Below are 45,795 nucleotides of genomic sequence, written 5' to 3'. Positions count from 1 at the left end.
TGGTGATTTCTCCAATTGATTTTCCGGTGTAGCGGTTTCCGACGTCTCGGAAAACCAAGTAGTTCTCTCAAAGTTACTTTTATTAACGGCGCATGCCCTGTTTTCTTTAGAGAAAATTTTAGATTTTTTTGAAAATAATTCGTTTGGAGGGGTAATCGTGACAAAGCGGATAAAAAAGCAAAAAAACTTTCATTTTTCGCTAAAGCTTCTTTTCGAATTGTCGATACAGGCAGGTTTTGCGTTAAATTCGGGCAAGGCCGTTCATCAGCCAAGCAAGGTCAATGCTAGGTTTGGCGCTTGTTTTGCTTGTGCCAGAATAGAAGTACTGACCTGTTGTAAAATCTGTTGCTTCACCATTTGCGTAGTTTCTTTGGCATAGTCAGTGTCTTGGATACGACTGTTGGAAGCGGCTAAGTTTTCGTGGATATTATCTAGATTATTGATCGCGTGATTAAAGCGGTTTTGATACGCGCCTAACTCCGCACGACTGCCATCTACCGTTTTCAAAGCATCATCTAAAATACCGACCGCCATCTGAGCGCCACCGACCGTGCTAATATCAATACTATCTACCGTTCTATTTACGGTGACATACTTGCCAAGTTCTAACTCATCAGCCAGGCCACCACTGAAGGTTGGTCCAGGGTATTTTATGGCGTCCTTGTGGGACATGAGTAACTGCAGTTGCCCCTCCTCATTAACAGACGCTTTCACTTTATCGGTTTGCCCATTAATGTAAGTCGCGAGTTCTTCTATATCGTCGCCAGCTTTAGCTTCAATACGGATCTCCTGCTCTTCAAAATTGTTATCACGGTAGCTGATAACAATTTCATTATTTCCGTTTTGAACCGTCCAATCTGAACTGACTCTTTGATATGAGCTCATTGAAAAGCTACCTAAAGATTCCGGCTGCATGGTCCGCAGGCCAATTTGTACCGCTTCACCAGCCGTTGCTCCGATTTGAAAAGACGATGTACCGAATGTGCCATTCAGCAATTTACGTCCGCCAAAGGAGGTCGTTTCTGCAATACGACTTAACTCATCATTTAAAGCAGAAACTTCTTCTTGCAGTGCAGTGCGCTCCGCTTTGCTGTTTGAACCATTGGCTGACTGTAGCGACAAATCACGCATACGTTGCATGATATTGGTCACCTCATTCATCGCGCCTTCCGCAGTTTGCATGATGGAAATGCCGTCATTCGCGTTACGTACCGCGACATCCAAACCACGCATTTGTGATTGCAAGCGGTTGGATATTTGCAGACCCGCAGCGTCATCCTTTGCGCTATTAATACGCTTCCCTGAAGACAAACGCTCCATGGATTGATTCAGCATATCCGTTGCACTGGTCAAATGACGCTGTGCGACGAGTGCTGCCACATTGGTATTAACGGTGATAGCCACGAGACACAGACTCCAAATAAATTAAGGCTTTGAGTACTTATCGACCAAGTAACAGAAAAGTTTAGTGTTTTTTTGAAAAGAGATTGGAATAAAAATAGAAAACAAAAGCCCTCCATTGGAGGGCTTAAGAAATGAAGTCTGAGAACTTACTTGATGGCTAGCTCCGCGAGCATTTCTTGCGAAGGAGCGAAGAAGTACGCACCAGTTACCGCTGTTGTGAAACGAAGCATTTGGTCTGTTTTACCATCTGTCACGCCGTACATACTTTCTAGCATCACTTTAATGTTATGAAGTGTATTGCAGTAAGAAATAAACAGCAGGCCATGAGGCCCTGTCACCGTCCCGTATGGTAAGCTGTGGCGAACAATCTTCAAACCTTTACCTTCTTCTTTGATATCAACGCGACCAACGTGTGATGCAGCAGGAACGTCTTCTAGCTCGATAGAGTCTGGCTTGGTACGACCAATCACTTTTTCTTGCGCTTTGACATTCAATCGATTCCAAGCGGCAAGGTTATGTTCAAAGCGCTGAGCCATAACATAACTGCCTCCAGCAAATGGGCCCTCTTTTACTAGAGCCACATCAGCGCGAGCCTCCCCTTTCGGGTTTTCTGTGCCATCAATGAAGTCTGTCATATCACGAGCATCAAGGTAACGGTACCCATATGTTTCGTCCACAATGGTGACATCTTGTGCCGTCTCTTCTAGGAACTTACGCAACACGTAAAAATGCAAGTCGTGACGAGTCGAGTGACAGTGAATCAGTACATCTACGTCTGTTGCTGGAGCAACGATGTCACCTTCGCCAAGTTGAGTAAAATCAATAAGCTCTTCTGGCGCGTCTACATTAAGGTGTTCCCAAAACGATTTTGTGAATGCGATAGAAAGCGTCAGCGCTGCACCCGGCTGGGTAATGTTTAACTCTTCCACCAACTTTGGCAGTGCTTTCAGTTTTTCTAATACGTTTTCACGGTTTTGGTTCACTTTGAGTTGAGTGTACAGTGCAAATGGCCCGGCTTCTGGCACGATCGCCGTTTGAGCTTGTGACATTGAGGTTTCCTCTATTACTTTGCCCCAGAGTGGGAAGTTATTGTTTTTAATTCTTTGAATGCTGCTGTTCATCGTGCGCCAATTGTGGCACATGAAAACAGTCTTTTACCCATCTTCCATTTAGAAGATAGATCATAAACCAAGCTAATAAGGTAATGGTAAGGGCGTTTGCCCAATTAAACACTCCATGTTCTAGGTACACATGATACATGGTCTGAGCAAGTTGAATACCGCACAAGATCAAAGTGATCTCGCGACCATAGCGAGTAATTCTGTTTACCCATCCTCTGTCGGGATGACGAAGCCCCATTAACCACATAAGAAGCAAACTTGGAATGCCCATCGCCAAACCTAAATACAACGTACTTGAATCTGGGTAAACAATAGCGAGTAGCTTACTGCCACTATCACGACTTACACCAGCCATGGCAAACACCACCCATGAACGCACAAGAAACATCCATCCCACCCATAAAATGATCGGCGCCTTTAAAAATCCATGAGCGTCATATTGGTCAAACGAATAGCGCACAACATCTTCTTCTTTATGTGATAAAAACGTCACTTTAACCTATCGTTTCAGAGTTGCAAGCCAACAAAGATGAGAACTGAAGTTCATTTCAGCACCTTACACAGGTAAACTAAACAAAGATTTACAGCGACGTTGATGAGAAACATGAAAAAAAGAACTCCTGCCACCCCTGTGCCTTCTCAAGAAACACAAGCCGAAGCGATGAGAATTGCTAAATCCACGCAAAAGCCCGGCCAAACCAAAGAGCAAACCAAGCTCATCGCTCAAGGTATCGAAAAAGGCATCGCGCAATATAAGAAACAACAAAAAGAGCGCAACCGCCAAGCCGATAAAGCGAAGAAAAAACAGCAACGTGAAAAACAACGTCAGCATGAAGAGATTATCGAACAAGACAATATCACCGACGATGCGCCAAACCATTCATCAAGCAAACTGCCTTGGACACTACTTGTCCTGAGCTGGATTGGCTTTGCTGCTTACATAGTATTGGGGAAATAGCTAATGAAACGCCTGTTACTTGGACTTTTTGTCGTGCTTCTAACGGGTTGCACGATGCCTTCTCATCTTACTCATGCTCAAAGTCAAGATGTTCATATTCGCATTGACGCGCAATTCGACCCTGAGCGATGCGAATACAAAGGCGAAGTTACTGGAAGTGAAGGCCATTGGTATAACTACATTTTCATGACTAATGACGCGATGATGCAAGGCGCGATGAACGATTTAAAAAACAATGCAGCGGCTATCGATGCGGACACCGTTTTTATGGTTTCCCCACAAGATTTTATCACTTCATTTAGCGTACTGGGTTCCGCCTACCGCTGCAATGGATGAGGCCTGAATATGAAAAAAGCCAGCAATTGCTGGCTTATGCACGAAATCCAAGACTGCTAGCGATATCTCTCTCCCGCTCTAGAACCCATTGGCTATCAAAAGGCCCCCAATCTGAAAGTTGATAATAGCCGTCATTATGACGTCGGCCATCTTGAACGAATATGAGTTCAATGCCGATCCCAGGTAACGCCTTGAGTACATCTTGAATAGTACGACGAGGCCACCCCGTTTTTTCGATCAACTTTGGCACATTCGGCCTTTCTAGGTTTTCCACCAACAAGGCCAAATATAGCCGCCTTGCAAAAACAGGACTCAATTCCATTGACACCTCCTAAAATTGTGCTGATTCATTATTTCGTTTTTGCTCAGCGAGGTGTTGCGTTTGATCAATAACTCGACTTTTCCATTTGATTTAGACGAATTTTTATTCGATTTATAGCGCATTCATCGTAAATAAGTTATGTGACATTAGTTATCTCAATCTATCTGAAAATATTTTCCACCGCATTTTGTCAGTTTGATTGCTTCTTGATAGGATGCTTTAACAGCCCAAATCACTTAAGTGCGTCTTAACCGCGCCAGTGAAAAATAGAACAAAGAAAAAGGAAACACTATGTCGATTACCATGTTTGGTATTCCCAACTGCGATACGATCAAAAAAGCCAAGAAATGGTTAGAAGCCGAGGATATTGCTTACGACTTCCATGACTACCGTAAGCAAGGCATTGATGCAGAAATGGTAAGTGAATTTTGTCGCGCTTTAGGTTGGGAACAGGTGCTCAATAAACGTGGCACAACCTACCGCCAATTAGCGCAAGAGCAGAAAGACACACTTAACGAGGAAAACGCCATCGCTCTTTTGGTAGAAAACCCTGCGATGATTAAACGCCCAATTTTAAAAGTGAATGATCAACTTCATATCGGTTTTAAAGCTGATCAATACGCTAGCATTTTCAACTCTTAAATAAAGGAATACTCAAGGATGACAGACAGTCCAGTATTGGCACTTGCTAAAGATCTGATCAGTAGACAGTCCGTAACGCCGGAAGACGCAGGTTGTCAGGATTTGATGATCGAGCGCTTAAAAGCACTCGGGTTTGAAATTGAAGTGATGGTATTTGAAGACACCACGAACTTCTGGGCTCGACGTGGTTCAGAAGCGCCGCTATTTGCGTTTGCTGGCCACACCGATGTGGTACCAGCTGGCAAATTGGAACACTGGAATACACATCCGTTTGAACCGACCATTATTGATGGTTACTTGCATGGCCGAGGCGCAGCTGACATGAAAGGGTCGCTAGCTGCTATGGTCGTTGCTGTCGAACGCTTCATTGAAGAAAACCCAGACCACAAAGGCTCAATTGGCTTTTTGATTACGTCAGATGAAGAAGGGCCATTTATCAATGGTACCGTTCGCGTTGTAGAAACGTTGATGGAACGTGGTGAGAACATCGATATGTGTATTGTTGGTGAACCATCCAGCACCGACGTGGTTGGCGATGTAGTGAAAAATGGACGCCGTGGATCCATCACTGGTGATTTAACGGTAAAAGGAACACAAGGTCACGTGGCCTACCCTCACCTAGCCAGCAATCCAGTGCACGAGTCTCTACTCGCGATTCATGAACTCGCGACGACAGAATGGGACAAAGGGAATGATTACTTCCCACCGACTAGTTTCCAGATCCCGAATGTATCGGCTGGCACTGGTGCGTCTAACGTTATTCCTGGCGAGTTCCATGTTCAGTTCAACCTACGTTTTAGTACTGAGCTTAACAATGACGCAATTGTTCAGCGTGTTACCGAAACATTGGACAAGCATGAGCTGGACTACGACCTAAAATGGACATTCAACGGTGACCCATTCCTGACCGATACGGGCGCACTGCTAGACGCAGTTGTAGCTGCTGTGGCCGAAGTCAATGATACGAAGCCAGCGCTACTTACAACTGGCGGTACTTCTGATGGTCGTTTTATTGCTCGAATGGGAGGTCAAGTCGTAGAGTTAGGCCCTGTTAACGCTACGATTCATAAAGTGAACGAGTGTGTGAAAGTCGACGATCTTGAAAAGTTGACGGACATGTACGAAAAAACGTTGAAACACCTATTGGCGAAGTAATCAGCGAGAACACAATGACACCAGAGCAACTCACCGGAATCACTGATTCCCATCTTCAATCCACACTAGTGGGGCAAAAGGCATTTATGCTTCACCCTAAAGTAGTCAATGACTTATTGAAGATGATTAATGCCGCAACCGAAGCAGGTTTCAAAATGGAAATCGCCAGTGGTTTTCGTGACTTTAATCGCCAAAAATCCATCTGGAACGGGAAGTTTTCTGGTGAGTTGCCAATTCTCGACATCAACTCCCGCCCTTTGAATAAAGCAGAGTTAAATGACGAAGAGAAATTGATGGCCATTTTGCGCTGGTCGGCATTGCCCGGAGGAAGTCGTCATCATTGGGGTTGTGATTTTGATGTCTATGCGCGCAATTTTTTGCCTGCTGACACCAAACTCAAGTTGGAACCTTGGGAGTATCTTGAAGGCCACCAGCAGGCGTTCTACCAATGGTTAAAAGCCAACCTTGGTCGGTTTGGTTTCTTCTTCCCTTATCAGCATGATTTAGGTGGCGTTTCGATTGAGCCTTGGCACATTAGTCACCGCGCTGTCGGGCAGCAATGCCTCGAGCAGTTGACGCTTGATGTACTCAGAAGCCAGTTGATTAAACAAAATCAGACCGACAACATTGCAGGGATTGACGTCATACTGAATAATTTGGATAACGTCGTTGCCAAATTTATTCACAATATCACGCCGCCGGAGGCTCTATGATAGAAATACTAACCAATCCTTGGGTCATTATTATTGTAGTGTTGAGCGTGGTTATTGGTAATATTGCCGCACTCAAATATACCGCAAAAATGAAGTTTGGTCAGATGGATAAAAGCCGTAAGAACGATTTAGATAAGCTGAACACATTGGATAAACAGCGCTACGCTGAAGAAGATAAAAACAAAAACGAGCCTCGTTAGTTACTCACCAGCTTCATCTCGACACATTTAATCTAAACATCAAAAAAGGGACCACTAGGTCCCTTTTCTATCATTAAGTAAACACGCCGCGTTAAGCTCGCTTTGTTTACTGCTTCACTGTTGCAGCCAATACAGGCGCTAGTGATTTCAAAAACTCTTCTTCTACTGGCTTGCCAGAGGAGTCGGTGATATTGATAGACGTACGGTTGCCTAAATCACCAAGTAAGAATGTGTACTTACCAGCGGCTAACTCCACTGGTTTAACGCCGATATCGTTCCAGAATTCATCATCCGGAGATGCATATTTCGCAGTGATTGTGCCCTGAGACTGGCTACGCTCTTCAATCTTAAAGCCCATCTTAGGTAGAATATTAGGCAGACGTTGCCAAAGCATGTTGTATTGCGCACGCGCGATAATCACTGGAAGTCCGCTGCGGTCTTTACCCATTGTGATTGGGATCTGTTTAACCAACTCTTGCGCTTTACGCTGTGCTTCTTCACGCACTTCTTGATCGTAGCGAGCGGTGACCAAGTTCGTCATGAACACATTGTAGCGCTCACGGTTGGTCGCCGTTACTTCTTTCACTTGATTGCCTTCACGCCAGTCAATAAGGCTCACCTTAAAGCCGTGTCGACCATTTGCTTCAGCGCGTACGATTTCATATCGGCTGCCAATTTCTAGCTCTTCATCTGGCGAATCCCAAGTCACCCATCCTGTCTCGATGCGAGAGTCTGTTTGGCTTTCAACTGGAATCTCGTTAGCCGCGACCATGTTTTGCACCGTTTGCCAAACTTTATCTAGTTCATCTTTACGAAGTAGCCAAAGTGTCACTTCACCATCACTACTGCGGTCTAGACGTGCACCGGGAATAAGCTCTAGGACTTGTTGAGGTGGACGAATGTCGACATCTTTACCGACACCACCAGCGTAGTTACCCTGAGGGATCTCGTAGTTAGGGTAAAACTGAGGCTGTGCACCCTGTGGGACATTCCACTCACCCAAATTTGGGGAGTTCAAATACTCGAAGTCATCTTTTGCTTGACGACGTTGATTGGCACCACCTGAACAGGCAGTCAATACGAATACAGCTAATGAACTTAACACTAACTGGCTTGAAAGCTTCATCTATACTCCTAAAACACCGAGGGCGCTTTGGCCCCCAGTATGAACTTCAATCCTAGTAACTCAATCTTAATAGCTCAATCTTAATAAATATGGGCGTCTGTTAGCGCCTGCTCGACGATCGGCTGCGATTTTTCAGAAAGCGTAGTTAAAGGAAGACGCAAACCACCTTCTTCAATCAAACCAAGCTTTTGCGCTGCCCATTTTACTGGGATAGGGCTTGCTTCGATGAAAAGGTTTTTGTGTAGAGTCATCAAGCGTTGGTTAATCGCTTCTGCTTCTTCGTACTTACCTTCACTTGCCAAATGGAACATGTCTGCCATGTCTTTAGCTGCAATATTGTTCGTTACCGAGATAACACCATTGCCGCCAAGTTTCACAAAATCCAGCCCTGTCGCATCATCGCCACTTAGTAAGATAAAATCTTCGCCACAAAGTTCACGATGAATTGCAATTCGTTCCAAATCGCCCGTTGCATCTTTTAGAGCCACGATATTATCAAGCTTTGACAAGCGTGCCACTGTTTCTGGCTGCATATCAACAGCAGTACGGCCTGGTACGTTGTACAAAATTAGAGGCACATCACTCGCTTCGGCAATTGCCTTGTAATGTAAAAACAAACCCTCTTGAGTTGGTTTGTTGTAATACGGTGTCACACTCAGGAAGCCAGCAATACCAGAATCAGCCAGTAATTTGCTAAATGTTACTGCCTCATGGGTTGCATTTGCACCCGTGCCAGCAATCACAGGGATGCGACCGTCGGCAAACTCAACAGTTTTATTAACGACCTTCACATGCTCTTCAATGGTCAGTGTCGCTGACTCACCTGTTGTGCCTACTGCCACAATACCGTCTGTACCCGCTTCAACGTGGTACTCTACTAGCTTTTGCAGACCGTCAAAGTCTACTTCGCCATCTGCTTTGAATGGCGTAATCAGCGCTACGATACTTCCTGAAAACATGTTTATCTCCCTCATTTAACTCTTTCTGCATGGTACTTTAATGCGATTGAAAAACACAAGAGCGTAAACTCGCTTACAAAGTACAAATGAATGAATAATTACCAGTTGTTAGAGGTCTAGCAACTTAATTGCTCTATTTGGTTTGATTAACGGCAATATTGATAATCGTGTTGGGCTTTCGAGTGACTTTAGAATCTATCAGTGATTTGGAAAATACTGAAGAGCACAAGCAAGGAAAATATACTCTTTGGTCTTGTTAGCCAAGTCAGCTCTAAGTGAATAAAACGGCCAGACAATAGGCGAGCGCATCATGCAAACGTTTTGTTTATCCTACAGCCTGCATTTACTGTTTATTTCCCACCACTCCCCTCAACATCCTCCTGCTTTTTATAGACTAAAAAAGAACTGGCTCGATATTTCTTCGCAATATCTGTGCTAACATCTCTCTATTGAAGAAAGGACAAGAAGCTCATTTATGAAGCAACATCTGGTACTTACAGCAGTTGGAACGGACCGTCCAGGCATTTGTAACCAAGTCGTACAGCTCGTTACTCAAGCTGGTTGTAACATAGTCGATAGCCGTATCGCTATCTTTGGCAGCGAATTTACGCTGATCATGCTCCTGACTGGGAACGCCAGCAGCGTGACTCGAGTTGAAACGCAATTGCCCCTGCTTGGCCAAGAACATGACCTTATTACGATCATGAAACGCACAGCGGCGCACGAACTGCTCGATAACAGCTACACCATGGAAGTGTTTATTGAGTCTGAAGACCGCCCTGGGCTAACTGAAAAATTTACTAAGTTCTTCGCTGATCAGCAGATTGGTTTAGACTCTCTTAGCGCGCAAACCATCAGCAAGTCGAAAATTCAACTCGATTCTGACCAGTTTCATATTGCGATTACTGCATCTGTAAGCGCGGATTTTAATTTGATGCAGTTACAAGAAGACTTCGATGAACTTTGTAAGTCGCTCAACGTACAAGGTTCTCTGAATTTCATTAAAAACACACTATAAAGTAAAGGAAATCAAAATGAATACGCTGACAGCAGGCTCGCCAGCGCCAGCCTTCTCTTTGCTCGACCAAGACGGAAATACCGTTTCTCTTGAAGACTTTAAAGGCAAGAAAGTACTTTTCTACTTTTACCCTAAGGCGATGACGCCGGGTTGTACTACACAAGCAAAAGGCCTTCGTGACATCAAAGCTGAACTCGATGCACATAACGTGGTGGTACTCGGCGTAAGCATCGACCCTGTAAAGCGCCTAGGCAAGTTCATCGAGCGCGATAATTTAAACTTCACTCTGCTTTCAGATGAAGATCATGCCGTTGCAGACCAGTTCGGCGTTTGGGGCGAAAAGAAATTCATGGGCAAAGTATACGACGGTCTTCACCGCATTAGCTTTCTGATCAATGAAGAAGGCGTGATCGAACACGTGTTTAACAAGTTCAAAACCAAAGATCACCACGAAGTCGTATTAAACTACTTAAACGAAAACGCTTAAACGCTATTGTTTTTCTACAAACAAAAAGCCCAGCAAACTGCTCGGCTTTCTTTTAACCATCGTACCTTTGGTAACAACTACTCTTGTTCGACAGGTTCGTTTTCTTCCGTGCTTGGTAATGCATGCCATACGGCTTTGACTAATGTCGCTAAAGGAATGGCAAAGAACACCCCCCAAAAACCCCACAGCCCACCAAAGACTAATACAGCCACAATGATAGCAACTGGGTGTAAGTTTACTGCCTCGGAAAACAGAACAGGAACCAAGACATTACCATCAAGCGCCTGGATAATACCGTAAGCAAGCAACAACCAATAAAACGGAGGCGTTAAACCCCATTGAAACAAACCAACGATGGCAACAGGCACAGTAACAGCCGCCGCACCGATATAAGGAATCAAAACCGATAGACCAACGGCTACGGCAAGCAACGCCGAGTAACGAAGATCTAAAAGGGCAAAAGTTACGTAGCTCACACCGCCCACGATTAAAATCTCTAACACTTTACCGCGAATGTAATTTGATATCTGCTCGTTCATTTCATGCCAAACTTTATTCGCCAATTTACGGTTTTTCGGCAGAATACCGCTTGCGATTCGCAGCATTTCTTCTTTGTCTTTAAGCAAAAAGAAGATCAGAAGTGGCACTAAGATCAAATATACCGCTAGCGTTGCAATGCTAACTAATGAAGCAAGCGACCCTTTGACGACACTTTCACCCAGCCCCAATGCTTGGTTTTTGGCGTTCGTCACCACGGTTTCTACTATTTCTAAATTGGCTAGTTCAGGGTGGCGCTCTGGCAATGTGACAATAAATTTTTGTAGCCCGTTGTACATGTTCGGAATATCGTTAATTAGATTACCGACCTGAGTCCAAATCGTCGGAACCAAGCCAAACAACGCAATTAACATTAACCCGACAAAGACCAAGATCACGATAATAACCGACAAAGTGCGCGGCACGCCCATACGACACATTTTGACAACTGGCCATTCAAGTAGATAAGCCAAAACGATCGCGACAAGTAATGGCGCAATCAAGTGTCCAAAGAAGTAAATGGTGATAAAGCCAAACAGCAAGATCGCGACGAGACTTACTGCGTGAGGGTCAGAGAAACGTCGTTTATACCAACGACTAACCATTTCAAACATCTTATGCGGATTCCTTATTGAAGACAGTCAATGTGTAGTGCTCTGATGTAGATTGGCAATCAACCGAGTACCCTTGGGCACTAAGATAGTTCACAATGTCTCGTTTAGAGCTGTTGTCCACCACTTGAATGACAAGTTGATGATACTGCTTTGCTTCTCCTTGAAAGACCTCAGCAGCATGACGCTTTGCAAGTAACAGTGCCATAGGACAACGTTGCTCACGCAAATCAAGTAACATGGATTCCATTGTATTGCTCTGCACTTATGATAGGGTTGTATTGTAACGGCTTTTTGAGCTGGTGCTAGCACTTCTGACATGATTTAACCACATGCTGAAATAGCTCGGATGTAAAATAATTTACGAAACCAATTCATTTATTTCCGGTCTTACTGTTAGCTTATATCCTCACGGATAACCAAAACGTATGTGGCGCTGTTAATAGGCTCTCGACCTGTAACCACATGCTTATGTATTTTGGAGAACCTTTTAAACGTATGTTAAAACGCACTCGCTCGCTAGTTTGCTTATGTCTTGCTGCTGCCATCAGTTCGCCGACAACTTATGCCAATAGCATTGACTTGCCAGACATTGGCACAGCTGCTGGTGGCACGCTTTCAATAGACCAAGAGTTGATTTATGGCGACGCCTATATGCGTATGCTCAGAGCCAGTAAACCTATCGTTAATGACCCTGTCATCAATGAATATATTGACTCTCTTGGGCACAAATTAGTGGCCAATGCGAATGATGTAAAAACGCCGTTCCACTTCTTTATGATTCGCGACCGTAATATCAACGCGTTCGCGTTTTTTGGTGGCTATGTAGCGCTGCATTCTGGGTTGTTTCTTCATGCTCGTTCAGAAAGTGAGCTGGCCTCTGTTGTCGCTCACGAGATAGCGCACGTCACACAACGTCATCTTGCTCGGAGTATGGAAGAACAAGCACGCCGCTCTCCGGCCACATTAGCCGCACTTGCGGGGGCACTACTGCTTTCAATTGCCTCACCCGAAGCGGGGATGGCTGCAATTACAGCAGCAACCGCGGGCAACATGCAAAGTCAAATCAACTACACTCGTGCAAACGAAAAAGAAGCGGATCGCTTTGGTATTTCGACACTAGCAAAAGCCGGTTTTGATGTTCAAGCAATGCCAAGGTTTTTTGGCCGTCTTGCTGATGAGTATCGTTATGCGAGTAAACCGCCACCAATGCTCCTGACTCACCCTCTGCCTGAAGACCGAATTACCGATAGCCGTGCGCGAGCAAGAACCTATCCTCCAATGCGTGTTGTGCCTTCAATAGACTATCATCTAGCTCGCGCGCGCATTGTGGCTCGTTACGCTGGCATTGATGGACAAGCCGCCCTGAGCTGGTTTGAGAGAACCCAAAAGAAAGCCTCTGCGGACATTACACCTGCTTTTGATTATGGTCGAGCACTCGTGCATTTAGACAATAAACGCTTATCTCAAGCGGAACCAATTTTGAAAAAGTTACTGGAACAAGACCCAAGTAACCCGTTTTACTTGGACGCTATGACGGATTTATACATCGAGAAGAAGCAGCCAGAAAAAGCAACCGAGATGCTCCGCAAAGCGTTATCTCGTAACCCTCAAAATAAAGTATTGACCATTAACTACGCCAATGCGCTACTTGAGGACAATAAAAACGATCAAGCCACGCGAGTTCTTCAAAGATACACTCATGACTATCCTGAAGATACAAATGGCTGGCACCTAATATCGAAGAGCTACCACGCGCTGGGGCGTAGCGATGAAGAGTTGGCTGCTCGAGCAGAAATTTTGGCATTGCGAGCAAATTGGAATAAAGCGATTCAATATTATAGTGAAGCAAGTAAAATGGCCAAGTTGGGCAGCTTAGAGCAAGCGCGATACGATGCCCGTATCGACCAACTCATGATCCAAAGAGATCGATTCATGGCATTACAATAACGAAATGGAGAAAACCATGTCAGTCGTGATTTATCACAACCCTCGTTGCTCAAAGAGCCGTCAAACACTTGAACTGCTTGAGCAAAATGGTGTTACACCGGAAGTCGTCAAATACCTAGACACACCACTTAACGTGGATGAACTAAAAGCGCTGTACGCCCAGCTTGGCTTTTCATCTGTACGTGAAATGATGCGCACTAAAGAAAGTGAATATAAAGAGCTTGGCTTAGGCGAAGACTCCGTCAGCGATGAGCAATTATTCGAAGCAATGGCGAAAAATCCAAAGTTGTTTGAGCGTCCGGTTGTCGTTGCTAACGGCAAAGCAAAAATTGGTCGCCCACCAGAGCAAGTGTTGGATATTTTATAAATGGATTGCCAGATCCTTATTTTGTATTTCAGCCGTCATGGCTCGACAAAACAACTGGCAAGACAAATAGCAAGAGGAGTCGAATCGACTCCTCAATGCCAAGCAATTTTGCGTACAGTTGAAGAATTGTCACCTCACTCACACTCCCCTTCTGATCCAATTGTTACTCTAGAGGAACTAAAAACGTGCGACGGTCTAGCGTTTGGCAGTCCCGTCTGGTTTGGCAACATGGCTGCGCCTTTAAAGCACTTCTGGGATCAGACTACATCTTTATGGGTCAGTGGTGACTTAATCGATAAGCCTGCTTGTGTCTTTACCTCTTCGTCCTCAATGCATGGTGGTCAAGAAACAACGTTACAAAGCATGATGACCCCTTTATTGCATCACGGGATGATGGTTTTGGGCATTCCTTATTCCGAGCCAGAGTTACACACTACGCAGTCTGGAGGCACTCCGTATGGCGCCAGCAGTGTAGGCCATGAGGCAACCCTAAGCAGTGAAGAGATTCGCCTGGCACAACAATTAGGCAAAAGGCTGGCAACTGCAGCGTTAAAACTAAAAGTCTGTTAGTAAAATCAAGGATAGTTAATCGATGTCTGACTCTTTAGACCAAACACCACTCGGTACACAGGCTAAAACCTATCGTTACCTGGCTTTATTTGGCAACTTAGCCTTATTAGCCTGGGTCGCTATTTGGCAGCTTGCGTTATCCCCTCACCCTCACCTCAGCAGCACAACACTTGCTATTGCTTGGTGTATTCCGCTACTACTTCCGTTGCCTGGTATTTTAGCTGGTAAGCCTTACACTCATGCTTGGGCTAACTTTGTTCTTATGCTGTATTTCTTGCATGCGCTGACCATCCTTTATGTGGATGGCGGTGAACGCTGGCTTGCGGCAGTGGAACTGATACTGACTTCACTCGGTTTCGCTGGCAATATTTTGTTTGCTAGAGCGAGAGGCAAAGAGCTAGGTCTTAAGTTGAAACGCCTCTCTCAAGTAGAAAAAGAAGAAAAAGCGAAATTCAATAAATAACGCCAATCGCAGTCAATCACTGATCATTGGTTCGAATACGAATTTAGAAAACAAAAAGAGTCGCTATTGCGACTCTTTTTTATGCTTACCACATTGGTCTTTGATCCTTGCGTTTCACGCCTGGAACGCTACCAAGGCGATTACGATGCCGAGCGCCACTCGTAGATCAAGTCATACTGTTCTCGGACAGGCTCCACAATCATCGGCTGAGTTGGCTGTGTTTCGTCACTTGCTTCTGCCACAACATTTACTGGTACTTCAGGCTGCGCTTCTTTTGGCGTCGCGGCGTCTTTTGCTTCATTACTCTGAACCAATGGGTCTTCTTCTTGAGTTGAAGCTGGGGCATCAACTTCACCTAAAGGATCTTCAAAAACCATTAATTGAGAAATAGAAGAAGCTTCTTTCTCAAAAGCTTGTTGTGATGCCAAAAGGTGGATGTTGAGCGTTAACTCGTCCCCTTGAACACGCTTAATCTCTGTACCCGCAACCGAATTAAGTTGTTTTAACGCATTCTCTAAACGGAAGAAGTCCGTGGCAGAGGTTACATTGAGGACTTTCACTGCTAGCGCTTTTGAAGACTTTCCTGAAACCACAACTGCACTCTTACTTGCATAGTAGTCTGCGATGCCATCCACCATTTCTGCAATAGCATTAGCACCTGATGCAGACCCGCTACGCGGAGAACGTTGCGCTTCTACAATTCTCGTTGGCGACTGGTCGTAGAGTGTCCAACGAATTTGTTCACCTTGAGCTCGTACAACCAAAACGGCGTCAGCTGGATAGCGCTGGCTGGCTTGACCAATTGGCTCAATAAAGCCGCCCCAAAGATCAGAGACATTAACACCGGTTACATCATCAAAATCCCCAACCGGGATAGTGATTGGTAGGCCTCTTAGTTTCGCTGCGCTACGAAGTGCTGCAACATTTGAAGATTCAGAATGCTCCCACGCAATGTTACGATCGTAACCCTGTTCTTCAACCATCCAAACTAAAATATTGGCACGATTTGGCGACCAAGATGGCAATTGTGCTTGTGTTAAAAGAGAGCTGATTTGGTCGTTGTTAAACAACATTTTTAGGCTCGCTTTTCCATCAACCTGCCCATAGCTCAGTTGAGAAATGTAACGCGCACTTGAGCTGAGTGCCTTTTTAATCACTGGATTGCTTAAAGAGGATTGAGAACCGGTCGCTCGAACAATCACATCCTGCATACCTTGTTGACGAGCCAAAGACTCACCGTCGTTCTGCTCACTGTCGATAACCACTTCGGCACGATAGATATCCACCTGAGTTAATGCATATACTGGTAGGGACAACCAACCTATCAGTAAGAGAGCTAAATAGCGCATAGTTTTTATAATCCTCTGAACAAGAACCCGAATAATAAGCAACTATCAAATCTTGAGCAAGGCAAGTACTGAGTAAATTGTCTGTATTATGACCAGCTTTGTTAACTCGGGCCTCAACCAGCGCTTCAGTGCTATTTTTTATAATAAACTCATTGCTTATTAAGCTATCTCAACAAGTTAGGCTGTCCATTTTTAATCTTCACGCAAGACACGTAAAAGAGGACAATTTGCAAGCAAGCAACTCTCAAAAGTGCTATTTATGAGAAAAATTCAATCGAAAGTTTGATCTATGCAACATTGCAAACGATTGCAGGATGATAGTATTCGCCGGATTTGTCTGCGTATCTTGAAAATAGGGAATTATTATGAAAAACGCGTTACAAGGCGCTCAAATGCTCTTTGTCGCTTTTGGTGCTTTGGTGCTTGTGCCGCTCCTAACTGGCCTTGATCCAAACGTAGCCCTCTTTGGTGCCGGTGTCGGTACTCTCCTCTTCCAATTAATGACTAAACGTTCTGTTCCCATCTTCCTTGCCTCTTCTTTTGCGTTTATTGCTCCTATTATGTTCGGTATCCAAACTTGGGGTATCGGTGCAACGATGGGCGGCTTGATGGCAGCGGGCTTAGTTTATGTGGCTCTAGGGGCGATGATCAAAGTGCGCGGTGTTGGATTTATCCATAAAATTCTCCCGCCTGTTGTCGTTGGCCCTGTGATCATGGTTATCGGCCTTGGCCTTGCCCCAACAGCAGTGAACATGGCGGTAGGTAAAACTGGTGATGGAGCTGCACAGCTAGTTAATGGTGATGCTGCGATCATTATCTCGGCGGTCTCACTGCTCACAACCATTGTACTTAGCGTTTTTGCAAAAGGCTTTTTGAAGCTCGTTCCTATTGTTGGTGGTATTCTTGCTGGTTACTCTGTTTCTCTATTCTACGGTGTGGTTGATTTCACTCCCGTAGAACAAGCGGCTTGGCTAGCCATGCCAAACTTCACCGCGCCAGAGTTCAATATCAACGCAATTTTGTTCATGATTCCTGTCGCTATCGCACCTGCGGTTGAGCACGTAGGTGACATGCTTGCTATCTCAAACGTTACAGGTAAAAACTACCTGAAAAAACCAGGCCTTCACCGCACAATCGCAGGTGACGGGGTGGCAACTATCGCAGCTTCGATGGTGGGTGCTCCACCAAACACCACTTACAGTGAAGTAACAGGAGCGGTAATGCTAACCAAAGCATTTAACCCTGTGATCATGACTTGGGCAGCAATCACCGCAATCGTACTTGCATTGGTAGGTAAGCTAGGTGCGGTTCTTCAAACGATTCCAGTTCCTGTCATGGGCGGCATCATGATTCTGCTGTTCGGCTCCATCGCAACGGTAGGCCTCAACACACTGATCAAGAATAACGTTGATTTACATAAGTCTCGTAACCTAGTGATTGTTGCCGTAACACTTGTGTTTGGCATTGGTGGTATGGCTTTCGGTATTGGTGAGTTCAGTCTACAGGGTGTGAGCCTATGCGGTATCGTGGCAATTATTCTTAACCTTGTGCTACCAAACGATTTAGGTGAAAACCACGTTGTGGATAACGCACAAATGGAAGAAGAAAGCGCGAAATAGTTCGTTTGCGCCGCTTTATTAGGTGGCGTGTCTTACTCTTCTCCTCTTGTAGATACAAAAAAGGCTTGGTTTTCACCAAGCCTTTTTCTGTTCAGTCATAGTAATACATCAAAGAATTACTTAGTACCGAAGATCTTATCACCTGCATCGCCTAGACCCGGAACGATGTAGCCTTTGTCATTAAGCTTCTCATCGATTGCCGCAGTGTATAGCTCAACATCTGGGTGTGCTTTTTCTAGCGCTTCAATACCTTCTGGTGCAGCAACAAGTACCAGCACTTTGATTTGGTTACAACCTTTCTCTTTTAGGAGATCGATAGTAGCAATCATAGAACCACCTGTTGCAAGCATTGGGTCAACAACAAGCGCAATACGCTCCTCGATGTTTGAAGCAAGCTTGTTGAAGTAAGGAACTGGCTCAAGCGTTTCTTCATCACGGTAAATACCCACAACACTGATACGTGCGCTTGGCATGTGCTCAAGAACTCCATCCATCATGCCTAGACCCGCACGTAGGATTGGCACTACGGTTACTTTTTTACCTTTAATCTGGTCTACTTCTACCGGACCGTTCCAACCATCAATGGTCACTTTTTCTGTTTCAAAGTCTGACGTTGCTTCGTAAGTAAGTAGGCTACCGACCTCAGTCGCTAACTCACGAAAACGTTTTGTGCTGATGTCACCTTCTCTCATTAGACCAATTTTATGTTTTACTAGAGGGTGCTTTACTTCAACAACTTTCATGTCCATCTCCGGCTATAGTTGGCAATATTTAAACAAACCTTCAGATTATACATGATTTTCACAGGGATATCAGGATAAATCACTAAAGAAAAAAACAGACGCAAACGTTTGCTATCTATGTTTAAGCACTGTTAGAATAGCGCCGTTTTCATATCCAACTTAATACCGAGGACTTCCCTGTGAGTGGTAACAACTCTTCTCTTAGCTATAAAGACGCTGGTGTAGATATTGATGCAGGCAACGCGCTTGTGGATCGTATTAAGGGTGCGGTAAAACGTACTCGTCGCCCTGAAGTTATGGGTGGTATCGGTGGTTTTGGCGCGCTATGCGAATTGCCAACTAAATACAAACAACCTGTACTGGTTTCTGGTACTGATGGCGTTGGCACCAAACTTCGCCTAGCACTGGATATGAATAAGCACGACACGATCGGCATCGACCTAGTGGCAATGTGTGTAAATGATCTTATCGTGCAAGGGGCAGAGCCACTGTTTTTCCTAGATTACTATGCAACAGGCAAACTAGACGTTGATACCGCAGCGGATGTTGTTTCAGGTATCGCAGAAGGGTGTGTTCAAGCAGGTTGTGCCCTAATTGGTGGCGAAACTGCGGAGATGCCGGGCATGTATGAAGGCGAAGACTACGACGTAGCTGGTTTCTGTGTTGGCGTAGTAGAAAAAGAAGACGTGATTGACGGCACGAAAGTCGCTGCTGGTGATGCACTTATCGCTGTTGGCTCAAGCGGCCCACACTCAAACGGTTACTCCCTTATCCGTAAGATCCTAGAAGTATCTGGTGCAGATAAGAGCGAAGAGCTAGCAGGCCGCACTATTGGTGAGCACCTACTGGAACCAACAAAAATTTACATCAAGTCAGCACTTAAGATGATTGAGAAACACGACATCCATGCGATTTCTCATATCACTGGTGGTGGTTTCTGGGAAAACATCCCACGCGTACTGCCTGAAGGCACGAAAGCAGTTATCGATGGTAACAGTTGGGAATGGCCAGTTATCTTCAAGTGGCTACAAGAGAAAGGCAACGTCGACACACACGAAATGTACCGCACATTCAACTGTGGTGTAGGTCTAATCGTCGCACTACCGAAAGACCAGGCAGATGCAGCAGTTGCTCTTCTTAAAGAAGAAGGCGAAAACGCGTGGGTGATTGGTCAAATCGCACAAGCAAACGCGAACGAAGAGCAAGTTGAAATCCAATAATTTGCAAATCGAGCTCAAAAGATAAGAAGAATGAGGACGCTAGATGACTAGGTCCTCATTTTGCTATCTAGAACACTAAAAACCATTCTATTAGTAGGTAGTTTAGAAGCTACATAACTCCAACCTACAATACCAAGGCGCTCTCGACATCATGAAAAACCATACCCTAAAAAACATTGTGGTCCTCATCTCGGGTAACGGAAGTAACCTGCAAGCTATCTTGGAAGCTTGCGAAGACAGCATGCCAAACGCACGAGTGGCAGCCGTGTTCTCTAACAAAGCAGATGCTTTTGGTTTAGAACGTGCAAAAAAGTTTGATGTGGACGGTCACTTTGTCGACCCTAAAGCATTCAGATCGCGTGAAAGCTTTGATGCAGAGCTAATGAGTCAAATAGATGAATACCAACCAGACGTGATTATTCTTGCTGGTTACATGCGCATTCTGAGCAGCGCATTTGTTTCTCATTACATGGGTAAGATGATCAATATCCACCCTTCTCTTCTACCAAAATATCCTGGGCTACACACACACCAGAGAGCAATTGATGCTAGCGACAAAGAACATGGTACGAGTGTGCACTTTGTAACGGAAGAGCTTGATGGTGGCCCTGTCATACTGCAAGCAAAAGTTCCTGTGTTCGAAGACGATGATGCTAGTGTACTTGCGGCACGTGTTCAGGCGCAGGAGCACCGAATCTACCCTATGGTGGCTAAGTGGCTGGTAGACGAGCGGTTGATCATGAAGGATGGTAAAGCCTATTTAGATGGCGCAGAGCTTGGCGTACATGGGTACGCCTCAGATGAGTAGCCCTGAATAATAAACTCCAAGCACAAAAGAGCAGCCTGAGGGCTGCTCTTGGTTGTTTTAATACTTATAAACTTGATTCAAAAAAGCCGTAGTGAGACTAGAAACCTAAAACCCAACATTCTAAAAAATCCCATAACCACTTGAGTAACATAACACTCGGAAAGTAGATTCTGAATCTGGTTCGTTCTTCACCGTTCAGACTGACGAGGTGTTTTATGAGAAATTTCTATCAGTTACGTCTTTACAGCAAGCCTTAGCGAGACTAGGACTCTACTACCAGCACTCTAGAAAGTAAGAATGCTCATCCGTATCCGCCCTCGGTTTAAAACGCATAAAAATAAAGCTCGCGATTGAGCGAGCTTTATTTTTATATTCAGAGTAAGAGACCATCACTCTAACGGTTCGGTTGGCGCTTGATTGCCTGGCTTAGCCGCCGCAAACGGCACATTTACCAGTTCAGAGGCATTATTTTTGACTAGTTCACCTAGGTGAAACAAGCCGTATTCGCCAGGTTTCATACGCTGCCAAGCTTCGTTGCCCGTCAAAGGTTGAGTTGCGATCACAGAAACGATGTCGTGTGGCGTTGTTTCTTCTTGGAAGTTAATTTCCACATCTTCATCAAGCAACGCGGCTTTTCCAAACGGTGCGCGTCTTGTGATCCAATACAAATGATTGGTGCAATACGTCATTACATACTCACCATCACTCAGAAGCATGTTAAATACACCCTTCTCTTTTAGCTCATCACAACATTTAGCAACATATAAGAATACCGACTCCATATCCTTTGGTGGCTCAGGATATCGATCTTCCATTTGCTTCAACAACCAGCAAAATGCCAGTTCACTATCTGTCTCACCGACAGGTCGATGTCGACCTGTATGCAAGTCTTGGTAGCCAGAGAGCTGACCGTTATGCGCAAACGTCCAATACCTACCCCACAGCTCACGTGTAAAGGGATGAGTATTTTCTAAATTAACACCACCACGATTCGCCTGTCGGATATGACTAACGACCGCACGACTTTTGATGGGATAATTTTGTACCAACTCTGCTATTTTAGACTCACAACTTGGCTTGGGATCTTTGAAGGTTCGAAAGCCCTTCCCTTCGTAGAAGGTGATCCCCCATCCGTCACGGTGTGGGCCGGTTCGACCTCCACGCTGCATGAGCCCAGTAAAACTGAAACAAATATCCGTTGGAACATTAGCGCTCATACCGAGCAATTCACACATGGTTTAAAAAACTCCCTAACAACACAGCTCGAAACGGTGGCCGTAAACGATTATTCCATCTCTTTTTCGATCAACTGAATGATGATATGAATAATCTTAATATGAATTTCCTGAATGCGGTCTGCATAACCAAAGTGTGGCACGCGGATTTCAATATCTGCAAGGCCTGCCATTTTGCCGCCATCTTTACCTGTTAGCGCAATCGTCTTCATGCCTTTCGCTTGTGCTGCTTCAATCGCTTTCAGGATGTTACCTGAGTTACCTGAAGTCGACAGACCAAACAGTACGTCACCTTTTCGACCAACCGCTTCTACATAACGTGAAAACACGAAGTCATAACCAAAGTCATTACTCACACAAGAAAGGTGGCTTGGATCTGAAATAGCAATACCAGCATAGCCAGGACGATTTTCTCGGTAACGGCCTGTTAGCTCTTCGGCAAAGTGCATTGAATCACAGTGAGAACCACCGTTACCACATGACAATACTTTACCATCTTGCTTGAATGAGTCAGCAATCATTTTCGCCGCTGCTTCGATTTGCGCAATGTTATGGTCATCGCTTAAAAATTTGTTGAGCACTTCAGCAGCTTCGTTTAATTCACTTCTAATCAGATCATGGTACATAAGACGTTCTCTTTATTATTTCGGCTTCAGTCAGCTCTAGACTCACTGAGCAAATTGTTCTGATACCAATTTGGTATCGGACATTTCATAAACCTGAACTCGGGTTTGATTACTCTGAGTTTACCCACAAACGAGAATTAGTGTCGATAGTGAACCAACAGATTTAGATTAGTGATGGTAATAAACTTGTCAACTTGCTCATGAAACCATCACTCAAATCTCAACTTTAGAATTTTAACTCTACTTAGATCACTTTTTATCCAATCTTATGTTTTACATTTCCTTAATATTTTGATTACACTTAAACCAACTGGTTAGACCTCTTACCTAACATGCAGACGTACAAAACTTATAAAGTCTGAAAAGGAAAATATATATGGACATCTTGCTCTCAATCATCACGATGGCGATCGTGCTAGGCATTACGCTCTACCACCGCATGTCTCTCGTGAAATCTATTAGCTTACTCACCGCGGCCATGCTGGCTCTTACAGTAGCAGGAACTGTCGGCGTTATTGGTTGGGCTATTTACGTTCTCGCCGCAGCTGTGCTCGCGGTTCCTGGCGTACGTCAGTCTTTAATTAGCCGCAAAGCGTTAGTACTTTTCAAGAAAGTGCTGCCAGCTATGTCTCAAACCGAAAAAGAAGCGTTAGACGCAGGTACCGTCTGGTGGGAAGCCGAACTGTTTAAAGGCAAACCAGAGTGGCAAAAGCTACACGCGATTCAAGCACCTAAGTTAAGTGCGGAAGAACAAGCCTTTTTAGACGGCCCTGTGAATGAAGTGTGCGCCATGGTGAGTGATTTCCAAGTGACCCATGAACTCGCGGACTTACCGCCAGAAGTTTGGCAATACCTGAAAGATCATAAGTTCTTCGCCATGATCATTAAGAAAAAGTACGGTGGTCTGGAATTCTCAGCATACGCGCAATCACTAGTACTACAAAAACTAACGGGTGTTTCTGGCGTTCTATCGTCTACCGTTGGTGTTCCTAACTCTTTGGGCCCAGGTGAGCTACTGCAACACTACGGTACTGAAGATCAAAAAAATCATTACTTACCGCGTCTAGCTGAAGGTAAGGAAATCCCTTGTTTCGCCTTAACGAGCCCAGAAGCGGGTTCTGACGCAGGCTCTATTCCAGATTACGGTGTGGTCTGTAAAGGCGAATGGGAAGGAAAAGAAGTACTGGGTATGCGCCTGACTTGGAACAAGCGCTACATCACCCTAGCGCCAGTCGCAACCGTACTAGGCTTAGCATTTAAACTTCGCGACCCTGAAGGTTTACTAGGCGACAAAGAAGATCTTGGCATCACTTGTGCGCTTATCCCAACTGATGTCAAAGGTGTTGAGATTGGTAACCGACACTTCCCACTCAATGTGCCATTCCAAAATGGTCCAACGCGCGGTAAAGACATCTTTGTTCCTATCGATTTCATTATCGGTGGCGAAAAAATGGCGGGCCAAGGTTGGCGTATGCTGGTTGAGTGTCTGTCGGTTGGACGTGGTATCACGCTACCTTCAAACTCAACAGGTGGCATCAAAACTGCGGCAATGGCAACCGGTGCTTACTCACGTATTCGCCGTCAGTTCAAACAGCCTATCGGCCATATGGAAGGGGTTGAAGAACCATTAGCACGCTTGGGTGGTAATGCTTACGTGATGGATGCAGCAAGCAACTTAACCGTCGCGGGTATCGACTTAGGTGAAAAGCCTTCAGTAATCTCAGCTATCGTGAAGTATCACTGTACGCACCGCGGCCAGCAAAGCATCATCGATGCAATGGACATCGTAGGCGGTAAAGGTATCTGTATGGGACCTTCTAACTTCCTAGCTCGTGGTTACCAAGGTGCGCCAATCGCGGTAACGGTTGAGGGTGCTAACATTCTAACACGCTCAATGATCATCTTTGGCCAAGGCGCAATCCGTTGCCATCCGTACGTTCTTGAAGAAATGAACGCGGCGTATTCTGAAGCAAGTAATGCTGTCGAGAAATTTGATAAAGCGCTTGCTGGTCACGTGAGCTTTACAATGAGTAACCTAGTGCGCAGTATCTGGTTTGGTTTGAGCGACGGTCTGGGCTCTTCATCACCAACCAAAGATGCAACCAAGCGTTACTACCAACAATTGAACCGTTACAGTGCAAACCTTGCTCTGCTATCGGATATCTCAATGGCAGTGCTAGGTGGCTCTTTGAAGCGTAAAGAGCGTCTATCAGCACGTCTTGGTGACATTCTAAGCCAGCTATATTTGAGCTCTGCGACGTTGAAACGTTTTGAGCAAGATGGCCGTCCAGTCGAAGATTTACCATTAGTACACTGGGGTCTACAAGACAGTTTGAAACAAGCGGAAGTGGCAGTAGATGAATTCTTAGCAAACTTCCCGAACAAAGTAATTGGCCGTGCGCTACGCGTATTAATCATGCCATTTGGTCGCGTACGCAAAGCACCAAGCGATAAACTAGACAGTAAAGTGGCGCGCATTCTACAAACGCCAAGTGCAACGCGCTCACGCATTGGTCGCGGTCAATACCTTGAACCAACCGAGCACAACGCAGCAGGTAAGATTGAACTTGCACTATCAGTCATTCTTCAAGCTGAGCCTGTGTTTGACAAAGTATGTAAAGCGCAGGGTAAGCGTCGCCCATTCTTACGTTTGGATATGATTGCTCAGGAAGGGCTAGAGCAAGGCTTTATCACGCAAGAAGAAGCCGATCTACTCAGAGAAGCGGAACAGCATCGTCTAGATACAATCAACGTTGACGATTTTGAGCCGGAACTGCTTGCCGCAAAGCCGCTATACCCTCAGATGGATAGTGTCGCGTAACTCTAGAATCTGAGATCACAAACGGGAGTATCAGCTCCCGTTTTTTATTGCTTCCAGAATCGGATTCATAACACCTCACACCACGAAGCCCCTGCGCAATCGCAATAAAAGCCACGCACTCCAATCTTTCCCCCGATTTCCAGTGATAACTAACTCACAGACGTTCCAACTAAGCGGTGTATACTTTAAGTAACTCACTCACATATATGGTAAATCCGTTGGCTAAAATATTACTCGCACAGTGGTTCCCAGGGCTTGTTCAGCTTAAGCATTATCAAAAAGAATGGTTTGTTAACGACTTCAGAGCCGCCTTTTCTGTTGTCGCGGTTGCACTGCCAGTTGCCATAGCTTATGCACAGTTAACTGGTGTATCCGCAATTGTCGGTCTGTATTCGTGTGTACTGCCAATGTTGGTTTACGCCATGATGGGCACATCTCGACAACTCATTGTCGGACCCGATGCAGCAACCTGTGCAGTGATTGCTGCTGTTGTGACACCACTTGCCGCAGGTGACCCCACAAAACATTGGCAGTTGGTTATGACCATGACAGCGATGACGGGGATTTGGTGTGTACTGGCAAGTCGTTTCAAGCTAGGAGTGTTTGCAGATTTCCTTTCTCGTCCGATTCTTTTGGGTCTACTCAACGGTGTTGCTCTCACAATTATCGTTGGTCAGTTTGCGAAAGTAGTCGGTTTGAAATACGAGCAACGTTATTTACTGGAACGTTTATGGGAAGCTCCACAACGATTAACCGATCTTCATTGGCCTACTGTAACTCTGAGTATCGTGACGGTTGTCGTTTATTTGCTCACCAAACGCTACCGACCAACTTGGCCTGCTGCCATGCTGGCGATCCTCGTAACTACTGCGTCAGTTTGGTTTTTCCATTTACAAGAGATGGGCGTATCGGTTGTCGGACTCACTCAAGGTGGCTTCCCTCAGTTTCAAACACCGGAATTTGAGCTAGGTGAAGTTCGTGAACTAGTAGTCCCGGCGCTCAACCTTGCGATTGTCAGTTTTGTTAGCATGATGCTCACCGCCCGCAGTTTCGCGGCTAAAAACGGTTATGATATTGATGCAAATAAAGAGTTTCAGGCGTTGGGTTTTGCCAACATTGCCTCAGCGTTTTCACAAGGTTTCGCAATAAGCGGCGCTGACTCACGCACAGCCGTCAATGATGCAAATGGCGGTAAATCTCAATTAGTTTCGATTGTCGCCGCAATCACCATTGCCATTATTGCGGTATTTATTTACGAGCCTTTGCAGTTCATCCCTATCGCTTCACTTGGTGTTGTATTGATCATTGCGTCCCTATCGCTGCTCGATCTTAAAGCAATTTGGAAATTAAAATCTCGTGACAAAGATGCATTTTATCTGGCCATCATTACTTTTATTTCTGTGTTGATCGTGGGTGTAATACCGGGGATCACTTTGGCGGTATTGCTAGGGCTGTTTCAATTTTTACGGATTGTCATGCGACCGAGTGATCAGCTACTTGGCTTGGATGAAAAAGGTACCATTCGGACCATCGACGACTCAGGAAAAGCTTCGCCTATTCCTGGAATGGTGATTTACCGCTTTAACTCACCGCTAACTTACTTCAATGCTCCTTACTTTAAACGTAGAGTGTTAGAGCAGGCAGAGCATCACAAAGACGCAAGTTGCGTTGTCATCGACGCCGTATCGAGCTTTACTCACTTGGATCTCAGTGTGATGGCAACACTGGCAGATATTCACAATACTTTGAAAAAGAGAGGCGTACGCTTAATCCTCGCTGGAAGGAAACGACGTCTTCGTCAATGGTGTGAGCTTACTGGTATCAGCACCAGTGAAGGAGGCATCTTACTGCGAGCTGATATGTACCTTGCCATTAAACTTAGTGGCTGTTACATCAGTGCTGTGGGTGAGGGACAAATTCCTACTGTTCAAAAAGAGCCTGATTTAGAGCAGCCACCCAAACCAATTCCAGAAGTGGCTTAAATACAAATTTAATATAGAAAACAGGAAATTAAACTCCTGTTTTCTAGTGCTTATCTTCACAGCTGAATACGTGTTACGCCTTTGGCTTAAACTTTTTTGTCATCCCTTGGCTTTTAGGAGCCACCAGCCTATAACCAAGCTTTTCGTAAAAGACCGGTTCATCAGCAATCATAGAAACGTAAGAGCCTTCAAGTGCAACAGATGAAAGATAACCGTCGATGTATTCCATGACTTTTCTACCTAAACCGTTGCCTTGATAATCAGAATCAACGGCAACGTCGACAATTTCGAAGTTACACGCCCCGTCACCAACAACCCGACCCATTGCAATGAGCTTTCCTTCATCCCGAACAGATACGCCATATAACGAATTGGGTAGACCAATTTCAGCAGCTTTCAACGATTTGGGTGATAGCCCGGCTTTGACACGCATATCACAGTATTCTTTCGGGCTTGGCACATGCTCTTCATATCTTATTGTCATTATGTACTACTCCTTTGTATCACCTTGGAGCTTACATAACTAAACTGTATAAATAAACAGTTAAACGTTGGAAAGATGTTCCCATTAAGCACACAAAGTATCAGGTCTAGAAAAGAAGCCACCGACAACTCTGACGCCATAATAGATATAAGTTGCTCTGAAGCTAGACATTCCTTTTTCTAAACATGTTTCTCTCAACAACGTATCCGCATGCTTTCGAGCACTTTGTGGCAACACCTCTTCCCTCATGAGTTGGTAAAGAGCATCATGCACTAAAGAAGCTTTCATAATGTTTTTTGTGTCTAACGCTGGCCCACTCGCTCCATCCCATGCATAGCCCTTTTTAATCGTTAACACGCCTTGTTTGGACAAACTAAGAAAAGGGCTGTCATACGCGTTACTCACTGAAATGTGAGTCTCAATCTTTTCTTCAGAATGGAGAGTGTATTTATACTTCTGACGCTTTTTGTATTTCATCAGAGACCTCGCGTTTACTTATTCTTATTTATCACGCACAGCTGAATATTTATCCAGAAACCCTACAAGATCGGCTTTTGTTATTATGGCGTACTACCTATTACAAAGCCCAAATCAATATAAATAGAACTCCATGCAATCAATAAAGCCAGAACCCCTGACTTTATTGATCAAAATTTAACCAGAAATCCTTATTCTGAAGGAAGTCTACTCAATTTTTTATGGATATCTTCTACAAAATTGGCTTGTTCACTTGGAGAAACCTCTAGAACATAATGAAAAAACGGACTTGTATGCTCAGTAATTTTATACTCTTCACTTAACAGCTTAATTACTTGTTCATGATTAAATCGTGCGGAGACTAAGCCACTCTCGGTTTCTTGAGTTATAACTATATAGTGAGCGGTTGGAAAAACCGTAAACCTTCCTTCGACAGGAAACCAAGGAGCAAAAGAAATAATCTCGTCATCAATTATGTATGCTTGAGGTTTACTGACATAGGTGTAAGGGTACTTTTCATCTAAATAGGGTCTTGCTGTATCAAACAAGCCATCATAATAAGTTGGTATTTCTACTTTTTGGATTTTACTTAAGGGATCGAAAGTGAAGGTATCAAGTGATTTTAAATTATTACTTCCCGAATCTGGATTATTAACACCATTATCAATAGAAGAACAACCTACAATTATCACTGCACAAAAAAAAGCTAAAATTTTATTCATTATTTCTTTTATCTTTAATTGATTGTTTTGAAAGTTAGTCACATTAAAAATGCAACCAATTTAGAAAGTAAAAATGATATATTATTTATATAAAATCCCAAACATATATTTGAGTACAGTAAACTTAAATATTCATAATTTATCCATTTTTCTTCTTCCAATTTGGTAACTTGAAAAAAAAACGGAGCCGATTGGCTCCGTTTCTCGCTTTATGTGTGTGTTACTACTATTTCTTTGGTACTTCTAATTGCATCTCTGGCATGGCATCGCGCTTCGCTTTAATTTTGCGCCAGACTATCCATGCAATGATCACAATCAGCAGCATTATCAAGTTACCTACCGCGATAATAATCATGCTGCGCTTACGCTCAGCCTCCCGCTCAGCGATAATTTGCTTTTCCATTTCAATACGGCGCTGATCGGCTAATTCAGCTTCTTTTGCAATTCGAGCAGCTTCTAGATCAACTTCATCAACAACACTGAAAGTTTGCTCTGGAATAGGAAACACCAACGGACGCTGGATTGCAAAATCAGTGGCAAAGATCTCGCCGCGCCATGCGTACTTACCAAGCTCAGCATCGTTATTGAGGTCCAACGTAACTTTCATTCCATCTTTAGAGACCTGTCCTTGGCTGTAACTAATGAAACCATCGGGAGCGTCCTTTTTCACTGTGACTGCAATGGAGCCTGGTGCAATCATACCTTGCTCGCCACTCACCACTAATTGGTGTGGCTTATCGGGATTACGAGCCTGAATAAAAGTACGAGAAATTGGGTTCGGATAAACCAAGATGACTTGTTCTTGCGCTCGTAAGAATACGCCATTGCCAGACGTGATGCGCGCGCGGTACTTACCAGGCTCAACGTCTATTGGGAGCTGAACCGTAAACACACCATCCCCTGCTTTTTCATCCAAGCCGCGGCCGTCATCAGAAAACTCACCCACAACCATCGGCACTGGACGAGCTTCTTTGATCAGCTCATCTTCATTTTCGACAAACTTGGTAAATGTCACGCGCAGATTCACGCGATCAAGGAAGTCGCGCAATACAAGAGGTTTGCCGTCGGAGGTCAGGCGAGCTGTAAACTTAAGCGCTTCCCCATTATATAATCGGTTTGGGAACAGATCCGTACTGAGCTTTAGGTGAGAAATTAAGCGGATGTTATTTTTAGGCGTAACTTTCCCCACAGCCTGCCATGGACCTGGCATAGGGTTATCAACGGAAATAATATCGAGTGAGGCTTCTTGATACCAACGTACATTGTCGTAAGAGCCCCAAGCATAGTATTTTTTACCGTCAGGACGGACTAAAACAACTGGCTGAGAACTTTGCTCACGATAAACCAAAAACGTGATCTGCTCGATGGTTGGATCAACTCGAAAGCGATTGTCTAATAAAGACATTGTAGATTCACTCGCAGCACTCGAGAGACTACTCCATATCGCTAAAAACGCGACCAACAAAGCCCTCAACATAGCTTCTCCTATTGATGCCAAATACAGTCGTTCACCAACTCTAATCTTTTTTGGTGAGCTTCTAGTTCATCGGCACTTGCGCGCAAAACCTTTAGCGCTTTTCTTCCTTCAATACGACGAATAGTTTCTACTCCACCCTCTTGTTTATTCGCGTTAAATTCTAGACTCGTTTGACCACCCGTCATAAAGAGGTAAACGTCGGCTAGAATCTCCGCATCGAGCAAAGCTCCGTGGAGAGTACGGTGCGAGTTATCAATACCGTAACGTTCACATAAGATATCAAGGTTGTTTCGCTTACCAGGGAAGATTTTCTTCGCCATAGCAAGGGTGTCGGTCACCTTGCAGTAGTCGTCCGTTTTGCCGATGTTAGGATCGAGCATGCCAAACTCGTAATCCATAAAGCCGGTATCGAAGGGCGCGTTGTGGGCAACAAGTTCTGCGCCTTTAATAAACTCAAGAAACTCTTGGTGCACGCTCGCGTATTCCGGTTTATCAACCAAGAATTCATCCGTAATACCGTGAACTTCAACCGCTTCTGGTTGGATTTCACGATCGGGTTTTAAATAAACGTGGAAGTGACGACCAGTCAGCTTACGGTTGATGATCTCCACGGCACCGATTTCAATAATGCGGTGTCCCATGTAGTGAGGACCACCCTCGCGGTTCATACCTGTGGTTTCGGTATCGAGAACGACAATGCGGTTATATTCAGAATTGCTGCTGGTATTCATAAGGTTATGTATGTCAGACTATGCTTTATTAAATGTTTCGGCTAATAGTACCAAAAAATATGACCAAACACGTTGAGATTTTCACTGACGGTTCTTGTTTAGGTAACCCAGGACCAGGTGGTTACGGCATAGTATTGCGTTACAAAGACGTAGAAAAGACACTTTCCAAAGGCTATACGTTAACTACCAACAACCGCATGGAAATGTTGGCGGCTGTCGTCGCGCTGCAGACGTTAAAACAACCTTGCAAAGTCACTTTAACGACTGACAGCCAATATGTGCGCCAAGGTATTACTCAGTGGATCCATAACTGGAAGAAGCGTGGTTGGAAAACAGCGGATAAAAAACCCGTGAAGAATGCCGATTTATGGCAAGCTCTAGACAAAGAAACCTCACGCCATCAAGTTGAATGGCATTGGGTAAAAGGCCACGCGGGCCATCGTGAGAACGAAATGTGTGATGAGCTAGCCCGGACTGCTGCAGAAAATCCAACTGAGGAAGATACAGGTTACCAACCCTCTTAGCGAGATTCTTTCCTCATAGTGTTACCCTCTCGATTCATCACCCCAAGTGGTGTGAGCTTTTTCTTCAAGCGCCAATGCGGTTTGATAGGCTTGAGAGGGTATGTCCGTTTCCGCGCGACTATGTAATACAAACTCCCAGCGGGTGATGCCCAATCACCAAGACTATTTTCCAACCATGTCCACATCGTACGGTAACGTTTCATCGGAAACAGCGCATAACGATCACAATGAATCACTTGATAATTAAGTAACCCTAACCAATCTTTGATGCGGTTCGACGTAAACATTCGTCCACTCCAAGGCAAATTATGTTTACGCCATGGAAGTAAACTCGCTAATCCAGTCAAGCTTAATGGGTTGAATCCAGTAATAATTACATAGCCATCATCCATCATCACTCTATCGACTTCACGCAACAAACGGTGTGGATCGCTTGCATAGTCGAGCTGATGAGCGAGTATCACAACATCAAAGCTTTTTTCCAAAAAGGGTAATTCGTAACCATCTGCAATCACATTATGCAACGGGTTCTGGATATCTACGTTGACTTGGTGTTGAATGTTACAATTACAGCTGGTTAGCTCACAGCTCAACCCGCCCAGTTTGAGCATATGGTAGCCGAAGAGTTTCGGGCACCATTCATCAAGTCGGGTCTGGATTGACTCAAGCACCCACGGACCGTTGTTCATTGCTGACCAAGTCGACGGGTGTGGTATAGTTTTGTTGCTGAGTGCTGGTTTCATTAACCACCTGACTAAAATGGGTGACGGAGAACGAATCGTGTTAGAGATCAAAAGCATACCCGCATTTAATGATAATTACATCTGGCTGATACAAAATAGCGATAAGCGCTGCGCAGTCGTTGATCCGGGCGATGCGAAGCCAGTATTAGAATTTCTGCAGGCTAACGAATTAACTTTAGAAGCGATTTTAATTACGCACCACCACAACGATCACATTGGTGGCGTTCCAGACTTAGTGCGTGCATTTCCTAACGTCGCCGTTGTGGGCCCAAAATCAGAGCCAATTCCAACCCTAACGACACCAATGGAAGAAGGCGACAAGCTAGAGTTGTTTGGTGAGATTTTCTTAGTACTTGGGTTACCCGGTCATACTTTGGGCCATATCGGTTACGTTGGGGACGGAAAACTGTTTTGCGGTGATGTGCTCTTTTCTGCTGGCTGCGGTCGTATTTTTGAAGGTACGCCTGAGCAAATGTTTGAATCACTGAGCAAACTAACGTCTCTACCAGAAGAAACTCAAGTCTTCTGCGCACATGAATACACGGCGAGTAACGTGGCGTTTGCTCTAGCGGTTGAACCTGACAATGAGCAACTTCGCCAATATCGCGACGATGTAAACCGACTGCGAGCACTCAACATTCCGACACTTCCAACAACAATACGCAAAGAAAAGTGGATTAATCCGTTCTTGCGAACCTCTAACCCTGACGTGGTTCAATCTGTTGCTAGTCGCATTAAAAATAGCGATCCATGCTCGGTTTTTACTGCTTTACGCGAGTGGAAGAACGAATTTTAACCATTTTCTGCTTGTAAGTTTGCAAGACCCCAGTATTATCAGGGACTGATTTTTCGAGAAGCGCCACTGGCGCTTCTCTTACGTTTGGGGTTGATATAAATCTATTTGAATTTCTCCCCATTGCATAATTAGAAGCTCTTTGCCTCTATAAATTAGTTAGTGTTTAAAAGATGTCTATTATCTTGCGACTGCCACGCACATTACGTTGCGCGACAGGCAGGTGAAGATAAACAGGCCCTAAATAGGCTGAATCCATGCGTTTGAAGTATACTTGGGCGTTGGCGTTGTTATTATCTGGCTGTCAATTGACTCAGTCAGATTCAACGTCTTCTACACCAGAAACCAATAAATCTGAGCAGACTGCAAAGCAAAATGCAGTAAAAGCTCAACCGGGCAATAAATCGTCACTAGCAAAAAAATCCGCTAACGACGCGCCTAAAGTTCTCTCCCCCCAAGAACAAGAAGATGTGTGGCAACGTATCGCCATGCAGCTGGACATGGATATCCCAAACCACAAGAAAGTGGACTACTACCGTACGTGGTATTTAAAGCACCCAAATCACCTTTACACGGTATCTAAGCGTGCTACCCCTTTTCTATACATGATCACAAAACGTATCGAAGAGCGCGGACTCCCAATGGAGCTTGCATTACTTCCTGTAGTGGAAAGTTCATTCGATGCCTTTGCCTACTCACATGGTAGCGCGGCTGGGTTGTGGCAATTTGTCCCAGGCACCGGAAAAATGATGGGATTAGAGCAAAACTACTGGTATGACGGTCGCAGAGATGTGGCAGCAGCAACGGATGCAGCGCTGGACTACCTAGTACAACTAAACGAGCGTTTTGATGGTAACTGGGAACATGCAATCGCCGCTTATAACAGCGGTGGAGGCCGAGTTTCTAGCGCAATTCGTAAGAATAAAAAGCTCGGTAAACCTATCGATTTCTTCTCATTAGACTTACCAAAAGAGACCAGTAGTTACGTTCCTAAGCTATTGGCCTTGGCTGACGTTATCGCAAACCAAGACAAGTACGGACTTAATATTCCTGCAATTCCAAACAAGCCTGTTCTAACGCTTGTTGATCCAGAAGAGCAGTTAGATCTGGCTATTGCCGCAGATTATGCCGGCATTAGCGTAAAAGAGTTGCAGAGTTACAACCCTGCATACAACCAGTGGTCGACAGCACCTGAGGGGCCGCACCAACTTTTGATTCCCGTAGAGAAAAAAGAGACTTTTCTCACCAAGGTGGAGAAAAATCGCGGTAAAGGGATGAAGGTCGCTCGCTACAAGGTGAAATCTGGTGACTCTTTAAGCGTGCTAGCTAATAAATACGGCACAACCGCGAAAGTCATTCGACGTGCCAACGGCCTATCGAACAACAACATTCGTATTGGTCAATACCTATTGATTCCGACATCAACAAAAGACGATGCAAAATATGCATTAACGGCCCAAAACCGATTAAACAAGACTCAATCTCGTGCTCGTGGTCAACTCAAGCTCACCCATGTCGTTCAGTCTGGAGAAAGTTTGTGGTCAATCGCACGTAACAATAAAGTGTCGTACAAATCGTTAGCTAAATGGAATGGTATGGGCCCTAAAGATCCATTGCGTGTAGGTCAAAAGCTAGTGATTTGGAAGGACTCAGACAAAGGTTCTGTGATCCGTACCGTTTTCTACAACGTTCGCTCTGGCGACACCATTAGCGGCATTGCAAGCAAGTTCAAAGTAAAAACGAACGACATCGTGAAATGGAACTCGCTACACAAGAAAAAATACTTACAACCAGGTCAAAAGCTTAAGTTGTACGTTGACGTAACGAAGGTAAGTGTATGAACCCATCAAGCAATCCACTTGTGATGCTGTTGGACATTTTTCGTTCTCCAACATCTTGTTTTCTTGCGCTTTATCAACGCGGTGGATGGGGATGGCAACCGTTCATCTTCCTGATGCTTAGTCCGTTTTTATTCTGGGGTGCTTACTTTTCGAATGTCGATTTCACGTGGCTCAGTGACCAACTTTCTGCGCAATTTCAGCAAATCGACCCGAAGCAGATTGAGCTATTAGAACCAAACACGCTAATGGCAAGCGCGATCATCAATGATGTATTCAACCGCTTTGCCACCTTACTATTGCTCGCGCTTTGGTTCTTTCTTGCAACAAAGGCAAGCAAACAACAATACGGTTACTGGAAATGGTTTGCCGCATCGTGTGCTATCTTATTCCCAGCAGTATTGGGCGATGTAGCAAGCTACGCGAGCTTGCTACTCAAACATGGTCAGGTAATGACTTACGCTGCCGATTTAAATAGCCTCAATGGTCTATTAAAGCTGCCTCTTACTAACGAATGGTCTCATTTCGCTAGCTCGTTACCTTTGCTTCTGCCTTGGTACATTGTGCTCGGCTACGGCGTTGTACTGACGTGGACGGAGTTTGAACGTGGCCAAGCTTTGGTGATTGCAAGCCTGCCATGGGTATTCTTCTACGTTATTTGGGCACTTTATATTGTGGTAACCTAAGCTAGTCATTTAACGTAAATGACAATAACAATGGGTTATGATCGGAAGCGTCGCTCTGCGGCGCTTTTGCGTACTTAAGCGTCAGACCTCGGTAAAACACATGGTCCAGTGGTAACCCTGTTATAAATTGGACTCGATGATCCGGCAAGAACGTCACCTCTTGTAAGTCCGCAGCCTTTAAGGCCTGCCTCATCGCATTAACGCGAGATTCACTCCAGCTATTGAAGTCTCCAGCAAATAGAATTGGCCCCACATGATGCTTTAAAAGCATTTCAAGCGCCGTTAACTGCGATACATACTCTTTTGTACCTACGGTGAAGTTAATCGCATGTACATTCACCACTGCGAGTTTCTCGCCATTACTCAAGTGATACTGGCTATATAATGCAGACTTAGGTAAGCGAAGCCACGGCTCTTTAGAGGTGTAAGCGCAGGCTTTTTCTGGTTGCCCTTGAGCAATACTAATTACACCGGCACCGCTACCCAGCGCCTTAAAAGCACTCACTTGATTACTAACCCAGCGACCATCCACCAACCACTGTTTAAATGATGGTGTCATGCTGGCTTCTTGCAATAACAGTAACTGCTTATCAGCAGAAAACTCATCGAGTGCACGTTGCCAGTTAGCCCGGTTCTGTTTGTAGATATTCCAGACAAGCACATTGATTTTGCCGTCATGATCGAGAGCTTTTGAATCGCTAAATTCGATGCACCTAATATCTTGTGTCAGCTCGGTACCTGTTTGAGTAATAATTTGCGGCTGATCTGGTACGGTGAAAATAACCTGGAAGCCAACCAATACCGCCATTACGAGAAAAGCTAACGCCAGAAAAAAACGCTTAAACATACGACAAACCTGAATGTAGGCACCCGAAATCTAGAACAACCAATCTCGGGTTAAATGATTTCACTAATAAGCAAACAACAAAAAAGGAGCCACTTGGCTCCCTTTTAGCATAATAAATACGAAACAGGTGACAAGAAACCTTAGATCGCGTCTTCGTCTTCTTCACCAGTACGAATACGAACCACACGCTCAATATCAGTGACGAATATTTTACCATCACCAATCTTACCAGTTTGCGCGGTTTCAATGATTGTCTCTACGCATTTATCAGCCACATCTTCGGTTACAACGATTTCGAGCTTCACTTTAGGTAGAAAGTCCACCATGTACTCTGCACCACGGTAAAGCTCGGTGTGACCTTTTTGGCGACCAAAACCTTTCACTTCAGAGACAGTCATCCCTGTAATGCCAACTTCAGCTAGCGCTTCTCGAACATCATCCAGTTTAAATGGCTTGATAATCGCTTCAATTTTTTTCATGTTCATCCCTTAAGCTTCAATCGATTACGCTTATTATCGTTTAGCGTTTCGCAACATTCAATGTTTGTCTCTGATCCACCAGCGAAAATCCAGGCTGAGCAAATTAACATAGCGAATATCGTGAGTTGATAAAACCCAATGAGGACTGCTCAATGCCCAATCGTCCAAGCTTTTTTTACTTCAAACTTGCGTAGTAAGCCGCTAGGTTAGCGATATCTTCATCAGACAACAATGAAGCTTGAGCTTGCATCACAGCAGCAAGCCCACCTGTTCGCTCTTTGTTTTTATAAGCTTTAATTGAACTGATAATATATTGCTCATTTTGCCCTTTCAGATTTGGGTAACCCGGAATGACAGCAATACCATCAGCGCCATGACACGCCGCGCATACTCCCGACTTTGCTTGACCTGCTGCGACATCTCCCGCAGCTAGAGCTTGCCCACTGAACATGGTTAACGCCACCATTGCACCCATGATTGTTTTCTTCATTGCTTCACCTAATCAATTATTATTTAAGGATTTTTATATTTTATAATCGACATTGTGGCATGAATTTTCATTACCTGCGCCAAATAAGTTCACAATCTTGACCATTAAATGCCTGATCAACGAACAGATCTGCCACAGCAACGACTCGGTCTTGATACATCAAAATCGGAATTTGACGACGCAGCCAGCTTGGCACATTGTATTCTTGGAACAACTTCTTCAGTTTTCGACTGTGATTACGCGTGGTTGGATGCGCTGATAAGCCTTCCGGATTAAAGGTCACGCGAAGCAATTCTGGCTGACTCGGAAGCGCAATCGTTGCGTTGCTAGAACTCGTCGTTAAGGTCAGCTCCCCTAGCCGCTCTGGCAGCGACAAAGTCGCATCAACTTGAATCGTACTTTGCCACTCAGTGACGTCAGCCGTTTCCGTTACCCAATAGAGACAATTTCGAAAACGGCGCACTTCACCTTGTTTAAGTTGTAGTTTGGGGTTGGCATCTTGCTGAGCTAATGCGACTTCATTCCAGATGAGATTGAGTTGTACCTGAGTCGGCATACTAGTATTAAGCTTAGCCAGCCACATACGAATCAAGCGCGCACGCGCTAATCCACTGTGCTTAGCCAGTTCTTCAATACTCAAACTTAGATCCGTTTGTAAAGCGCGTTCAAACACCGCGCTCAATAGTTCATCCAATAGCGCTTCTTGTTGAGCACATAAACTTGCACTGCGCTGAACCGCTTGATGGATACTCGGCCAGCGACCAGACAATTCAGGAATAACACAATGACGAAGAAAGTTACGATCATAACGGGTATCTTGATTGCTTTCGTCTTCCACCCACTCCAAGCCTAATTTAGTAGCGGCGTCTTCGATGGTCTTCCGCTTGATAGTAAGCAATGGTCGAACTAGAGATCCGCAAGAAAACGGCATACTCTCCGCCATCGAAGATAACCCTTTAGGCCCGCTGCCGCGCTTAAGCGCAAGGAGAAAAGTCTCTATTTGATCGTCGGCATGTTGACCAGTCAACAGTATATCGCCTTCTTGAATGTACTTAGTTAAGGCTTGGTAGCGAGCTTCACGAGCAAGAAGTTCAATACTTTCACCATTGCTGATGTCTAAGCTCACTCGCTCGATCGAGCACGATATCCCCACTTGTTGTGCCCAAAGTAAGCATTTATCGGCCCAATTATCGGCATTCGAGCTTAAACCATGGTGCACATACACAGCGTGACACTCTACAGAGTGCGCTTGTTGGTAGCGACTGAGTAATTCGAGTAAAAGACGTGAATCCACTCCTCCGCTAAACGCTAAGACAACCTTAGTGCCTAATTGATAGTAGCGGTCGAGAACTTGAGCAAAATGCGGGTAAAGCGATTCCATAAACGATCCGATAGGTGCAAAAAAGGGCTGGACTCTCATCCAACCCTTTCTATTTTAACTGTTATCAATTGAGATATCAGCTAACGCTTAACAGCAATCACCGAAATTAACAGTAACCGTAGCTCATTAGGCGCTGGTAACGACGTTCACGTAGCGTCTCTTCATCCAGTTGTTCTAGATCTTCTAGCTGACGAAGTAGTGTCGCTTTCATATTCGCTGCCATTTGAACATGATCGCGATGAGCGCCGCCTAGTGGCTCTTCGATGATTTCGTCGATCAGTTCAAGCTCTTTAAGACGCGGAGCAGTTAGGCCCATTGCCTCTGCCGCTTGTGGCGCTTTGTCTGAATCACGCCATAAGATTGAAGCACAACCCTCAGGAGAAATTACTGAGTACGTAGAGTACTGAAGCATGTTCACGTAGTCGCCTACACCGATTGCTAATGCACCACCAGAACCGCCTTCACCGACAACGTTACAGATTACTGGTACTTTAAGACCAGACATCACTTTTAGGTTTTTCGCGATAGCTTCAGATTGACCACGTTCTTCTGCGCCCACACCTGGGTATGCGCCAGCCGTGTCAATAAATGTGATGATCGGCATGTTGAAACGCTCTGCCATTTCCATCAAGCGTAGAGCCTTACGGTAGCCTTCTGGTTTCGGCATACCAAAGTTACGTTTCACCTTTTCTTTGGTCTCACGACCTTTTTGGTGACCAATGATCATCACAGGGCGGCCTTCAAGGCGAGCCATGCCACCCACAATCGCTTTGTCGTCTGCAAACGCGCGGTCACCCGCTAATTCATCAAACTCCTCAAAAGCGTGTTGGATGTAATCCAGCGTGTAAGGACGTAGTGGGTGACGAGCCAGTTGAGCTGTTTCCCATGCACCTAGGTCACTGAAGGTTTTTTTCTTCAGCTCTAAGCTTTTCTTCTCAAGCTGTTCGATTTCTTTATCCAGGTCAATCGCAGAATCACCACCGTGACGAGAGACATCACGTAATGCTTCAATTTTCGCTTCTAGTTCTGCAATTGGCTTTTCAAATTCAAGAAAGTTTAGGCTCATCTATGAATCCTTGTTTACTCAGCGTCTAACATATTGCGCTGAATTTTTAGTTAAATTCGAGTTCTACCTGGCTTTTGCCAAGCAACTGTTTTAAATCGTCGAGTAATGTATCACTTGGCGTAACTCGCCACTCGGTGCCCAATGTTAACCGCGCTCTGGCGTCGGCACGCTGGTAGTATACATTGACGGGTACGGTTCCGGCTTTGTGCGGTTCTAAAATACGGCTGAACTGCTCAAAAAACTGATCGTTGATCTGATTTGCATCTATCGATACCGACAAACCACGAGCGTATTTCTCGCGCGCACTGCCGAGATCCATAACTTCACGCGCCGACATTTTAAGGCCACCGTTGAAGTCATCAAAGCTGACCTGTCCAGAAACGACCAAAATTCTGTCTTTTTCGAGAAGTTCAGCGTATCGATCCAGCGCATCTGAGAACAACATCACTTCCATGCGACCACTTCGGTCATCCAGTGTCATAATACCAATTCGTGTACCACGCTTGGTCGTCATTACACGAGCGGCAATAACCAGGCCGGCTACCGTGACAGATTGATCGCGGCGAGTGGGCGTTGCGTCTTTTAGTCGACAACTGGTGTATTTGTTTAGTTCCTTTACGTAGGCGTTAATTGGGTGCCCTGTCAAATATAGACCTAGGGTATCACGCTCGCCCTCTAACCACACTTTTTCTGGCCAAGGCGGAACCTGCGTATACTTATGCTCTACTTCTTCAGGTGCATCCGTTAACACACCAAACATATCTGTTTGACCAAACGCCTCAGCTTGGTGATGTTGACTTGCTGCTTTTACCGCATCATTGAGTGACGCCATCATCGCCGCGCGGTGTGGGCCTAGTCGATCCAACGCGCCCGCGTAAATCAGCTTCTCTATCACTCGTTTATTGACACGTTTTAGATCAACTCGAGCACAGAAATCAAATAGGTCTTTAAAGTGACCACCTTTATTTCTCGCCTCAAGAATCGCATCGATAGGGCCCTCACCAACCCCTTTTATCGCACCAATACCGTAAACAATTGCGCCATTTTCATCAACATTAAAGCGATATAGGCCAGAGTTGATGTCTGGTGGCAGCACGGTAAGCTTCATACGGAAACACTCATCGACCAAGCCAACGACTTTTTCCGTGTTATCCATATCGGCTGTCATTACCGCAGCCATAAATTCGGCAGGATAATGTGTTTTCAGCCAAAGAGTTTGATAAGAAACCAATGCATAAGCAGCAGAGTGCGATTTGTTAAAACCATAACCGGCGAACTTCTCTACCAAGTCGAAGATTTTCATCGCCAACTCGCCATCGATACCGTTCTTTATCGCACCTTCTTCAAAGATAGCACGTTGTTTTGCCATCTCTTCTGGCTTTTTCTTACCCATTGCACGACGGAGCATGTCCGCACCACCTAGCGTATAACCCGCTAAGATCTGCGCAATCTGCATTACCTGCTCTTGGTACAGGATGATGCCGTAGGTTGGATCAAGCGTCTCTTTTAGCGACTCGTGTTGCCACTTTTCATCTGGATAAGAGATCGCTTCTCGACCATGTTTACGGTCGATAAAGTTATCTACCATGCCCGATTGCAAAGGACCCGGACGGAAGAGTGCTACCAATGCGATAATGTCTTCGAAACAGTCTGGCTGAAGTCGTTTGATCAGCTCTTTCATGCCTCGAGATTCAAGCTGGAATACTGCTGTCGTTTCAGAGTTTTGCAACAAACGGAAAGAGGCAGGGTCTTCTAACGGTATGGATTCAATTTGAACCGGTTCTTTCCCTTCTCGCTCTAGGCGTGGGTTAATCAGTCCTAACGCCCAGTCAATAATGGTTAAGGTACGTAAACCCAAGAAGTCAAACTTAACTAGGCCAGCGGTCTCAACATCGTTTTTATCAAATTGAGTAACCGGAAAGTGACCTTCAGCGTCTGCATAAATTGGCGCAAAATCGGTAATTGTTGTAGGTGAAATTACAACACCACCAGCGTGTTTACCGGCGTTTCGCGTACAGCCTTCCAAAATATGACACATGTCGATGAGTTCTTTAACTTCCTCATCGGCCTCATACAATTCAGGTAGTGCAGGTTCAGCTTTAAACGCTTTATCTAGCGTCATGCCTGGATCGGGCGGGATCAGCTTTGAAATACGATCAACAAAACCAAATGGGTGGCCCAATACGCGACCAACGTCACGGATTACCGCTTTTGCCGCCATGGTACCAAACGTGATGATCTGAGATACCGCGTCGCGACCGTACATTTCCGCAACGTGGTCAATAACCTGGTCACGTTTATCCATACAGAAATCGACGTCGAAATCGGGCATCGAAACACGTTCTGGGTTCAAGAAACGTTCGAACAGCAAGTCATATTCTAGTGGATCCAGATCGGTGATTTTTAGTGCGTAAGCCACCAAAGAACCAGCACCGGAACCACGTCCAGGACCTACAGGAATTCCATTATCTTTTGACCACTGGATGAACTCCATTACGATCAAGAAGTAACCAGGAAATCCCATTTGGTTGATAACATCTAGCTCTATCTGAAGACGTTCATCATATTCAGGGCGGCGACGTTTTCTCTCTTCCTCATCTGGAAATAGGAACTCTAAACGCTCTTCCAACCCCTCTCGGGATTTCATGACTAGGAACTCAGTCTCTTTCATCCCTTCGGTTGGGAAAGCTGGTAGGAAGTACTCACCTAAGCGCACAGTCACGTTACAACGCTTCGCTATCTCGACACTGTTTTCTAACGCTTCAGGAATATCAGCAAACAGCTCACACATTTCTTCTTCTGTACGAAGATATTGCTGCGGACTGTAGTTTTTTGGCCTACGCGGATCTTCTAATGTGTAACCATCGTGAATTGCTACGCGTATTTCATGAGCATCAAATAGGTCTGGACTCAGGAATACAACTTCATTGGTCGCCACTACTGGCAAGTCCTGCTGCTCTGCCAATTCAACCGCAAAGTGAAGATAAGTTTCTTCATCTGGACGACCGGTACGAAGTAGCTCAAGATAAAAGCGATCTGGAAAATGCTGTTTATAGAAATCAATACACCCTTGCACTATTTGACGGTTGCCTTTCAAAAGGCCGCGACCAATTTCCCCGCTTTTACCGCCGGATAATACAATCAGGCCTTCAGACATTTCAGCCAACCAGGCTTTGTCAATCACTGGGTGGTGTTGAACATGTCCACGTAAGTACGCTTTTGATATCAATAACGTCAGGTTCTTATAACCTACATTATCCGCCGCAAGCAAAGTCACTTGTGTCAGCTCTTCACCAAACTCGTCCGACTGCATTTTAAAGTCAGCACCAATGATCGGTTTAACACCACTGCCATGCGCCGTACCGTAAAACTTCACCAAACCACATAGGTTGGTAAAGTCGGTCAACGCCATTGCGGGCATACCGAGCTCAGCAACTTTCTTTACGATTGGCGGAACTTTGTTGAGGCCATCCACCATCGAGAAGTCACTATGAACACGCAGGTGGATGAATTTGGGATCTGACATTAACAGGTACCGTGTAACTCTATTTTGTTGGGGATTCTAACCTAAAGAGGTTGGGTTTATAACACCAATTAGATCGTTTGATTATTCTATGCCTAACGCTTTTTTTACTGGCTTGAAACTCTTGCGGTGTTCACTGATCACTCCGTGTTGCTCAATCGCTTCAAAGTGCGCTTTAGTTGGGTAACCTTTGTGCTTCGCGAAGCCAAATTGTGGATGAAGTTTATCCAACTCTTCCATCTCTTGGTCACGCACGACTTTGGCAATAATTGAAGCCGCACTGATTTCGGCAACACGTAGATCGCCTTTTACTACAGCTTGAGCATCCATTGGCAGCTCCGGACAACGGTTACCATCAATCAACACCAAATCAGGTTGAACCTGTAACCCCGCCACTGCACGCTGCATCGCAACCATAGTCGCCTGCAAAATATTCAGTTGATCGATTTCTTCAGGAGAACAACGCCCGACCGCCCACGCCAATGCTTTTTCTTTGATTTCAGGAAGCAACGCCATGCGTTTCTTTTCGGTCAATTTTTTCGAATCGTTCAACCCTTCAATAGGATTGTTAGGATCAAGGATAACCGCAGCGGTGACGACGTCTCCCACCAAAGGACCACGTCCTACCTCGTCGACTCCGGCCACAAGCTGGTAACCTTGCGGATATTCAAACGGAGGGAGTTCAACTTTGGTTTTGGTCGCTTTTGGTTTAACAGCCATGATAAATCTCTATTTTTCAATCAGTTTTAGAACCGCGTTTGCGGCTTGTTGATCCGCATCTTTACGGATCCAATGATGCATTTCCGTAAACTTATCTAACATCGGTTTATTGTCGCTTTCCAATAAGCGAGAAACCTCAGTAAACAAATTGTCTGGTGTGCACTCATCTTGTAGATATTCTTTGACGAGCTCATCATCCGCCAAGATATTCGGCAATGACACATACTTCGTTTTCAATAGACGTTTAGCTAAGAAAGCAGTAAATGCATTCACACGATAACCCACCACCATTGGACGCTTGAGAAGCATACACTCCAACGCTACGGTACCGGAGGCCAACATCACAGCATCGGATGCGGTGATGACGTTGCGTGCGGTGTCATCAACTAACTTGAAGTCCAACTCTGGCGCTAGCTCTTTCCATGCTTGTTCAAACTGCTCACGGCGTTTTTGATTAACAAGCGCGACAACAAACCCCAGTTCTGGAAATTTGTTATGGAGTAACTTGCAGGTTTCAATAAATGGCTCTGAGAGCATTTTTAACTCGCTACCACGACTGCCTGGCAGGACAGCAAGCCACTTTTTATCTTGTTCTAAACCAAGCAACTCACGTGCAGGCGCTTGTTCTGATTCTAGTGGGATGGCATCAGCCAAGGTATGACCAATGAACTCGCAAGGTACATTAAATTTGTCGTAAAACGCTTTCTCAAACGGAAGAAATGCTAGCACCAAGTTCGTTGCCGCTTCTATTTTAAAGATGCGCTTCTGACGCCAAGCCCAAACAGACGGACTCACGTAATGAACGGTTTTAATGCCCGCTTGCTTGAGGTCAAGCTCCAAGCGTAAGTTGAAGTCAGGAGCATCGATCCCGATGAAAACATCAGGCGGATTCTGAGTAAAATACTGAACGAGCTCAGCTTTCACTTTAAGAAGTCTCGGTAAGCGGCCTAAAACCTCGACTAATCCCATCACCGCAAGCTCTTCCATATCAAACAGAGACTCGCAACCTTGGGCTATCATTTTCGGACCGCCAATGCCTACGAACTCTGCGTCTGGATATTGCTGCTTTACTGCTTTGATAAAGCCTTCACCTAGCGTATCGCCAGACAATTCTCCGGCAATGATGCCAATACGTAATGGTCTTTCCATATCTACTTCGCTATTTTTCCTGTGCGCTATGGATAACGGTTTGCCTTATCCATAAAACACAAAAAGATCGTAACCTCAAATTCGGTCACGATCTTTTTATTTATTGGTTCATTCGCCAATTAACGAATAATGCCACGTTCCGTCGTTTCCAGAATATCTGAGAAACGCTTCACAGCCGGCCACTCTTGAGCCATTTCAGCCAGAATAGGCTTCACTTCTTCTAGCGTCTTACCTGAACGGTAGATTTCTTTATACGCTTTTTGTAGCGCACGAATCTCTGGTTTCTCAAAGCCATTACGCTTCAAGCCAACAAGGTTCAAGCC

The 45,795-nt window shown here is 45.0% G+C and carries 49 protein-coding genes (1 of these 49 cut by a window edge); 21 read left to right on the top strand and 28 right to left on the bottom strand.

Annotation, left to right across the window (positions count from 1 at the left end; translation table 11 throughout):
* The 4 genes from R7Q09_RS20205 to R7Q09_RS20190 form a co-directional block, all read right to left on the bottom strand.
* The coding region (locus R7Q09_RS20205; RefSeq protein WP_225474167.1) for a hypothetical protein at window positions 1-272 on the bottom strand (272 nt) is incomplete at its 3' end.
* Complete coding sequence (locus R7Q09_RS20200; protein ID WP_005380443.1) at window positions 265-1,404, bottom strand: flagellin; 1,140 nt, start codon at window positions 1,402-1,404, stop codon at window positions 265-267. The genes R7Q09_RS20205 and R7Q09_RS20200, both read right to left, overlap by 8 nt.
* Window positions 1,405-1,550: 146 nt before the next feature.
* Entirely contained in the window at window positions 1,551-2,453 is a 903-nt protein-coding gene (locus tag R7Q09_RS20195) for a Dyp-type peroxidase (RefSeq protein ID WP_005387715.1), read from the bottom strand.
* A gap of 46 nt (window positions 2,454-2,499) precedes the next feature.
* Complete coding sequence (locus R7Q09_RS20190; RefSeq protein ID WP_025768263.1) at window positions 2,500-2,985, bottom strand: DUF2919 domain-containing protein; 486 nt, start codon at window positions 2,983-2,985, stop codon at window positions 2,500-2,502.
* A gap of 144 nt (window positions 2,986-3,129) precedes the next feature.
* On the opposite strand from R7Q09_RS20190, the gene R7Q09_RS20185 reads away from it, so the two are divergent.
* Window positions 3,130-3,483: a DUF2956 domain-containing protein gene (locus tag R7Q09_RS20185; protein ID WP_005380437.1), complete on the top strand. Its 354-nt coding sequence runs from the start codon at window positions 3,130-3,132 to the stop codon at window positions 3,481-3,483.
* 3 nt (window positions 3,484-3,486) lie between these two features.
* Complete coding sequence (locus tag R7Q09_RS20180) at window positions 3,487-3,819, top strand: DUF4156 domain-containing protein (RefSeq protein WP_005380435.1); 333 nt, start codon at window positions 3,487-3,489, stop codon at window positions 3,817-3,819.
* Between the two features lie 34 nt (window positions 3,820-3,853).
* Here R7Q09_RS20180 and R7Q09_RS20175 read toward each other — a convergent pair whose 3' ends face one another.
* Window positions 3,854-4,141, bottom strand: a complete 288-nt coding sequence (locus R7Q09_RS20175) for a helix-turn-helix domain-containing protein (protein WP_005380433.1) — start codon at window positions 4,139-4,141, stop codon at window positions 3,854-3,856.
* A 291-nt stretch (window positions 4,142-4,432) separates the two neighbouring features.
* On the opposite strand from R7Q09_RS20175, the gene R7Q09_RS20170 reads away from it, so the two are divergent.
* The 4 genes from R7Q09_RS20170 to R7Q09_RS20155 are packed head-to-tail and all read left to right on the top strand — an operon-like array spanning window position 4,433 to window position 6,851.
* Window positions 4,433-4,783, top strand: a complete 351-nt coding sequence (locus R7Q09_RS20170; RefSeq protein ID WP_005380431.1) for an ArsC family reductase — start codon at window positions 4,433-4,435, stop codon at window positions 4,781-4,783.
* Between the two features lie 18 nt (window positions 4,784-4,801).
* Entirely contained in the window at window positions 4,802-5,938 is a 1,137-nt protein-coding gene (dapE, locus tag R7Q09_RS20165; protein ID WP_239945754.1) for a succinyl-diaminopimelate desuccinylase, read from the top strand.
* A 14-nt stretch (window positions 5,939-5,952) separates the two neighbouring features.
* Window positions 5,953-6,651 (top strand): M15 family metallopeptidase, encoded by a 699-nt coding sequence (locus R7Q09_RS20160; RefSeq protein ID WP_239945755.1) that lies wholly within the window; start codon window positions 5,953-5,955, stop codon window positions 6,649-6,651.
* Window positions 6,648-6,851, top strand: a complete 204-nt coding sequence (locus R7Q09_RS20155) for a DUF2897 family protein (RefSeq protein ID WP_005380425.1) — start codon at window positions 6,648-6,650, stop codon at window positions 6,849-6,851. Before R7Q09_RS20160 ends, R7Q09_RS20155 begins: the two co-directional genes overlap by 4 nt.
* Window positions 6,852-6,957: 106 nt before the next feature.
* On the opposite strand, the gene bamC is transcribed toward R7Q09_RS20155, so the two are convergent.
* Complete coding sequence (gene bamC, locus R7Q09_RS20150) at window positions 6,958-7,977, bottom strand: outer membrane protein assembly factor BamC (RefSeq protein WP_005380424.1); 1,020 nt, start codon at window positions 7,975-7,977, stop codon at window positions 6,958-6,960.
* Window positions 7,978-8,057: 80 nt separating this feature from the next.
* Window positions 8,058-8,936, bottom strand: a complete 879-nt coding sequence (gene dapA, locus R7Q09_RS20145; protein ID WP_005380422.1) for a 4-hydroxy-tetrahydrodipicolinate synthase — start codon at window positions 8,934-8,936, stop codon at window positions 8,058-8,060.
* A gap of 475 nt (window positions 8,937-9,411) precedes the next feature.
* Here dapA and R7Q09_RS20140 point away from each other — a divergent pair, with 475 nt between their 5' ends.
* Together R7Q09_RS20140 and bcp are read left to right on the top strand one after the other, a co-directional pair.
* On the top strand, window positions 9,412-9,954 hold the full coding sequence (locus R7Q09_RS20140; RefSeq protein ID WP_005380420.1) for a glycine cleavage system protein R: 543 nt from the start codon (window positions 9,412-9,414) through the stop codon (window positions 9,952-9,954).
* Between the two features lie 16 nt (window positions 9,955-9,970).
* A complete protein-coding gene (gene bcp / locus R7Q09_RS20135) occupies window positions 9,971-10,441 on the top strand; it encodes a thioredoxin-dependent thiol peroxidase (protein WP_151515043.1) in 471 nt (156 codons plus the stop codon).
* A gap of 77 nt (window positions 10,442-10,518) precedes the next feature.
* Here the strand turns inward: bcp and R7Q09_RS20130 are convergent, their stop codons facing one another.
* Entirely contained in the window at window positions 10,519-11,592 is a 1,074-nt protein-coding gene (locus tag R7Q09_RS20130; protein ID WP_005389843.1) for an AI-2E family transporter, read from the bottom strand.
* Between the two features lies 1 nt (window position 11,593).
* Entirely contained in the window at window positions 11,594-11,830 is a 237-nt protein-coding gene (locus tag R7Q09_RS20125) for a sulfurtransferase TusA family protein (RefSeq protein WP_005380414.1), read from the bottom strand.
* Window positions 11,831-12,087: 257 nt separating this feature from the next.
* Here R7Q09_RS20125 and R7Q09_RS20120 point away from each other — a divergent pair, with 257 nt between their 5' ends.
* The 4 genes from R7Q09_RS20120 to R7Q09_RS20105 are packed head-to-tail and all read left to right on the top strand — an operon-like array spanning window position 12,088 to window position 14,939.
* Window positions 12,088-13,539, top strand: coding sequence for a tetratricopeptide repeat protein (locus R7Q09_RS20120; RefSeq protein WP_005394337.1), 1,452 nt, complete (start codon window positions 12,088-12,090; stop codon window positions 13,537-13,539).
* Between the two features lie 16 nt (window positions 13,540-13,555).
* Window positions 13,556-13,906, top strand: a complete 351-nt coding sequence (gene arsC, locus R7Q09_RS20115; protein ID WP_005380410.1) for an arsenate reductase (glutaredoxin) — start codon at window positions 13,556-13,558, stop codon at window positions 13,904-13,906.
* Window positions 13,907-14,476, top strand: coding sequence for an NAD(P)H:quinone oxidoreductase (gene wrbA / locus R7Q09_RS20110; RefSeq protein ID WP_005380409.1), 570 nt, complete (start codon window positions 13,907-13,909; stop codon window positions 14,474-14,476).
* A gap of 22 nt (window positions 14,477-14,498) precedes the next feature.
* Complete coding sequence (locus R7Q09_RS20105; RefSeq protein WP_005380407.1) at window positions 14,499-14,939, top strand: DUF2069 domain-containing protein; 441 nt, start codon at window positions 14,499-14,501, stop codon at window positions 14,937-14,939.
* A 140-nt stretch (window positions 14,940-15,079) separates the two neighbouring features.
* Here R7Q09_RS20105 and R7Q09_RS20100 read toward each other — a convergent pair whose 3' ends face one another.
* Window positions 15,080-16,288 carry a DUF2066 domain-containing protein gene (locus tag R7Q09_RS20100; protein ID WP_154205103.1) on the bottom strand — a complete coding sequence of 403 codons (1,209 nt, stop codon included), beginning with the start codon at window positions 16,286-16,288 and terminating at the stop codon, window positions 15,080-15,082.
* A 365-nt stretch (window positions 16,289-16,653) separates the two neighbouring features.
* Here R7Q09_RS20100 and R7Q09_RS20095 point away from each other — a divergent pair, with 365 nt between their 5' ends.
* A complete protein-coding gene (locus R7Q09_RS20095) occupies window positions 16,654-17,907 on the top strand; it encodes a uracil-xanthine permease family protein (protein WP_005389855.1) in 1,254 nt (417 codons plus the stop codon).
* Between the two features lie 116 nt (window positions 17,908-18,023).
* On the opposite strand, the gene upp is transcribed toward R7Q09_RS20095, so the two are convergent.
* A complete protein-coding gene (gene upp, locus R7Q09_RS20090; protein ID WP_005380401.1) occupies window positions 18,024-18,650 on the bottom strand; it encodes a uracil phosphoribosyltransferase in 627 nt (208 codons plus the stop codon).
* 179 nt (window positions 18,651-18,829) lie between these two features.
* On the opposite strand from upp, the gene purM reads away from it, so the two are divergent.
* Both purM and purN read left to right on the top strand, forming a co-directional pair.
* Window positions 18,830-19,870 carry a phosphoribosylformylglycinamidine cyclo-ligase gene (purM, locus tag R7Q09_RS20085; RefSeq protein WP_053349811.1) on the top strand — a complete coding sequence of 347 codons (1,041 nt, stop codon included), beginning with the start codon at window positions 18,830-18,832 and terminating at the stop codon, window positions 19,868-19,870.
* 151 nt (window positions 19,871-20,021) lie between these two features.
* Complete coding sequence (gene purN, locus R7Q09_RS20080; RefSeq protein ID WP_053349812.1) at window positions 20,022-20,678, top strand: phosphoribosylglycinamide formyltransferase; 657 nt, start codon at window positions 20,022-20,024, stop codon at window positions 20,676-20,678.
* Window positions 20,679-21,067: 389 nt separating this feature from the next.
* Here purN and R7Q09_RS20075 read toward each other — a convergent pair whose 3' ends face one another.
* Together R7Q09_RS20075 and lpcA are read right to left on the bottom strand one after the other, a co-directional pair.
* Window positions 21,068-21,913, bottom strand: a complete 846-nt coding sequence (locus tag R7Q09_RS20075; protein ID WP_005385395.1) for a class II glutamine amidotransferase — start codon at window positions 21,911-21,913, stop codon at window positions 21,068-21,070.
* A 50-nt stretch (window positions 21,914-21,963) separates the two neighbouring features.
* Window positions 21,964-22,539 carry a D-sedoheptulose 7-phosphate isomerase gene (gene lpcA, locus R7Q09_RS20070; protein ID WP_005380392.1) on the bottom strand — a complete coding sequence of 192 codons (576 nt, stop codon included), beginning with the start codon at window positions 22,537-22,539 and terminating at the stop codon, window positions 21,964-21,966.
* A gap of 376 nt (window positions 22,540-22,915) precedes the next feature.
* Between lpcA and fadE the strand changes: the two genes are divergently transcribed.
* Both fadE and R7Q09_RS20060 read left to right on the top strand, forming a co-directional pair.
* On the top strand, window positions 22,916-25,360 hold the full coding sequence (gene fadE, locus R7Q09_RS20065; RefSeq protein ID WP_005385392.1) for an acyl-CoA dehydrogenase FadE: 2,445 nt from the start codon (window positions 22,916-22,918) through the stop codon (window positions 25,358-25,360).
* 206 nt (window positions 25,361-25,566) lie between these two features.
* The gene (locus R7Q09_RS20060) at window positions 25,567-27,342 is read left to right on the top strand and encodes a SulP family inorganic anion transporter (RefSeq protein WP_005380390.1); all 1,776 of its coding nucleotides are present in this window, start codon (window positions 25,567-25,569) and stop codon (window positions 27,340-27,342) included.
* Window positions 27,343-27,415: 73 nt separating this feature from the next.
* Here the strand turns inward: R7Q09_RS20060 and R7Q09_RS20055 are convergent, their stop codons facing one another.
* The 5 genes from R7Q09_RS20055 to dnaQ all read right to left on the bottom strand — a co-directional run bounded on the left by R7Q09_RS20055 (window position 27,416) and on the right by dnaQ (window position 31,233).
* Window positions 27,416-27,826, bottom strand: coding sequence for a GNAT family N-acetyltransferase (locus R7Q09_RS20055; protein ID WP_017633770.1), 411 nt, complete (start codon window positions 27,824-27,826; stop codon window positions 27,416-27,418).
* A gap of 84 nt (window positions 27,827-27,910) precedes the next feature.
* A complete protein-coding gene (locus R7Q09_RS20050) occupies window positions 27,911-28,303 on the bottom strand; it encodes a DUF1353 domain-containing protein (RefSeq protein ID WP_017633769.1) in 393 nt (130 codons plus the stop codon).
* A gap of 191 nt (window positions 28,304-28,494) precedes the next feature.
* Complete coding sequence (locus R7Q09_RS20045; RefSeq protein WP_137282305.1) at window positions 28,495-29,067, bottom strand: hypothetical protein; 573 nt, start codon at window positions 29,065-29,067, stop codon at window positions 28,495-28,497.
* Window positions 29,068-29,251: 184 nt separating this feature from the next.
* Complete coding sequence (locus R7Q09_RS20040; RefSeq protein ID WP_318071099.1) at window positions 29,252-30,502, bottom strand: TIGR03503 family protein; 1,251 nt, start codon at window positions 30,500-30,502, stop codon at window positions 29,252-29,254.
* An 8-nt stretch (window positions 30,503-30,510) separates the two neighbouring features.
* Window positions 30,511-31,233 carry a DNA polymerase III subunit epsilon gene (gene dnaQ / locus R7Q09_RS20035; protein ID WP_005380385.1) on the bottom strand — a complete coding sequence of 241 codons (723 nt, stop codon included), beginning with the start codon at window positions 31,231-31,233 and terminating at the stop codon, window positions 30,511-30,513.
* Between the two features lie 59 nt (window positions 31,234-31,292).
* Between dnaQ and rnhA the strand changes: the two genes are divergently transcribed.
* A complete protein-coding gene (rnhA, locus tag R7Q09_RS20030; RefSeq protein ID WP_318071100.1) occupies window positions 31,293-31,757 on the top strand; it encodes a ribonuclease HI in 465 nt (154 codons plus the stop codon).
* Here the strand turns inward: rnhA and R7Q09_RS20025 are convergent.
* Window positions 31,754-32,500 carry a class I SAM-dependent methyltransferase gene (locus R7Q09_RS20025; RefSeq protein ID WP_017636046.1) on the bottom strand — a complete coding sequence of 249 codons (747 nt, stop codon included), beginning with the start codon at window positions 32,498-32,500 and terminating at the stop codon, window positions 31,754-31,756. The genes rnhA and R7Q09_RS20025 overlap by 4 nt on opposite strands.
* A gap of 37 nt (window positions 32,501-32,537) precedes the next feature.
* Here R7Q09_RS20025 and gloB point away from each other — a divergent pair, with 37 nt between their 5' ends.
* The 3 genes from gloB (at window position 32,538) to R7Q09_RS20010 (ending at window position 35,817) form a co-directional block, all read left to right on the top strand.
* On the top strand, window positions 32,538-33,296 hold the full coding sequence (gene gloB, locus R7Q09_RS20020; protein WP_005380380.1) for a hydroxyacylglutathione hydrolase: 759 nt from the start codon (window positions 32,538-32,540) through the stop codon (window positions 33,294-33,296).
* Window positions 33,297-33,550: 254 nt separating this feature from the next.
* Entirely contained in the window at window positions 33,551-35,134 is a 1,584-nt protein-coding gene (locus R7Q09_RS20015; protein WP_213874843.1) for a LysM peptidoglycan-binding domain-containing protein, read from the top strand.
* Window positions 35,131-35,817 (top strand): YIP1 family protein, encoded by a 687-nt coding sequence (locus tag R7Q09_RS20010; protein ID WP_054576284.1) that lies wholly within the window; start codon window positions 35,131-35,133, stop codon window positions 35,815-35,817. Before R7Q09_RS20015 ends, R7Q09_RS20010 begins: the two co-directional genes overlap by 4 nt.
* A gap of 1 nt (window position 35,818) precedes the next feature.
* On the opposite strand, the gene R7Q09_RS20005 is transcribed toward R7Q09_RS20010, so the two are convergent.
* The 9 genes from R7Q09_RS20005 to lpxA form a co-directional block, all read right to left on the bottom strand.
* Window positions 35,819-36,664: an endonuclease/exonuclease/phosphatase family protein gene (locus tag R7Q09_RS20005; protein WP_033905505.1), complete on the bottom strand. Its 846-nt coding sequence runs from the start codon at window positions 36,662-36,664 to the stop codon at window positions 35,819-35,821.
* 140 nt (window positions 36,665-36,804) lie between these two features.
* Window positions 36,805-37,143: a nitrogen regulatory protein P-II gene (gene glnB, locus R7Q09_RS20000; RefSeq protein WP_005380372.1), complete on the bottom strand. Its 339-nt coding sequence runs from the start codon at window positions 37,141-37,143 to the stop codon at window positions 36,805-36,807.
* A 175-nt stretch (window positions 37,144-37,318) separates the two neighbouring features.
* Window positions 37,319-37,633 (bottom strand): c-type cytochrome, encoded by a 315-nt coding sequence (locus tag R7Q09_RS19995; protein WP_033905507.1) that lies wholly within the window; start codon window positions 37,631-37,633, stop codon window positions 37,319-37,321.
* A 70-nt stretch (window positions 37,634-37,703) separates the two neighbouring features.
* On the bottom strand, window positions 37,704-39,014 hold the full coding sequence (gene tilS / locus R7Q09_RS19990; protein ID WP_318071101.1) for a tRNA lysidine(34) synthetase TilS: 1,311 nt from the start codon (window positions 39,012-39,014) through the stop codon (window positions 37,704-37,706).
* A gap of 106 nt (window positions 39,015-39,120) precedes the next feature.
* Window positions 39,121-40,080, bottom strand: coding sequence for an acetyl-CoA carboxylase carboxyl transferase subunit alpha (gene accA / locus R7Q09_RS19985; RefSeq protein ID WP_005380365.1), 960 nt, complete (start codon window positions 40,078-40,080; stop codon window positions 39,121-39,123).
* A gap of 46 nt (window positions 40,081-40,126) precedes the next feature.
* Window positions 40,127-43,606, bottom strand: coding sequence for a DNA polymerase III subunit alpha (dnaE, locus tag R7Q09_RS19980; RefSeq protein ID WP_222712280.1), 3,480 nt, complete (start codon window positions 43,604-43,606; stop codon window positions 40,127-40,129).
* Between the two features lie 81 nt (window positions 43,607-43,687).
* The gene (rnhB, locus tag R7Q09_RS19975) at window positions 43,688-44,323 is read right to left on the bottom strand and encodes a ribonuclease HII (protein WP_005380361.1); all 636 of its coding nucleotides are present in this window, start codon (window positions 44,321-44,323) and stop codon (window positions 43,688-43,690) included.
* Between the two features lie 9 nt (window positions 44,324-44,332).
* The gene (gene lpxB / locus R7Q09_RS19970; protein WP_053306717.1) at window positions 44,333-45,472 is read right to left on the bottom strand and encodes a lipid-A-disaccharide synthase; all 1,140 of its coding nucleotides are present in this window, start codon (window positions 45,470-45,472) and stop codon (window positions 44,333-44,335) included.
* A gap of 119 nt (window positions 45,473-45,591) precedes the next feature.
* Window positions 45,592-45,795: the 3' portion of an acyl-ACP--UDP-N-acetylglucosamine O-acyltransferase gene (gene lpxA / locus R7Q09_RS19965; protein ID WP_005380357.1), read on the bottom strand. The gene runs 585 nt beyond the window's last position; the window shows 204 of its 789 coding nt (coding positions 586-789); its start codon lies off the right edge, out of view; its stop codon occupies window positions 45,592-45,594.

The sequence above is a fragment of the Vibrio sp. 2130-1 genome, assembly GCF_033339515.1.
The sequence above is the reverse complement of the archived record's forward strand: the minus strand, read 5'-3'. Positions and strand labels throughout refer to the sequence as shown.

What these genes read in the sequence shown, in the direction of transcription:
- R7Q09_RS20195 (WP_005387715.1), bottom strand. Translation starts at nt 2,453, where the DNA reads ATGTCACAAGCTCAAACGGCGATCGTGCCAGAAGCCGGGCCATTTGCA.
- R7Q09_RS20185 (WP_005380437.1), top strand. Translation starts at nt 3,130, where the DNA reads ATGAAAAAAAGAACTCCTGCCACCCCTGTGCCTTCTCAAGAAACACAA.
- R7Q09_RS20180 (WP_005380435.1), top strand. Translation starts at nt 3,487, where the DNA reads ATGAAACGCCTGTTACTTGGACTTTTTGTCGTGCTTCTAACGGGTTGC.
- R7Q09_RS20175 (WP_005380433.1), bottom strand. Translation starts at nt 4,141, where the DNA reads ATGGAATTGAGTCCTGTTTTTGCAAGGCGGCTATATTTGGCCTTGTTG.
- R7Q09_RS20170 (WP_005380431.1), top strand. Translation starts at nt 4,433, where the DNA reads ATGTCGATTACCATGTTTGGTATTCCCAACTGCGATACGATCAAAAAA.
- dapE (WP_239945754.1), top strand. Translation starts at nt 4,802, where the DNA reads ATGACAGACAGTCCAGTATTGGCACTTGCTAAAGATCTGATCAGTAGA.
- R7Q09_RS20160 (WP_239945755.1), top strand. Translation starts at nt 5,953, where the DNA reads ATGACACCAGAGCAACTCACCGGAATCACTGATTCCCATCTTCAATCC.
- R7Q09_RS20155 (WP_005380425.1), top strand. Translation starts at nt 6,648, where the DNA reads ATGATAGAAATACTAACCAATCCTTGGGTCATTATTATTGTAGTGTTG.
- bamC (WP_005380424.1), bottom strand. Translation starts at nt 7,977, where the DNA reads ATGAAGCTTTCAAGCCAGTTAGTGTTAAGTTCATTAGCTGTATTCGTA.
- dapA (WP_005380422.1), bottom strand. Translation starts at nt 8,936, where the DNA reads ATGTTTTCAGGAAGTATCGTAGCGCTGATTACGCCATTCAAAGCAGAT.
- R7Q09_RS20140 (WP_005380420.1), top strand. Translation starts at nt 9,412, where the DNA reads ATGAAGCAACATCTGGTACTTACAGCAGTTGGAACGGACCGTCCAGGC.
- bcp (WP_151515043.1), top strand. Translation starts at nt 9,971, where the DNA reads ATGAATACGCTGACAGCAGGCTCGCCAGCGCCAGCCTTCTCTTTGCTC.
- R7Q09_RS20130 (WP_005389843.1), bottom strand. Translation starts at nt 11,592, where the DNA reads ATGTTTGAAATGGTTAGTCGTTGGTATAAACGACGTTTCTCTGACCCT.
- R7Q09_RS20125 (WP_005380414.1), bottom strand. Translation starts at nt 11,830, where the DNA reads ATGTTACTTGATTTGCGTGAGCAACGTTGTCCTATGGCACTGTTACTT.
- R7Q09_RS20120 (WP_005394337.1), top strand. Translation starts at nt 12,088, where the DNA reads ATGTTAAAACGCACTCGCTCGCTAGTTTGCTTATGTCTTGCTGCTGCC.
- arsC (WP_005380410.1), top strand. Translation starts at nt 13,556, where the DNA reads ATGTCAGTCGTGATTTATCACAACCCTCGTTGCTCAAAGAGCCGTCAA.
- wrbA (WP_005380409.1), top strand. Translation starts at nt 13,907, where the DNA reads ATGGATTGCCAGATCCTTATTTTGTATTTCAGCCGTCATGGCTCGACA.
- R7Q09_RS20105 (WP_005380407.1), top strand. Translation starts at nt 14,499, where the DNA reads ATGTCTGACTCTTTAGACCAAACACCACTCGGTACACAGGCTAAAACC.
- R7Q09_RS20100 (WP_154205103.1), bottom strand. Translation starts at nt 16,288, where the DNA reads ATGCGCTATTTAGCTCTCTTACTGATAGGTTGGTTGTCCCTACCAGTA.
- R7Q09_RS20095 (WP_005389855.1), top strand. Translation starts at nt 16,654, where the DNA reads ATGAAAAACGCGTTACAAGGCGCTCAAATGCTCTTTGTCGCTTTTGGT.
- upp (WP_005380401.1), bottom strand. Translation starts at nt 18,650, where the DNA reads ATGAAAGTTGTTGAAGTAAAGCACCCTCTAGTAAAACATAAAATTGGT.
- purN (WP_053349812.1), top strand. Translation starts at nt 20,022, where the DNA reads ATGAAAAACCATACCCTAAAAAACATTGTGGTCCTCATCTCGGGTAAC.
- R7Q09_RS20075 (WP_005385395.1), bottom strand. Translation starts at nt 21,913, where the DNA reads ATGTGTGAATTGCTCGGTATGAGCGCTAATGTTCCAACGGATATTTGT.
- lpcA (WP_005380392.1), bottom strand. Translation starts at nt 22,539, where the DNA reads ATGTACCATGATCTGATTAGAAGTGAATTAAACGAAGCTGCTGAAGTG.
- fadE (WP_005385392.1), top strand. Translation starts at nt 22,916, where the DNA reads ATGGACATCTTGCTCTCAATCATCACGATGGCGATCGTGCTAGGCATT.
- R7Q09_RS20060 (WP_005380390.1), top strand. Translation starts at nt 25,567, where the DNA reads ATGGTAAATCCGTTGGCTAAAATATTACTCGCACAGTGGTTCCCAGGG.
- R7Q09_RS20055 (WP_017633770.1), bottom strand. Translation starts at nt 27,826, where the DNA reads ATGACAATAAGATATGAAGAGCATGTGCCAAGCCCGAAAGAATACTGT.
- R7Q09_RS20050 (WP_017633769.1), bottom strand. Translation starts at nt 28,303, where the DNA reads ATGAAATACAAAAAGCGTCAGAAGTATAAATACACTCTCCATTCTGAA.
- R7Q09_RS20040 (WP_318071099.1), bottom strand. Translation starts at nt 30,502, where the DNA reads ATGTTGAGGGCTTTGTTGGTCGCGTTTTTAGCGATATGGAGTAGTCTC.
- dnaQ (WP_005380385.1), bottom strand. Translation starts at nt 31,233, where the DNA reads ATGAATACCAGCAGCAATTCTGAATATAACCGCATTGTCGTTCTCGAT.
- rnhA (WP_318071100.1), top strand. Translation starts at nt 31,293, where the DNA reads ATGACCAAACACGTTGAGATTTTCACTGACGGTTCTTGTTTAGGTAAC.
- R7Q09_RS20025 (WP_017636046.1), bottom strand. Translation starts at nt 32,500, where the DNA reads ATGAAACCAGCACTCAGCAACAAAACTATACCACACCCGTCGACTTGG.
- R7Q09_RS20015 (WP_213874843.1), top strand. Translation starts at nt 33,551, where the DNA reads ATGCGTTTGAAGTATACTTGGGCGTTGGCGTTGTTATTATCTGGCTGT.
- R7Q09_RS20010 (WP_054576284.1), top strand. Translation starts at nt 35,131, where the DNA reads ATGAACCCATCAAGCAATCCACTTGTGATGCTGTTGGACATTTTTCGT.
- R7Q09_RS20005 (WP_033905505.1), bottom strand. Translation starts at nt 36,664, where the DNA reads ATGTTTAAGCGTTTTTTTCTGGCGTTAGCTTTTCTCGTAATGGCGGTA.
- glnB (WP_005380372.1), bottom strand. Translation starts at nt 37,143, where the DNA reads ATGAAAAAAATTGAAGCGATTATCAAGCCATTTAAACTGGATGATGTT.
- R7Q09_RS19995 (WP_033905507.1), bottom strand. Translation starts at nt 37,633, where the DNA reads ATGAAGAAAACAATCATGGGTGCAATGGTGGCGTTAACCATGTTCAGT.
- tilS (WP_318071101.1), bottom strand. Translation starts at nt 39,014, where the DNA reads ATGGAATCGCTTTACCCGCATTTTGCTCAAGTTCTCGACCGCTACTAT.
- accA (WP_005380365.1), bottom strand. Translation starts at nt 40,080, where the DNA reads ATGAGCCTAAACTTTCTTGAATTTGAAAAGCCAATTGCAGAACTAGAA.
- dnaE (WP_222712280.1), bottom strand. Translation starts at nt 43,606, where the DNA reads ATGTCAGATCCCAAATTCATCCACCTGCGTGTTCATAGTGACTTCTCG.
- rnhB (WP_005380361.1), bottom strand. Translation starts at nt 44,323, where the DNA reads ATGGCTGTTAAACCAAAAGCGACCAAAACCAAAGTTGAACTCCCTCCG.
- lpxB (WP_053306717.1), bottom strand. Translation starts at nt 45,472, where the DNA reads ATGGAAAGACCATTACGTATTGGCATCATTGCCGGAGAATTGTCTGGC.